The sequence below is a fragment of the Achromobacter pulmonis genome (assembly GCF_002885955.2).
Taxonomy (GTDB): domain Bacteria; phylum Pseudomonadota; class Gammaproteobacteria; order Burkholderiales; family Burkholderiaceae_B; genus Achromobacter; species Achromobacter pulmonis_A.
Window position 1 is genome coordinate 277,499 of sequence record NZ_POQS01000004.1, and the last position, 55,930, is coordinate 333,428.

Sequence of the window (55,930 nt, forward strand, 5' to 3'; positions counted from 1 at the left end):
GGCGGCGCGGTCAAGGGCGGCCGCTACTACGGCCAGCACCCCGAGATCGCGCGCGACGGCCCGGGCTTCGTCGACAACGGCCGGCTGCTGCCTACCCTGGCGGTGGACCAGCTCGGCGCCTCGCTGGGGAAATGGTTCGGGGCCAGCCCGGAGGACTTGAAGCTGGTGTTTCCGAACCTGCGGCATTTCGATGCCGATGCGTTGGGGTTGTTTGAGGGTTCTGGCGGGGTCTGATGGGTGTCGCGCGCTGGGCATTCGCGTTCTTGCCCGGTGAATCTCGCGCTATACCCATCCTACGGGATTGGCGGAGGCCGGGGAACCGTAGGATGGGTATAGCGCGAGACGACTTCCACTAGAAACCAATCATCGAACGCGCGACACCCATCACGCGCCGCCCTCACGGCCGCCGCCACTACGTGATGGGTGCCGCGCGCTGGGCATTCGTGTTCTTGCCCGGTGAATCTCGCGCTATACCCATCCTACGGATCGACGCAGGTCGGGGAACCGTAGGATGGGTATAGCGCGAGACGACTTCCACTAGAAGCCAATCATCGAACGCGCGACACCCATCACGCGCCAACCTCACGGCCACCCGCGATGGACCGATATGACACTCCCGCCCTCGGCCACGGCCGCGCCGGCCTATGCTTGACCGGCTTATCGAGGAGCCGGGATGACCGACTACAGACGCCATTACGTTCCAGGCGGCACCTACTTTTTCACCGTGGCCGCGCGGCGGCGCGGAGCCTGGCTGCTGGTGCAGCGCGCCGAACTGCTCAAAGCCTGCATCCGCGCGGAANATCGACGCAGGTCGGGGAACCGTAGGATGGGTATAGCGCGAGACGACTTCCACTAGAAGCCAATCATCGAACGCGCGACACCCATCACGCGCCAACCTCACGGCCACCCGCGATGGACCGATATGACACTCCCGCCCTCGGCCACGGCCGCGCCGGCCTATGCTTGACCGGCTTATCGAGGAGCCGGGATGACCGACTACAGACGCCATTACGTTCCAGGCGGCACCTACTTTTTCACCGTGGCCGCGCGGCGGCGCGGAGCCTGGCTGCTGGTGCAGCGCGCCGAACTGCTCAAAGCCTGCATCCGCGCGGAACAGCGGCTGGCGCCATTCGCGATTCTTGCCGCGGTCATCATGCCGGACCATCTGCACATGGTCTGGCGGCTGCCGCAGGGCGACAGCGACTATCCGAACCGTTGGCGCCGGATCAAGACCCGCTTTTCGCGCGCGCTGCCGGGCGCGGCGCGCACTTCCACATCGGCGCGCCGCGAGCGCGGCATATGGCAGCGGCGCTACTGGGAACACACGGTGCGCGACGAGTCGGATCTGGCCGCCTGCATCGGCTACGTCCATGCCAATCCGGTCAAACACGGCTACGTGGCGCGGCCGGAACTGTGGCCGCATTCCACCCTGCTCGCCTGGCAGGAACGCCGCCGCCTGCGCTTGGCAACACCGCCCCGGCGGTTCTATAAACTGGATCTGCGGGCCGATGGCGCCCGCGCCCCTGCCACCTGCCGCCCGCCCATGACCGCCTCCCCTGCCCTGACGCTGGCGCCCGCCACCGAAGCCGACCTGCCCTTTCTGCTGGCCCTGCGCAAGTCCACCATGACCGAGCACCTGCGGCGCGCCGGCGCGCCCAGCGACGACGCCTACCACCTGGTCCGTATCCGCCACCGCTTCGAGGATGCCCGGATCGTCTGGGCCGACGGCCGCAAGGCGGGGCTGTTCAAGGCTACGCGCAACGGCGCGGCCTGGCGCGTGGTGCAGATCCAGATCGCTCCCGAGTTCCAGGGGCGGGGCCTGGGCCGGCGCCTGCTGGCCGGCCTGCTGCAAGAGGCCGACTCGCGGGCGGCGACGGTCGACCTGGGCGTGCTGCATGGCAATCCCGCCCGGCGTCTCTACGAATCGCTGGGCTTCACCCCCGTCGAGGAGCATCCGCTGGAAACCGAAATGCGCTACTTCCCCCGGAAGGCCGGCTGATATTTTTTCGTGTAGCGGGAATAAGCCGGGGGCCGGCAGCGTCTGTGTCAGGCAGTCCCCACTTTTTCTATCCGCGAGGCACACCATGCGCAAACACTACGTCGCAATCCTGGCCCTGGCTTCCGCCGCCCTGTTCTCGGCCGGCGCCCAGGCCCAGGCCGTCAAGACCCAGAACGGCATGCTGGTCAACAGCGCCGGCATGACGCTTTACACCTTCGACAAGGACTCGGGCGGCAAGAGCGCCTGCAATGACCAGTGCGCCAAGATCTGGCCGCCCGTCATCGCCGCCGCCGACGCCAAGCCCAGCGGCGACCTGACCGTCATCACGCGTGACGACGGCAGCAAGCAATGGGCCAGCAAGGGCAAGCCGCTGTACACCTACGCCAAGGATGCGAAGGCCGGCGACAAGACCGGCGACAACTTCAAGGAAGTCTGGCACGTGGCCAAGCCCTGATCCCGCGCCGCCGCTCCATGCGCCCCGACGACGAAGCCCTGATCCTGGCCTGCATCCCCAGCCTGCGGCGCTACGCCCGCGGGCTGACGGGCGACCCGCAGCGGGCCGACGACCTGGTCCAGGACACGCTCGAGCGCGCATGGAGCCGCTATTCGCGCTGGCAGCGGCGCGGAGAGCTGCGCGCCTGGATGTTCGGCATCATGCACAACCATTTCATCGACGGGGTGCGCGCCAACAGCCGGCGCGTGGACCAGACCGCCGCCGGCGACCTGCCCGACGCGCCGGTGCGCGCCACCCAGACCGACCGCCTGGAAGTACGCGACCTCGAGCGCTGCCTCCAGGCCCTGCCCGCCGAGCAGCGCGAAGTCCTGCTGCTGGTGTGCGTGGAGGATCTTTCCTATCAGGAAACCGCACAGATACTGGATGTGCCCTTGGGCACGGTCATGTCGCGCCTGTCGCGCGCCCGCGAAAAGCTGAGCGCGCTGATGCAGGGCCGCGATACCTCCAACCGGCTCCACCGCGTGAAATAACATGAACGACAAACGCCTGCACCCGGTGCCCGGCCCGGGCGCCCCCATCACCGAGGCCGATCTGCATGCCTATGCCGACGGCCAGCTGCCGCCGGCGCGCCATGCGGAGGTCGAGGCCTTCCTGGGCGCGCATCCGCACGACCAGGCGCGGGTGGACGACTGGAAGGCGCAGCGCCGCGCGCTGCACGCGCTGCTGGACCCGGTGCTCGACGAACCGCTGCCGCTGCGCCTGCCGCTGGCGCCGCCGGCGCGCCACTGGCCCTGGCGCGCGCTGGCCGCCGGCGTGGCGGTGGCCGCGATCAGCGCCAGCGCGGCCTGGATGGCGCGCGGCGCGATGGACGCCCGCCACCTGCAGACGGTGCTGGCCGCCGCCGCGCCCGAACGCGCCGCCGGCGGCTATGCGCAGCGCGCCGCCATCGCCCACGCGGTCTACGCGTCCGACATGGGCCGCCCGGTGGAAGTTGGCGTGGACAACGAAGCGGGCCTGGTCAAGTGGCTGACCAAACGCATGGGCGCGCCGGTGCGCGCGCCCTCGCTGTCGCAGGCCGGCTACGAGCTGATGGGCGGACGCCTGCTGCCCGGCGGCGCCGGCCCGGTCGCGCTCTTCATGTACGGCGCCCCCGACGGGCAGCGCCTGACGCTGTACGTCACGCGCGAGGCGACCGGAGAAAAAACCGCCTTCCAGTTCACGCAGGAAGGCGCCGTGCGGGTGTTCTACTGGGTCGAGGGCCAGTTCGGCTACGCGCTGTCCGGCGCGGTCAGCCGCGAGGAACTGCAGCGCGTGTCGCAGGAGGTCTACCGCCAGCTGCAGGGCTAGCCCGCTGCGCGGCCACCGCACGCCTGTTGCAGCATGTGCAGCGTGATCTTGCGTACTTCGGCCTTGCTCGCGCCGATATGCTCGCGCAGCATTTGCGCCGCCTCGTCGGCGCGCCGCGCCAGCACCGCGCGCAGGATGGCCGCATGCTCGTCGTAGGTGGCGTCCACCCGGCGGTCCTGGGTGAAGTCCAGGCGCCGGACGATGCGTATCTTTTCCGTCACTTCGCGGTGGATCTGCGTCATCTCGGGGTTGCCGGCGGCGGCCACCAGCGCGCAATGGAAAGCCTCGTCCAGCTGGGCCACCTGCCGGCCGTCGGCGATGCGCTGGCGCGGCGGCGCCAGCCATACCTCCCGCAGCGCGTCCAGCATGCCGCCGGCCTGGTCCACGCGCTCGCGCGCGCACAGCCGTTGCACCGCCGCCTGCTCCAGCACCACGCGCACGTCGTACAGCGCTTCGAACCGCTCGAAGTCGAAGGGCCGCACCTGCCAGCCGCTGCGCGGACGCGGCAGCACGTAGCCCTCGCGTTCCAGGCGCGCCAGGCTCAGGCGCACCGGCGTGCGGCTCACGCCCAGGCGCGCCGCCAGATCCGCCTCGGTAAAGCGTTCGCCCGGCAGCAGACGGANCGGTGGCCGCGATCAGCGCCAGCGCGGCCTGGATGGCGCGCGGCGCGATGGACGCCCGCCACCTGCAGACGGTGCTGGCCGCCGCCGCGCCCGAACGCGCCGCCGGCGGCTATGCGCAGCGCGCCGCCATCGCCCACGCGGTCTACGCGTCCGACATGGGCCGCCCGGTGGAAGTTGGCGTGGACAACGAAGCGGGCCTGGTCAAGTGGCTGACCAAACGCATGGGCGCGCCGGTGCGCGCGCCCTCGCTGTCGCAGGCCGGCTACGAGCTGATGGGCGGACGCCTGCTGCCCGGCGGCGCCGGCCCGGTCGCGCTCTTCATGTACGGCGCCCCCGACGGGCAGCGCCTGACGCTGTACGTCACGCGCGAGGCGACCGGAGAAAAAACCGCCTTCCAGTTCACGCAGGAAGGCGCCGTGCGGGTGTTCTACTGGGTCGAGGGCCAGTTCGGCTACGCGCTGTCCGGCGCGGTCAGCCGCGAGGAACTGCAGCGCGTGTCGCAGGAGGTCTACCGCCAGCTGCAGGGCTAGCCCGCTGCGCGGCCACCGCACGCCTGTTGCAGCATGTGCAGCGTGATCTTGCGTACTTCGGCCTTGCTCGCGCCGATATGCTCGCGCAGCATTTGCGCCGCCTCGTCGGCGCGCCGCGCCAGCACCGCGCGCAGGATGGCCGCATGCTCGTCGTAGGTGGCGTCCACCCGGCGGTCCTGGGTGAAGTCCAGGCGCCGGACGATGCGTATCTTTTCCGTCACTTCGCGGTGGATCTGCGTCATCTCGGGGTTGCCGGCGGCGGCCACCAGCGCGCAATGGAAAGCCTCGTCCAGCTGGGCCACCTGCCGGCCGTCGGCGATGCGCTGGCGCGGCGGCGCCAGCCATACCTCCCGCAGCGCGTCCAGCATGCCGCCGGCCTGGTCCACGCGCTCGCGCGCGCACAGCCGTTGCACCGCCGCCTGCTCCAGCACCACGCGCACGTCGTACAGCGCTTCGAACCGCTCGAAGTCGAAGGGCCGCACCTGCCAGCCGCTGCGCGGACGCGGCAGCACGTAGCCCTCGCGTTCCAGGCGCGCCAGGCTCAGGCGCACCGGCGTGCGGCTCACGCCCAGGCGCGCCGCCAGATCCGCCTCGGTAAAGCGTTCGCCCGGCAGCAGACGGAAGTCGAACAGGTCGGCCTTGAGCCTTTGATAGACCTGCTCGGCCAGCGATCGGGCCAGGGCCGGCGCCTGCCGCAGCGCCGAGCCGGGCGCAATGAGTTCCCCGCGCATGGTCAGTTCACCGGGCAGGAAACGTCTTCGGCCAGGACGATGAGCGGATCGCCGGCATTGACCGGTTTGCCGGGCGCGCAGCGGATGGCGGCGACGGTGCCGGCGGCGGGCGCGACGACGGACAGCTCCATCTTCATGGCCTCGACCACCACCAGCGTGTCGCCGGCCGACACGCTCTGGCCCACCTGCACCGGGATCTTCCAGACGTTGCCGCACATATCGGCGCTGACCAGGCGCTCGCCTTCGGACAGCGCCGCCTGCGGTTCGAGGTCTGGCTCGATCTCGGCGGCGTGTTGCGCCGCCTCGGCCTCGCCGGCCTTCCACAAGGCCACCTCGGCGTCGAACGCGCGTTTCTGGCGCGCCTGGAACGCGGCGATGCTGTCGGCCTGCTGCGCCAGAAAGCGCTGGTGCGCGGCGAAGTCGAACACTTCCTCTTCGATGCGGACGGCGGCCCGGCCTTCCCGGAAATCGGCGCGCAGCGCGTCCAGTTCGGCCTCGGTCACCGGATAGAAGCGCACCTGATCGAAAAAGCGCAACAGCCACGGCTTGCCGTCCTGGAACACCGGATTCTTCAGGAACTTGTTCCAGATGGGCAGGGTGCGGCCGACCAGCTGATAGCCGCCGGGCGAATCCATGCCGTAGATGCACATGTACACGCCGCCGATGCCCACGGTGCCTTCGGCGGTAAAGGTGCGGGCGGGGTTGTACTTCGACGTCAGCAGGCGGTGGCGCGGATCGATCGGCACCGCGCAGGGCGCACCCAGGTACACGTCGCCCAGGCCCATGACCAGGTAGCTGGCGCCGAACACGATGTCGCGGACCTGCTCGCGGCTTTCCAGGCCGTTGATGCGCTGGATGAAATCCACGTTGTTGGGCAGCCACGGCGCCTCGGCGCGCACGGTTTCCTGGTAACGCCGCACGGCGCCCAGCGTGGCCGAGTCCTCGAACGCCATCGGCAGATGGACGACGCGGGTGGGCACCTTGAGCGTGGCCACGTCGGCCAGGCCGGCTTCGATCTCCAGCAGGCGCGCGATCAGCGCGTCCTGCGCGATCGTGTGGCTGTCGTAGCGGATCTGCAGCGAGCGCACGCCCGGCGACAGTTCCCGCACGCCGGCGACGGGATCGGCGTCGAGCGCCTGCATCAGCAGGTGCACGCGCATGCGCAGCGCCAGGTCCAGCACGTTGTCGCCGTATTCCAGCAGCAGGTAGCCGTCGCCGGCCTGGCGGTAGGTCACCGATGGACGCGAACCCCGGGCCGGCAGCGCCGCCACGATGGCCTCGGACGCCGCCGCCGGCGCGCGCGCCGCGGCCTCGGGTGCGGCCGCCAGTTCGGCCACGCGCCGGTCCTGCGCCGCCTCCAGCGCCACGGCCCGGGCGTAGTCCATGCGCACGAAGCGGATGCGGTCGCCCGGCTTGACCTGGCCGACCTTCCAGAGTTCGGCGCGGGCGATGGTGGCGGGGCAGACGAAGCCGCCCAGGCTGGGGCCGTCGCGCGTCAGGATGACCGGGCTGTCGCCGGTGAAATTGATACTGCCGATGGCGTATTCGCAATCGTGGATGTTCGACGGATGCAGGCCGGCCTCGCCGCCGTTCTCGCGCGCCCAGGCCGGCTTGGGGCCGATCAGGCGCACGCCCAGCCGGTTGGAGTTGTAGTGCACTTCCCAATCGGCGGCGAAGAAGGCTTCGATGGCCTCGGGCCGGAAGAAATCGGGCGCGCCGTGGGGACCGTAGAGCACGCCGATTTCCCAGGTGTCGCCATAGGCCGGGATCAGTTCGGCCGGCGCGGCCTGCGGCGCGGACAGGGCCGGCGCGGCGTCCGCCAGTTCCGGGCGCACCAGGGGCAGCACGTCGCCCACGCGCAGCGTGCGCCCGGCGTGGCCGCCGAACTGGCCCAATGCGAACGTCGAACGGCTGCCCAGATAGACCGGCACGTCCAGGCCGTTGCGCACGGCCAGGTAGCCGCGGCAGCCCGACAGCGCCCGGCCGATGGACAGCACCTGGCCGCTGCGCACCGCCACCGGCCGCCACATGGACAGCGGCTCGCCGTCCAGCGTGGCGGCGCACGCCGCGCCCGTCAGCGCCACGATGGCGTCGCCATGGAATCGCAGGGTCGGACCGACCAGCGTGGTTTCCAGCCCGGCCGCGTCGGGCGCGTTGCCGACGATGCGATTGGCCATGCGGAACGCATAGTCGTCCATCGGCCCCGACGGCGGCACGCCGATGTTCCAATACCCCTCGCGCCCCGGATAGTCCTGCACGCTGGTGTAGGTGCCCGCCTCCAGCACCTCGATCGCGGCCGGCCGGTAGACGAAGCCGTCCAGAAAGCGCGTGGAAAGCTCGCCGGCGCGAAAGCGCGCGTCGTCCACGATCTGCCGCAGGTAGTCGAGGTTGGTGGCGATGCCATGCAGCCGGGTCCGCGCCAGCGCCTCGGCCAGCCGGTCCAGCGCCTGCTCGCGCGTCGGCGCATGGACGATCAGCTTGGCCAGCATGGGGTCGTAGAACGCCGGCACCTCCGTGCCGGTCGAGACCCAGCCATCGACCCGCACCCCGGGCGGAAACGACACCTCGGTCAACACGCCGGGCGCGGGCTGGAACTGGCGCAGCGGATCCTCGGCGTACAGGCGCACCTCGATCGCCGCGCCGCGGGGCGCGCGCGACATGGCGTCGAAGTCCAGCGCCTCGCCGGCGGCCACGCGCAGCATGCATTCGATCAGATCCAGGCCGGTCACCTCTTCGGTCACGGGATGCTCGACCTGCAGCCGCGTGTTCACCTCCAGGAAATAGAAGCTGTCGCGCGCCGGATCGTAGATGAACTCCACCGTGCCCGCCGAGCGGTAGCAGACCGACTCGCCCAGCCGCAGCGCGGCCGCGTGCAGCGCGGCCCGGGTGGCCTGCGGTAGCCGCGGCGCCGGGGTTTCCTCGATGACCTTCTGGTTGCGGCGCTGCACCGAGCAGTCGCGCTCTCCCAGCGCCAGCACCCGGCCGCTGCCGTCGCCGAAGATCTGCACCTCGATGTGGCGGGCGTTATCCACGTAGCGTTCGATGAACGCGCCGCCATCCTTGAAGAAATGCTCGCCCATGCGCTGCACGCCATCGAAGGCCGCGGTCAGTTCGGCCTCGTTGGCGCAACGCGACAGTCCGATGCCGCCGCCGCCCGCGGTGCTCTTGAGCATGACCGGGTAGCCGATGCGCTCGGCCTGCGACAGCGCTTCGCCCAGGCTGCCCAGCAGGCCCGTGCCCGGCGTCATCGGCACACCTGCCGCGGCCGCCAGTTCGCGGGCGCGGTGCTTCAGGCCGAACTCGCGGATCTGCGTGGGCGTGGGGCCGACGAACGCGATGCCGGCGTCCTCGCACGCCTGCGCGAACTCGGCGCTCTCGGACAGGAATCCGTAGCCCGGATAAATCGCCTGCGCGCCATGCTCGCGCGCGGCCGCCAGCAGCAGGTCCATGCGCAGGTAGCTGTCGGCGGCCTTCTCGCCGCCCAGCGCCACGGCCACGTCGGCCTCGCGCACGTGCGCGGCGTTGCGGTCCGGATCGGAGTACACGGCCACGCTGCGGATGCCCAGCCGCTTGAGGCTGCGGATGGCGCGGACGGCGATTTCGCCTCGGTTGGCGATCAGAACGGTATCGAACACGTTGCGGCTCCCAGAAGTCTGTCGGGTGTTAGCGAAGCGGGGCGGGACTGGCGTCGAGGCTGGCCAGGTAGGCGCGCCAGCCGCCGTAAGCGGTGATGTCGCGCGCGCCCTCCAGGCCGCGCGGTTCGCAGATGAATCCCTTGACCTGGCGGCCGTCTTCCAGCTCCAGCGTGCCGATGCCCAGCGGCGCGGGAATCTCCGCCACGAAGGCGCCGAAGGCCGCCAGCGGCACGTCCCAGAGCTCCACCTCGATGGGCGCGCCGCTGTCGCGCTTCACCAGGCCCGGTTTGGGCGGCGACGTGTTGGCCAGCGCGAACAGGCGGTAATCGGCCGCCGTGCGCGTACGTTCGACGAACACGGCGCCGCGCGAGGTCAACTGATGGTTCAGCGGCATGCCGCGCAGATGCGCGCCCACGACGGACACGCGCACCGCGTCGGCGGCCGGCTCTCGGGCAGGGCCGGGCGCCGGCAGCGGCGCGCCGGTGGCGCCCAGCGGCAGCCCCAGGCGCGCCTGCCACTGGCGGCCGAAGCGCGCCAGCGCGCGGTCGTGCCAGGCCGGGCCGATCAGCGTGATGCCGGCGGGCAGGCCGTCGGCGCGCATCCCCGCCGGCAATGCCAGCGCCGACAGGTCGGCCAGGTTGACGAAGTTGGTATAGATGCCGAGGCGCGAATTGAGCGTCACCGGGTCGGCCTCCAGCTCGGCGATGGTGTAGATCGCGGGCGAGGTCGGCACGACCAGCGCGTCGAAGCCCGCCAGCGACCGGTGGATGCGCCGCGCCAGCGCCGCGCGCCGGTACTCCGCCTTGAACGCATCCAGCGCGCTGTAGCCGGCGGCCTGCTCGACGATGCCGCGCACCACCGGATGGATGGCGTCCGGGGTTGCATTCCACAGCGCTTCCACGGCGGCGAAACGCTCGGCCACCCAAGGCCCTTGATAGAGCAGCGCCGCCAGTTCGCTGCAGGGCGTGAAGTCGATCGCCTCGACCGCCGCCCCGCCGTCCCTCAACCGGCGCACGGCCTCTTCGAAGGCGGCGGCCGCCTGCGCGTCGCCGAAGAATTCCAGCTGCGCGGGAATGGCCAGCCTGGGCCGCTCGGGCCAGGCCGGCGCGGCTTGCGTGGGCTGCTCGCGCGAATAGGGATCGCGCTCGTCGAAGCCGGCCGCGATATCGGCCACGAGTTCGGCATCGTCCACCGTCAAGGCGAACACCGACACGCAGTCCAGGGTGCGGCACGCCGGCACCACGCCGGCGGTGCTGAGCCGGCCTTTGGTGGGTTTGAGGCCGACGATGTTGTTAAAGCCCGCCGGCACCCGGCCCGAGCCCGCGGTGTCCGTGCCCAGCGCGAACGCGACCAGGCCGCGCGCCACCACCGAGGCCGAGCCCGAGCTGGAACCGCCGCTCACATAGGCCGGATCGAAGGCGTTGGGTACGGCGCCGTGGGGCGAGCGGGTGCCCACCAGCCCGGTGGCGAACTGGTCCAGGTTGGTCTTGCCCACCAGAATGGCGCCGGCCGCGCGCAGGCGGGCGACCACGCCGGCGTCCTCGTCCGGCACATAGGCGAACTCGGGGCAGGCGGCCGTGGTCGGCCAGCCGGCGGCGTCGATATTGTCCTTGACCGCGAACGGCACGCCATACAGCGGCAGACGCGCGAGGTCGCCGCCGGCAGCTTCCAGCAGGCCGCGCAGCGCGTGGAGCTGGCGGGCCAGCATGGCGCCGTCCACGCGCGCGATCCAGGCATTGTCCGCGGGGCCGCCGCAAGTCGCCCACGGCGCCAGCAGCGTCTCGGGCACGGCGCCGCCGTCGCGGTAGGCGGCCTGCCACTGCGCGATCGTCCAGGCGAGCGGCCCGTCATGGACTGCCTGATTGCGGATAGGGCCTTTCTGCGTTGCTGCGGCATTCATGCTGGGATCCTCGTTGGTATTCACGTATGGATTCCCAAGCAATAGGTATGCCATGTCGGCCTGCTCCCCGGCGCCATCCTCGGTTCGGCCCGGAAGCGCCGCGGGCGGCCCGCCGCGCGCGCACCGGAACGGGCCGTTTTCGCACCCTTGTTGTGCGTGCGGCACCACATCGACCCACGCCCACCGCCCTGCCCGCCCGTGCGCCTCATGGCGCGCCACGGCCCCTCACCGACCTGGCATGGGCTTTGCTTTGAGGTCATGGCGGGCATGCATATCGAGCAAGCCGCCGTTCCAGCCGGCCAGGCCGGCGCCTTCCCTTTCAGGAGTCACCATGAAACGCAGACTAGCCCTTAAGCAACTGACCGCCGTGAGCCTGTTGGCCCTGTCGGGATGGATGCCGCAGTCGTACGCCGCCGAGGACACCATCAAGGTGGGCATCCTGCATTCGCTCTCGGGCACCATGGCGATCTCGGAAACCTCGCTCAAGGACGTGGCCCTGATGACCATCGCCGAGATCAACGCCAACGGCGGCGTGCTGGGCAGGAAGCTCGAACCCGTGGTGGTGGACCCCGCGTCGAACTGGCCGCTGTTCGCCGAAAAAGCGCGCCAGCTGCTGTCGCAGGACAAGGTGGCGGCGGTCTTCGGCTGCTGGACGTCGGTGTCGCGCAAGTCCGTGCTGCCGGTGTTCAAGGAACTGAACGGGCTGCTTTTCTATCCCGTGCAGTACGAAGGCGAGGAACTTGAGAAGAACGTGTTCTACACCGGCGCCGCGCCCAACCAGCAGGCCATTCCCGCCGTGGAGTACCTGATGAGCGAAGACGGCGGCGGGGCCAAGCGCTTCGTGCTGCTGGGCACCGACTACGTCTATCCGCGCACCACCAACAAGATCCTGCGCGCCTTCCTGCATTCCAAGGGCGTCAAGGACAGCGACATCGACGAGATCTACACGCCGTTCGGCCACTCGGACTACCAGACCATCGTGGCCAACATCAAGAAGTTCGCCGCCGGCGGCAAGACCGCCGTGATCTCCACCATCAACGGCGATTCCAACGTGCCCTTCTACAAGGAGCTGGGCAACGCGGGCCTGAAGGCCACCGACGTGCCGGTGGTGGCCTTTTCGGTGGGCGAGGAAGAGCTGCGCGGCGTGGACACCAGGCCGCTGGTCGGCCACCTGGCCGCTTGGAACTACTTCCAGTCGATCCGCAACCCGGTCAACGCGGCCTTCATCGAGAAATGGAAGGCTTACGCCAAGGCGAACAAGCTGCCCAACGCCGACACGGTCGTGACCAACGATCCGATGGAGGCCACCTACATCGGCATCCACATGTGGAAGCAGGCGGTCGAGCAGGCCAAGACCACGGACGTGGACAAGGTGATCGCGGCCATGGGCGGCCAGAAGTTCGACGCGCCCGACGGCTACACCATCGAGATGGACAAGACCAACCATCACCTGCACAAGCCGGTCTACATCGGCGAGATCAAGGCGGACGGCCAGTTCAACGTGGTGTGGAAGAGCAAGGGACCGATCCGCGCCCAGCCCTGGAGTCCGTACATCCCGGGCAATGAAGCCAAGCAAGGCCTATGACGCACACCGGAACCGCAGCCATGCGCATCGCTGTCATCGCTCTCTACTTGCGTCGTTTTCTTCTGGCGTGGCTGGCGTCCCTGCCGCTGCAGGCGGCGGCCGGCGTGGACCCGGCCCTGCTCGCGCCGCTGTCCGGCGACGACACGGACGCCAGGCTGCAAGCGATCGCCGCGCTGGGCGAGCTGCCCGACCCCGGCGCGGCGGCCGTACTGGAGGCGCTGGGCGAAGGCCGGCTCTACGCGGGCGGCGACGGCCGCCTGCTGATCGGCGACGGCGGCCCGCGCGCCGCCGACGCCGCGACGGGCGCCGCCGCCGAGCTGCCCGCGGACGCGGAAGCCGTGATGGTCAACAACCGCCTGCGCCGCGCCATCGAGGCCGCGCTGGCCGGCGCGCGCCTGTACGCCGACCAGCCCGCCGTGCGCCTGGCGGCGGCCCGCCGGCTTCAGCAGACCGGCGACCCCGCGCGCCTGCCCATGCTTGCGAAGGCGCTGGCCGCCGAGCGGGACCCGGCCGTACGCGATGCGCTGGAGATCGCGCAGGCCAATCTGGAATTGAAAAGCGACGATCCCGCAAAGCGGCGCCATGCGGTGCAGGTGCTGGGCGAAACCGGCAACGCGGTGTTCCGCCCCACCCTGGCCGCCCTGACCCTGGAGCGCGATGGGGCCTATGCGGAACCCGATGCCGGCGTGCGCCAGGCCGCCGCGCGCGCGCTCAAGCAGATCGACCGCCGCCTGGCCACGATCGAATGGGCCGGCAATCTCTACTACGGCGTCAGCCTGGGCAGCGTGCTGCTGCTGGCGGCGCTGGGCCTGGCCATCACCTTCGGCCTGATGGGCGTCATCAATATGGCGCACGGCGAGCTGCTGATGATAGGCGCCTACGTGACCTACGTGGTGCAGACGGCGTTCCGCGCCTGGCTGCCGGGCTGGCTGGACTGGTACGTGCTGGCGGCGCTGCCGCTGGCCTTCGTCGTGACCGCGCTGGTGGGCATGGCGCTGGAACGCACCGTGATCCGCTGGCTTTACGGCCGGCCGCTGGAAACGCTGCTGGCCACCTGGGGCATCAGCCTGATCCTGATGCAGGGCGTGCGCACCCTGTTCGGCGCGCAGAACGTGGAAGTGAGCAATCCCGCCTGGATGTCCGGCGGCCTCACGGTACTGGGCGGGCTGGTGCTGACCTACAACCGGCTGGTCATCATCGGCTTCGCCTTCTTCGTGGTGTTCCTGGTGTGGGCGCTGCTGAACCACACCCGCCTGGGCCTGTTCGTGCGCGCCATCACCCAGAACCGGCGCATGGCCGACTGCGTCGGCGTGCCCACCGGCCGCGTGGACATGCTGGCCTTCGGCCTGGGCTCGGGCATCGCCGGGCTGGCCGGCGTGGCCCTGTCCCAGCTGGGCAACGTCGGACCGGACCTGGGCCGCGGCTACATCGTGGATTCGTTCATGGTGGTGGTGCTGGGCGGCGTGGGCCAGCTGGCCGGCACCGTCGTCGCCGCGCTGGGCCTGGGCGGGGTCAATAAATTCCTGGAACCTTACGCAGGAGCCGTCATGGCCAAGATCATCATCCTGGCGCTCATCGTGCTGTTCGTCCAAAAGCGGCCGCAAGGCCTGTTCGCCCCGCGCGGCCGGAGCGTCGAATGAAATCGAGTTTCCCGATCGATCCGACCCTGCCCGTCCGCGCCCCGCTGTACTCGCGCCGCGCCTGGGCGGCGCTGGCCGCGGCCGCCGCCGCGCTGGCGCTGCTGCCGCTGCTGAACCTGGCGTTCCCGCCCGGCCATCCGCTGCACGTATCGGCCTATGCCGTGGCGCTGCTGGGCAAGTTCATGTGCTACGCCATGGCCGCGCTGGCGCTGGACCTGGTGTGGGGCTACGCCGGCATCCTGTCGCTGGGCCACGGACTGTTCTTCGCGCTGGGCGGCTATGCGCACGGCATGTACCTGATGCGCGCCATCGGCCGCGACGGCGTCTACCAGAGCGACCTGCCCGACTTCATGGTGTTCCTGGACTGGAAGGACTACCCCTGGTACTGGTCCTTCACCGAGCATTTCTGGTACGCCATGCTGCTGGTGGTGCTGGCGCCCGGCGTGCTGGCCTTCGTGTTCGGCTACTTCGCCTTCCGCTCGCGCATCAAGGGCGTGTACTTCTCCATCATCACGCAGGCCCTGACCTTCGCCGCCATGCTGCTGTTCTTTCGCAACGACACGGGGTTCGGCGGCAACAACGGCTTTACCGACTTCAAGCGCATCCTGGGCTTCGACATCACCGCTCCGGGCACCCGCGCCGCGCTGTACTGGATCACGCTGGCGGCGCTGGCCGGTGCGCTGATCGCGGCGCGCCTGGTCACCCGCAGCAAGCTGGGCCGTGTGCTGACGGCGGTGCGCGACGGCGAAAGCCGGCTGCGCTTTCTCGGCTACGACCCGCTGGGCTTCAAGCTGTTCGTCTGGACCCTGTCGGCCGTGCTGTGCGGCATCGCCGGCGCGCTCTACGTGCCGCAGGTCGGCATCATCAATCCCAGCGAAATGTCCACGGAAACTTCCATCGAGATGGTGATCTGGGTCGCCACCGGCGGACGCGGCACGCTGATCGGCCCCATCGTCGGCGCGGGCGCGGTCAACGGCCTGAAGACCTGGTTCACCAGCGTGCTGCCTGAATTCTGGCTGTATGCGCTGGGCCTGATTTTCGTGCTGGTGACGCTGTTCCTGCCCACCGGCCTGGTCGGCCTGGCGCGCCGCGCCGCGCAGCGCATCCAAGGGAGAAAGGCATGAACGCGCCCCGCATCGACTCCGCCGCGCTGGACGGCGGCCCCAGCGGCGAGGCCGGCTACGGCCGGGTCAGCCCCAAGGGCCTGGACACCAGCCACGGCGCCATCCTGTACCTGGAAGGCATCACGGTCAGCTTCGACGGCTTCAAGGCCCTCAACGACCTGACGCTGGACATCGGCGTGGGCGAACTGCGCTGCATCATCGGCCCCAACGGCGCGGGCAAGACCACCATGATGGACGTCATCACCGGCAAGACCCGTCCCACCGCGGGCAGCGCCTACTTCGGCCAGAGCATCGACCTGAGCACGCTGAACGAAGCGCAGATCGCGCACGCGGGCATAGGCCGGAAATTCCAGCGGCCCACCGTGTTCGAACAGCACACGGTCTTCGAAAACCTGGAACTGGCCATGAAGACCGACAAGCGCGTGCGGCCCACGCTGTTCGCCCGCCTCAGCGGCGAGCAGGCCGACAGGATAGGCGAAACGCTGGACCTGATCCGGCTGCGGCCCGAGGCGGCGCGGCCGGCCGGGCTGTTGTCGCATGGCCAGAAGCAATGGCTGGAAATCGGCATGCTGCTGATGCAGGAGCCGAAGCTGCTGCTGCTGGACGAGCCGGTGGCCGGCATGACCGACGCCGAAACCGAGCGCACCGGCGAACTGCTCAACGAACTGCGCGGGCGCCATTCGCTGATGGTGGTCGAGCACGACATGGATTTCGTCAATCAGATCGCGGACGGCGGCAAGGTCACGGTGCTGCACGAGGGCTCGGTGCTGGCCGAAGGGCCGATGAGCAAGGTGCAGGCCGATCCGCGCGTGATCGAAGTTTATCTGGGGCGCTGAAATGCTGGACGTGAACGCGATCGACCAATACTACGGCGGCAGCCATACCCTGCGCGGCGTCTCGCTGTCGCTGCGGCAGGGCGAATGCCTGACGCTGCTGGGGCGCAACGGCGTGGGCAAGACCACGCTGCTCAAATGCGTGATGGGCGTGCTGCCGGTGGCCCGCGGCAGCATCGTGTTCGACGGCGCCGACATCACCCGCCTGGCCCCGCACCAGCGCGCCGCGCGCGGCATCGCCTACGTGCCGCAGGGCCGCGACATCTTCGCCCGCCTGACGGTCGAAGAGAACATCCTGATGGGCATGGCGGCCAAGCCGGCGGCGCGCGCGCGCCGCATCAAGGAAGAGGTGTTCGAACTGTTTCCGGTGCTGGCCACCATGCTGTCGCGCCGCGGCGGCGACCTGTCCGGCGGGCAGCAGCAACAGCTGGCGATCGCGCGCGCCCTGGTGGCCGAACCCAGGCTCATCATCCTGGACGAGCCCACCGAGGGCATCCAGCCTTCGATCATCAAGGACATCGCCCGCGTCATCCACATGCTGCGCCGGCGCGGCGACATCGCCATCCTCCTGTGCGAACAGTATTTCGATTTCGCCCGCGAGCTGGCGGACCGGTTCGTCGTGCTGTCGCGCGGCGAAGTGGTGGCCAGCGGCGAGCGCGAGGCGATCGACGGCGACGACGTGCGACGGCATTTGTCCGTATAGAAAGAAACGTGGCGCCCTCCGATATAATTTCGCGCCATGAGCTTCGCATCGTTCCTGACCCGCCCCGCAACATGGATCGCACTCGCCGCGATCCTGTGGGCGTCGTTGGCACCGTCGCTGGCTCATGCGCTGGGCCTGCCCTCGGACGCCCACGGCGCGCATCGCAGCATCAGCGTCGATTACTGCGTCGGCGGCGACCAGGCGCCGGCCTCCCTGACCCTGGACGTGCCGCCGGCCGGCGACGGCACCGCGACCGACACGCACGGCGACAGCCACCACTGCCCGCTCTGCCGCAATCCCCATGCCGACGTGGGCATCCTGCCCGCGCCGGTGCCGGTGGTGCCCGCTCCGGTCGGGCGCGCCGTCACCTACCCGCCGCTGTTCTTCCTGGCGGCGCACCCGCTTCATGCCTGGAGCGCGGCCCAGCCGCGCGCCCCGCCCGCGAACTGAGCCCGCGCCGCCGCGCCGCCTGAAGGCGGACCGCGCGCGCCCGTCCGCTCGTTTCCCCGTCGCCACGTTTCCGCCGCGCGCCCTGCGCCGGCGGCGGCGCGCCGTCATCCCGGCCCTCGCGATCCGACCCGCCCTGCCCGTTTTCGGCAGCGCAGCCGGGCGCGCGGGACGGACCACCGGTTCCAGACATGAAGAAAACCACCCGCTATACCCTGCTGCTCGGCGCGCTCGCCGGCGGCAACGCCTGCGCCCAGGGCGCCGAACCCGCCGTGCAGACGCTGGCCCCGACCACCGTGGTCGGCGCCGCCCACGAGGCGCCCGCGCCCAACGGCCCGATCGACCTGGACGCGCAGGACAGCACCGGCAGCCGCCTGGGCCTGACCCTGCGCGAGACGCCGGCCAGCGTCACCGTGATCACGCGCGACCAGATCGAGGCGCGCGGGTCGCTGAACACCCAGGAAATCGCCCGCGGCATCGCGGGCGTGGACAACGCCTCGCCGCCGGGCAACCCCGGCGCGGTGAGCTACCGCGGCTTCTCCGGCGGCCAGGTCGCGCAGCTGTTCAACGGCATCTCGGTGCAGTACGACGCCGTCGCGGGCCGGCCGGTGGACAGCTGGATCTATGACCGCGTCGAGGCGATCGGCGGGCCGTCCACCTTTCTGTTCGGCGCGGGCGCGGTCGGCGGCGCCATCAACTACGTCACCAAGCTGCCGCAGCGCGATACCTTCTACGAAGGCCAGCTGCGGATCGGTTCGTTCGACAGCCGCCAGGCTTCGGTCGGCCTGAACCAGCAGCTGGCCGGCGAGCCGGGCGGGCGCGGCCATTACCTGCGCCTGGACGCCAACACCGGCTCCAGCCACGGCTGGATCGACGGCAACCACAGCCGCGCCAGCCAGGTGGCGGTGTCGCTGCTGTCGGACCTGGGCGCCGACGTGACCCAGACCTTCGCCTTCGAATACCAGCGCGAGCAGGTGGACCGCCCCTACTGGGGCACGCCGCTCAAGACCGGCCCCGACGGCGTGGTGCGCGGCACCGGCCGCATCCTGGACGGCACCCGGTTCAAGAACTACAACGTCAACGACGGCCTGTACGAGCAGTCCGTGCTGTGGGCGCGCTCGCTGACGGAATGGCGCGCCGGCGCCAACCTGACGCTGAAGAACACGCTGTACTACTACCGCGCCGAACGCGACTACCGCAACCTGGAGAATTACCGCCTCAATGCCGGCAACAGCCTGGTGCTGCGCTCCGGCGCGCTGTTGCAGCGCCACGAGCAAAGCCTGCTGGGCAACCGTGTCGAAGGCCTGTACCGCTCCACGCTGGCCGGCCTGCCCAGCGACTGGTCGTTCGGCGCCGATTTCAGCGAAAACAAGGTCACGCGCTATCCCACCAGCCTGCCCGCGCAGGCGGACGCGGTCGATCCCTACGACTTCGCGGCCGGGGACTTCTACGACATACCCGGCATGACGCGCGGCCACGTCGCCGACCGCGACAACCGCATCCGCACCCTGGCGCTGACGCTGGAAAACCGCACCGAAGTGCTGCCCGGCGTGGCCATCGTGTCGGCGCTGCGCAAGGACTTCATCGACCTGGACCTGACCAACCGCCGCGCCGTCACCGCCGCCTCGCCGGCCAGCGCGCAGCGCAGCTATTCGCCCCTGACCGGCAGGCTGGGCGTGAACTGGGAGCTGAGCCCCGAGGCCTCGCTGTACGCGCAGTACGCCACCGCGGCCGATCCTCCCTCGGGCCTGCTGGCCACGGCCTCGTTCGCCGACGTGCTGAACAACGACAAGCTCACCACCGGCTGGCAGGCCGAGGCCGGCGCCAAGTTCAATTTCTGGGACGGCCGCGGGTCGGCCACCCTGGCCGTGTACGAGATCAGGCGCAAGAACATGGCCACCTCCGACCCGGACAATCCCGGCGTCAGCGTGCCGGTGGGCGCGCAGTCGGCGCGCGGCATCGAACTGGCCGGCGGCCTGCAGCTGAGCTCCAGCCTGTCCCTGCAGGCCAACGCCGCCTTCGTCGATCCGCAGTACGACGATTTCTCGCAGGCGGTGGGCGGCGTGCCGGTCTCGCGCAACGGCAACGTGCCGGCCAACACGCCGCGGCGCCTGGCCAACGTCTGGCTGGACTACGCCTTCGCGCCCGACTGGAGCGCCAGCCTGGCCGCGCGCTACGTGGGCCGCATGTACGCGGACGCCGCCAACACGGTGCAGACGCCGTCCTACACCGTGTTCGACGCGGCGCTGTCGCACCGCATCAACCGCAGCCTCAGCGTCACGGCGCGCGTGCGCAACCTGACCGACAAGGTCTATGCCGCGTACGCGACCCCGACCATGTACTACCTGGGCGCGCCGCGCTCGGTGGAACTGAGCCTGCAGGCCCGTTTCTGACCAGGCGCGCCCATCATGAAAACCTCCTCTTCCGCGCCGCCCGCCGCCCGCGTCAAGCGCTGGCTCTACCTGACCCACCGCTGGGCCGGCATCGTGCTGTGCCTGTTCTTCGCCATGTGGTTCGTTTCGGGCGTGGTGATGATGTACGTCGGCTATCCCAAGCTGACGCCGCAGGAGCGGCTGGCCCACCTGCCCGCGCTGGACGCCGCCGCCATCGCCGTGACGCCGGCCCAGGCGCTGGCGGCCGCGGGCGCGGCCGACGCGCCCGGACTGACCCTGGCCGCCGCGCGCGGCGGCGCCCCGGTCTATCTGGTGCCCGGCGGCCGGCGCGAAGCGCCCAAGGTGGTGGACGCGGCCACCGGCGCGCTGCTGCCCCGCGCCGACGCCGCGGTCGCGCGGGCCACGGCCGCGGCCTGGTCCGGCGGCCGTTACGCCGCGCGCTACGACGGCCTGGTCGACGAGGACGCCCATACCCATTCCCGCGCGCTCGACCCCGACCGCCCGCTGCACCGGCTGGAGCTGGACGATCCGGCGGGCACACGCCTGTACGTGTCCTCGGCCACCGGCATGGTGGTGCGCGACGCCACGCGCGCCGAACGCATGTGGAACTACGCGGGCGCCTGGATCCACTGGCTCTATCCGCTGCGCGGCAACGCCCTGGACCCGTGGTGGCACGACGCCGTCGTGTGGCTGTCCGTGGCCGGCGTGCTGCTGGCGCTGACCGGCACCGTGGTGGGCCTGCTGCGTTGGCGCTTCTCGCGGCCCTACGCCAGCGGCAGCCGCTCGCCCTACCGCGAGTCCATGATGCGCTGGCACCACCTGAGCGGGCTGCTGTTCGCCGTCATCACCATCACCTGGATCTTCAGCGGGCTGATGTCCATGAATCCATGGAAGATCTTCTCGGGCCACCAGGCGCCGCTGGCGACGGCGGCCTACGCCGGCCAGCCCGAGGCAGGGCCGCCGCTGGCCGCGCCGGCGGCGCTGATCGCCGCCCTGCCCGCGCCCCCGCGCGAATTGACCTGGGCCCGCGCGCAGGGCCGCGACCTGGCGCTGGCGCGCAGCGGCCCGGGCGCGCCGCAAGTGCTGTCGGCGCGCGCCGCCGCGCCAATCAGCCTGGACCCGGCGGCGCTGCGCGACGCGGCCGCCCGGCTGCTGCCCGGCGCGCCGCTGCTGCGCATCGAAGAACTGGACGCCTACGACTTCTACTACTACGCGCGCGACGCGCACGCGATGCTGGGTCACGTCGAAAAACCGCTGCCGGCCTGGCGCGCGGTGTTCGGCGATGCGCGCGCGACCTGGGTCTACCTGGACCCGCGCACCGGCCAGATCCTGGCACGCCAGGACCGCGGCGCGCGCGCCAGCCGCTGGCTGTTCGCCTTCCTGCACAGCTGGGACTGGACCGGCCTGCTGGCCCGCCGCCCGCTGTGGGACGCGCTGCTGATTTTCCTGAGCCTGGGCGGCGCGGCGCTGAGTCTGACGGGCGCGGTCATCGGCTGGCGCCGCCTGGGCAGGAAGCTGCGCGCCTGAAGCCCGGGCGCGAATGCACTATGCTCACTGCCTCGCATGACGATTCACCGGAAAGAGGAGCCTGACATGTCCGACGTAACCATCTATCACAACCCCAAGTGCGGCACCTCCCGCAATACCCTGGCCATGATCCGTAACGCCGGCATCGAACCCGAGGTCGTGCTGTACCTGGAAACCCCGCCCTCGCGCGACACCCTGAAGGCCCTGTTCAAGCGGGCCGGCATCGGCGTGCGCGACGCCCTGCGGGAAAAAGGCACGCCCTACCACGAACTGGGCCTGGACGACGCTTCCCTCTCTGACGAGGCGCTGCTGGACGCCATCGAGCAGCATCCGATCCTGCTCAACCGCCCCTTCGTCTCCACGCCGCTGGGCGCGCGCCTGTGCCGCCCGTCCGAACTGGTGCTGGACATCCTGCCGGCCCCGCAACAAGGCGCTTTCGCCAAGGAAGACGGCGAGCCGGTGATCGACGCGCAGGGCAATCGCATCCAGAAGTAAAACCACGGGATTCGGCGCATTTTGTAAGCAGACTGACGGGAATCCTCACTACCATCGTGGCTATTCATTTATTACGCTGCGATGACGTGTCATGAATTCCCTGGAAAACCTTAACCAGTCCCTGTTCCTGCTGCTCAACGCCGACCCGGCCACGCCGGCATGGCAGCTGCACGCCGCCATGCTGGTGGCCAACCGCTTGATCCTGCTGGTCCCGGCCGGATTGGCCGCGGCCTGGCTGTGGGGCGGCGCGGCCCAGCGCGACCTGGCGCTCAAGGCCCTGGCCAGCGTGGCCCTGGGGCTGTTCGCCAGCTATCTGTGCGGCGCGCTGTGGCCGCACCCCCGCCCCTTCGTCATCGGGCTGGGCCATGCGTTTTTCTCGCATGCCGCGACCTCGTCGTTTCCCAGCAACCACACCATCATCATCGCCACCCTGGCCTGGGCGCTGATCTTCGACCGGCGCTGGGCGGGCCTGGGCTGGGCCGCGCTGGCGCTGGCCGTGGCGGTCGGCGTCTCGCGGGTGTACCTGGGCGTGCATTTCCCGCTGGACATCGCCGGCGGCCTGGCCCTGGCTCCGCTGGCCGCNGCGCCGCAAGTGCTGTCGGCGCGCGCCGCCGCGCCAATCAGCCTGGACCCGGCGGCGCTGCGCGACGCGGCCGCCCGGCTGCTGCCCGGCGCGCCGCTGCTGCGCATCGAAGAACTGGACGCCTACGACTTCTACTACTACGCGCGCGACGCGCACGCGATGCTGGGTCACGTCGAAAAACCGCTGCCGGCCTGGCGCGCGGTGTTCGGCGATGCGCGCGCGACCTGGGTCTACCTGGACCCGCGCACCGGCCAGATCCTGGCACGCCAGGACCGCGGCGCGCGCGCCAGCCGCTGGCTGTTCGCCTTCCTGCACAGCTGGGACTGGACCGGCCTGCTGGCCCGCCGCCCGCTGTGGGACGCGCTGCTGATTTTCCTGAGCCTGGGCGGCGCGGCGCTGAGTCTGACGGGCGCGGTCATCGGCTGGCGCCGCCTGGGCAGGAAGCTGCGCGCCTGAAGCCCGGGCGCGAATGCACTATGCTCACTGCCTCGCATGACGATTCACCGGAAAGAGGAGCCTGACATGTCCGACGTAACCATCTATCACAACCCCAAGTGCGGCACCTCCCGCAATACCCTGGCCATGATCCGTAACGCCGGCATCGAACCCGAGGTCGTGCTGTACCTGGAAACCCCGCCCTCGCGCGACACCCTGAAGGCCCTGTTCAAGCGGGCCGGCATCGGCGTGCGCGACGCCCTGCGGGAAAAAGGCACGCCCTACCACGAACTGGGCCTGGACGACGCTTCCCTCTCTGACGAGGCGCTGCTGGACGCCATCGAGCAGCATCCGATCCTGCTCAACCGCCCCTTCGTCTCCACGCCGCTGGGCGCGCGCCTGTGCCGCCCGTCCGAACTGGTGCTGGACATCCTGCCGGCCCCGCAACAAGGCGCTTTCGCCAAGGAAGACGGCGAGCCGGTGATCGACGCGCAGGGCAATCGCATCCAGAAGTAAAACCACGGGATTCGGCGCATTTTGTAAGCAGACTGACGGGAATCCTCACTACCATCGTGGCTATTCATTTATTACGCTGCGATGACGTGTCATGAATTCCCTGGAAAACCTTAACCAGTCCCTGTTCCTGCTGCTCAACGCCGACCCGGCCACGCCGGCATGGCAGCTGCACGCCGCCATGCTGGTGGCCAACCGCTTGATCCTGCTGGTCCCGGCCGGATTGGCCGCGGCCTGGCTGTGGGGCGGCGCGGCCCAGCGCGACCTGGCGCTCAAGGCCCTGGCCAGCGTGGCCCTGGGGCTGTTCGCCAGCTATCTGTGCGGCGCGCTGTGGCCGCACCCCCGCCCCTTCGTCATCGGGCTGGGCCATGCGTTTTTCTCGCATGCCGCGACCTCGTCGTTTCCCAGCAACCACACCATCATCATCGCCACCCTGGCCTGGGCGCTGATCTTCGACCGGCGCTGGGCGGGCCTGGGCTGGGCCGCGCTGGCGCTGGCCGTGGCGGTCGGCGTCTCGCGGGTGTACCTGGGCGTGCATTTCCCGCTGGACATCGCCGGCGGCCTGGCCCTGGCTCCGCTGGCCGCGGCGGCGGCCGTGCCGCTGTGGAACCGCGCGGGCGCGCCGCTGACCGACTTCGCCCAGGCCGTGTACCGCAAGCTGCTGGCCCTGCCCATCGCGCGCGGCTGGATCCGCGCCTGACGTCAGTTGATCGCGACCTTGGCGTCCTTGACCGGCGCCGCTGGCCGCCGCCAATCGATGGGTTTCGCGCGTTCGGCATTCGTTTTCTTGTCCGAGGCGTCTCGCGCTGCACCCATCCTACGTTCGTGGCTCGAATCGTAGGATGGGTGCAGCGCGAGATTCCCGACGAAAAAACCCAAGCGCCAAGCGCGCGAAACCCATCGGCCGGTGCAAGCCGGCTTTTACCTCTTGCCACGAAAGGCGGCGGCTGGCGCCGCCTGATGGGTTTCGCGCGTTCAGCATCCGGGTTCTTGCTTAAGAATTCTCGCGCTGCACCCATCCTACGATTCGGGCAGCGTCAATTGATCGCGACCTTGGCTTCCTTGACCAGCTTGGCGTAATTCGCGGTGTCGGCCCCGATGCGGGCCTGCATTTCGGCCGGGCTGTCGCCGATGGGCACGGCGCCGATCTCCGCCATGCGGCGCGAGAAATCCGGCGAGCGGATGATCTTCACCATCTCCGCGTTCAGCCGCTGCACCACCTCCTTGGGCACGGCCGCCGGCGCCAGCACGCCGAACCACGTGCCCATGTCGAAGGGCTTGAGGCCGGCCTCCTCCATCGTGGGCACGTCGGGCAGGGCCGCCGAACGCTTGTTCGTGGTCACGGCCAGCGCGCGCAGCTTGCCGCTCTGGATGTGCGCCAGCACCGGCGTGATGGTGTCGAACGACATGTCGATCTGCCCGCCCAGCAGGTCGGTGGTCAGCGGGCCGCTGCCCTTGTAGGGCACGTGCAGCAGCTTCACGTGGCCTTCTTTCTCGAACTGCGCGCCGATCAGGTGCTGGCCGGTGCCCATGCCGTTCGATCCGAAGGTCAGCTTGCCGGGCGCGGCCCGCGCCATCGTCAGCAGNNNCAGCGTCAATTGATCGCGACCTTGGCTTCCTTGACCAGCTTGGCGTAATTCGCGGTGTCGGCCCCGATGCGGGCCTGCATTTCGGCCGGGCTGTCGCCGATGGGCACGGCGCCGATCTCCGCCATGCGGCGCGAGAAATCCGGCGAGCGGATGATCTTCACCATCTCCGCGTTCAGCCGCTGCACCACCTCCTTGGGCACGGCCGCCGGCGCCAGCACGCCGAACCACGTGCCCATGTCGAAGGGCTTGAGGCCGGCCTCCTCCATCGTGGGCACGTCGGGCAGGGCCGCCGAACGCTTGTTCGTGGTCACGGCCAGCGCGCGCAGCTTGCCGCTCTGGATGTGCGCCAGCACCGGCGTGATGGTGTCGAACGACATGTCGATCTGCCCGCCCAGCAGGTCGGTGGTCAGCGGGCCGCTGCCCTTGTAGGGCACGTGCAGCAGCTTCACGTGGCCTTCTTTCTCGAACTGCGCGCCGATCAGGTGCTGGCCGGTGCCCATGCCGTTCGATCCGAAGGTCAGCTTGCCGGGCGCGGCCCGCGCCATCGTCAGCAGGCCCTGGACGTCCCTGGCCTCCAGCCTGGGATTGACCACCAGCACGTTGGGCACCAGGGCCACCGTCGTGACCGGCGCGAAATCCTTCTGGAAGTCGTAATGCAGGCTCTTNNAGGGCCACCGTCGTGACCGGCGCGAAATCCTTCTGGAAGTCGTAATGCAGGCTCTTGTAGACGCTGGTGGCGATGGTGTGGTGCACCGCCCCCATCAGCAGCGTGTAGCCGTCGGGCGCGGCCTTGGCCACGTAGTCGGCGCCCAGCGTGGAACCGGCGCCCGGCTTGTTCTCCACCACCACCGGCTGGCCCAGGCTCTTGCTCAGTTCCTGGCCCAGCGCGCGGGCCAGCACGTCGGTGGTGCCGCCGGCCGGGAACGGCACCACCAGGCTGATCGGCCGCGCCGGATAGGTTTGCGCCGACGCGGCGCCGGCGAAAGACAGGCCCAACAGACAGGCGAACGCCAGGGCGCGCGCGCGAACGGCTTTCTTGTGCATGGTTGTCTCCTCGTTATGGGTATGGCCGTGTCGCCGGCGCCTCAGGCCGCGCGGGCCGGCGCCAGCGCGGCCAGCTTGGCGCAGACCGCCGCAGTGACCTGCTCCGTGGTCGCGCTGCCGCCCAGATCGCCGGTGTGCAGCGCCGGATCGGCGGTGACGCTTTCGATGGCCTGCATGAGCCGCGCGGCCGCCTGGGTTTCGCCCAGGTGCTCCAGCAGCATGACCACCGACCAGAACGTGCCCACCGGATTGGCCAGGCCCTTGCCCATGATGTCGAAGGCCGATCCGTGGATGGGCTCGAACATGGACGGATAGCGGCGCTCGGGATCGATGTTGCCGGTGGGCGCGATGCCCAGGCTGCCGGCCAGCGCCGCCGCCAGGTCGCTCAGGATGTCGGCGTGCAGATTGGTGGCGACGATGGTGTCCAGCGACGCCGGGCGGTTGACCATGCGGGCGGTGGCGGCGTCGACCAGTTCCTTGTCCCAGGTCACGTCGGGAAATTCGCGGCTGACCTGCAGCGCGATCTCGTCCCACATCACCATGGCGTGGCGCTGCGCGTTGGATTTGGTGATGACGGTCAGCAGCTTGCGCGGGCGCGACTGCGCCAGCCGGAACGCGAAGCGCAGGATGCGCTCGACGCCGGCGCGGGTCATGATGGACACGTCTGTCGCCGCTTCGATGGGATGGCCCTGGTGCACGCGGCCGCCCACGCCCGAATATTCGCCTTCGGAGTTCTCGCGCACGATCACCCAATCCAGCTGCGCCGGCGCGCAGCGCTTGAGCGGGGCGTCGATGCCGGGCAGGATGCGCGTGGGGCGCACGTTGGCGTACTGGTCGAAGCCCTGGCAGATCTTCAGCCTCAGGCCCCACAGCGTGATGTGGTCGGCAATGTGCGGATCGCCGGCGGAACCGAACAGGATCGCGTCCTTGTCGCGCAGCGCGTCCAGGCCGTCGGCCGGCATCATGACGCCGTGCTTGCGGTAGTAGTCGCCGCCCCAGTCGAAATCCTCGAACTCGAAACGCAGGCCGCCCTGTCCGGCCAGTTCCTGCATGACCCGGCGGCCGGCCGGAATCACTTCCTTGCCGATGCCGTCGCCGGGAATGGTTGCGATGCGGTAAGTCTTCATATGCCGACAGGGCTCCTTGCAGGTGAGGGTCTGTCGGCACTGTACCGAGGCGCTTTGTTCGCGGCCGCCCCGGAATTCAAAACAACTTTAACTTCAGGTTGAAGATCGCGGGCACCAGCGCGCCTCGTGCTCCAGCAGCCAGCGCTTGCGGTGCAGGCCGCCGCCATAGCCGGTCAGCGACGCGTCCGCGCCCACGACGCGATGGCAGGGCACGACGATGCCCACCGGATTGGCGCCGTTGGCCAGCCCCACCGCGCGCACGGCCGTGGGCCGCGCGATGCGCTGCGCGAGCGCGCCATACGTGATCGGCGCGCCGCCGGCGATGCCGCGCAGGGCCTGCCAGACCTGGCGCTGGAAATCGGTGCCGCCGGTGGCCACGTCCAGCGCGTCGATGGCGCGCACCGCGCCGTCGAAGTAAGCCTCCAGCGCGCGGCGCGCGGGCGAGGCCTGCGCGGCGTCGCGCAGCGCGATGGGCTGCCGGCGGTACTGGGTGCGCAGCAGCCTGTGCATGCGCGGCTCGTAGTCCTCCCAGTCCACCGCGCGCAGCTGCCCGCGCTCGTCGCCGAGGATCAGCATGCGGCCGATGGGCGTGGGCGCCCGTTCGAGAAAAAAGACCTGCGGCTGCACGGACATGCGGGCTCCGGTTATGCGATGGACATGGGCAGAATATAGAACCGGCCGCGGACCGGCGCTCGCGGTTTTCGGACAGCAATGCCGCGTGCACAACAATGTCCGAAAACCGCTAGATCGGAGCCGCGCGGCGGCGTTAGCATGGCCGCATGGACTTGAACCACGACGCCTGCTACAGCGCCATCCAGGTGCGCGACGCCCGTTACGACGGCCGCTTCTTCACGGCCGTCAAGACCACGGGCATTTATTGCCGCCCGGTCTGCCCGGCGCGCACCCCGCTATCGAAGAACGTGACGTTCTACGCCACGGCGGCCGCGGCGCAGGAGGCCGGCTACCATCCCTGCCTGCGCTGCCGGCCCGAAACCGCGCCGGAGCTGGCCCCGGGGCACGAACTGCCCGACAGCGTGTCGCGCGCGCTGCAGCTGATCGAACTCGGCGCGCTGGACGAGGACGGCGTGGACGCGCTGGCCCGGCGGCTGGGCGTGGGCGAACGCCAGCTGCGGCGCCAGTTCCGCCAGCACCTGGGCGCCTCGCCGGTGGCCGTCGCCCAGACGCGGCGCGTGCTGCTGGCCAAGCAGCTGATCCACGAAACCCGGCTGCCGATGGCCGAAATCGCCTTCGCCTCGGGCTTCGGCAGCATCCGCCGCTTCAACGAGATATTCCACGACCTGTTCGGCCGCGCGCCGGGCGAGCTGCGGCGCTCCGGCAAACCCGAGGTCTCCGCGCGGCAGGACGGCGAGATCAGGCTGCTGCTGCGCTACCGCCCGCCCTACGACTGGGACGCGATGCTGGACTTCCTGCGGTTGCGCGCCATCCCCGGCGTCGAGCGGGTCGAGGGCGACACCTACGCGCGCACCATCTGCTTGGACGGCAGCCAGGGCACGGTGAGCGTGCGGCCCGGCGCCGGCAATGCCTTGCAGGCCGTGGTGCGTTTTCCGCGGCTGCAGGCCCTGCCCGCCATCATCGCGCGGCTGCGCCGCGTGTTCGACCTGGCCAGCGACCCGGTGGCCATCGCCGCGCAGTTTGCGCGCGACCCGGTCCTGACCGCGCTGATCCAGGCCAGGCCGGGGCTGCGCGTGCCCGGCGCCTGGGACGGCTTCGAGCTGGCGATGCGCGCCGTGCTGGGGCAGCAGATCACGGTCGCCGCCGCGATCCGGCTGGCCGGCAAGCTGGTGGCTGCGCACGGCGCGCCCATGGCGCAGCCCGACGGCGCGCTCACGCACGTGTTTCCGCTGCCCGAAGCCGTGGCCGGCGCCGAGCTCGCGTCGCTGGGCATGCCGCGCAGCCGCGCCGCCACCCTGTCGGCGGTGGCCGCCGCGGCGGTCGCCGACAGGCATTTGTTCGAAGCCGGCGGCAGCCTGGCCGAGTCCGTGCTGCGGCTGCGCGAGATCCGCGGCATCGGCGAATGGACGGCGCAATACATCGCGCTGCGCCAGCTGCGCGAGCCCGATGCGTTTCCGTCGGCCGACATCGGCCTGATACGCGCGCTGGAACGGCTGGAATCGCGCGCCTACACGCCGGCGCAGCTGCTGGCGCGCGCCGAGGCGTGGCGGCCGTGGCGCGCCTACGCGGCGCAGCACCTGTGGGCGGCCTGAATTACCACTGCCCTTCGGCGCCTTTCTGGAAGTACCCCACCAGGAAGTCCACGAACACCCGCACCTTGGTGGACAGGTGGTGCCTCTCGGGAAACACGGCGTAGATGTCCGCCTGCGGCAAGGCGTAGTCTTTGAGCACCTGCACCAGCCGGCCGCTGCGCAAGTAGCGCGCCAGGTCCCATTCGGCGCGCTGCAGAATGCCCAGGCCCGCCAAGCCCCATGTGAGGGTGACTTCGCCGTCGTTGCTGCTGAGGTTGCCGCGCACCTTCACGGTTTCGCTGCGGCGTCCCTTGGTGAAGCGCCACAGGCCGTAGGCCGCTTCGTTCTGGCGCAGCACGATGCACTGGTGCCGCGTCAGGTCATGCGGCGCGGCGGGCACGCCGTGGGCTTTCAGGTAGCCGGGCGATGCGCACACCAGGCGGCGGTTGGGCGCGATCTTGCGGGCGATCAGGCGCGTGTCGGGCAGGTCGCCGAAGCGCACCGCCACGTCGAAGGCGTCCTGCACGAAATCGGCCGGGCTGTCGGTCAGCTGCAGTTGCAGCGACACCTCGGGATATTTCTGCGCGAACTCGGCGATGGCCGGCGCGATATAGCTGCGGCCGAACCCCAGCGGCGCGTTGACCTTGAGCAGGCCGCGCGGACGGTCCTGGCGGCTGGCGATCAGCTGGTCCAGGTCTTCGATCTCGCCCAGGATGCGGCGGGCGTTTTCCAGGTAGAGCTCGCCTTCGGCCGTCAGGCTCAGGCGCCGCGTGCTGCGGTTGACCAGCCGCACGCCCAGGCGCGCCTCGATCTGGGCCAGCCGCTTGCTGACCGCCGCCGGTGTGACGCCCAGCTCGCGCGCCGCGGCTGACATGCCGCCGGCGCGCGCCAGTTCGACGATCAGCAGCAGCTCACTGGAATGTCCCATCGGCCGCGTCCCGGAGCCGGGCTTCAGTCGCGGAAGTTCTCGAACTGCAGCGGCAGGTCGACGTCGGTCTTTTTCAGCAGCGCGATGGCGGTTTGCAGGTCGTCGCGCTTCTTGCCGCTGATGCGCAGCTTGTCGCCGTTGATCTGCGATTCCACCTTGAGCTTGGCGTTCTTGATGGCCGCGATGAGCTTCTTGGCCACCGGCTGTTCGATGCCCTGCTTGATGGTGACCTTCTGGCGCGCGCCGCCCAGGTTCTCCAGCGGATCGGCCACGTCCAGGCAGCGCACGTCGATGCCGCGCGCCGACAGGCGGCCGCGCAGGATGTCGAGCATCTGCTTGAGCTGGAATGCGCTGGAGGCGACCTGCGTCACGACGAAGCCTTCCAGTTCGAACTTGGCGTCCGTGCCCTTGAAATCGAAGCGGGTGGACAATTCGCGGTTGGCCTGGTCGACGGCGTTGGTGAGTTCGTGTTTGTCGACTTCGGAGACGACGTCAAAAGTAGGCATGACACGGGTCCTGTGCAATGGTGGGTGAAATGGGATTCAGCGCCATTTTACCGGCGCCCGGCCCCGCGTCACGCCGTCACCACCAGCAGGCGCCCGGCCTGCAGCGGATGCGCGATCACCTGCGCGTCGATGCCGTAGGCCAGGCGCAGATTGGCCGGCGTCAGCACCTCGGCCGGCGCGCCGGCGGCGATGGCGCGCCCCGCGCAAAGCAGCAGCAGGCGGTCGCACCAGCGCGCGGCCAGGTTCATGTCGTGCAGGATCACCAGTACGCCGGTATGGCCCGCGTGCGCCAGTTCCGCCGCCGCCCGCAGCAGTTCGCCCTGGTGCCTGGGGTCCAGGCTGGCGGTGGGTTCGTCCAGCAGCAGATAGCGCGCCTCGCCGGGCACGCGCGCGGCCTCGCACTGCGCCAGCACGCGGGCGAACTGCACGCGCTGCTGTTCGCCCCCGGATAGTTCGGGATAACGCCGGGCGCGCAGATGGCCGGCGTCGGCCCGCCGGAGCGCCTGCTCCACCAGCGCGTCCACGGCCGCCGGCGGCAATTCGGGAAACGGGTAGGCGCCCATCGCCACCACCTCGCGCACGTCCAGGTCGAAGCTCAGCCCGGGCTTTTGCGGCAGCACGGCGCGCCGGCGGGCCTGCAGCCGCTGCGGCAGCCGCACCAGGGAAGTCCCGTCCAGCCGCACCCGGCCGCCGTCGGGCGGCAGTTCGCACGACAGCGCGGCCAAGAGCGAGGACTTGCCCGCGCCGTTGGCGCCCAGCAGGCCCACGACCTCGCCGGGCCGCAGCGCCAGCGACACCCGGTCCAGGATGCGGCTGCCGCCGCGCGACAGCGTGAGGTTTTCGGCCGCCAGCATCAGCCCCGCCGCCTGCCGCGCGACAGCAGCCACAGGAAGAACGGGCCGCCCACCAGGCTGGTGACCAGGCCGATCGGCAGCTCGGCCGGCGCCACGGCCACGCGCGACAGCCAGTCGGCCAGCGCCAGCACCAGCGCGCCGCCCAGCACGCAGGCCGGCAGCAGCCAGCGGTGGTTGGCGCCCAGCGTCATGCGCACCAGGTGCGGCACCACCAGGCCGACGAACGCGATGCCGCCCGTGGCCGCCACCAGCGGGCCGACGATCAGCGCGCAGGCCAGCACCAGCCCGGCCCGCACGCGCCTGAGCGCATAGCCCAGATGCTGGGCCTCGCGCTCGCCCAGCAGCAAGGCGTTCATCACGCGCCATTGGCGCATGAGCCACAGCGACACCAGCAGCACCCACGGCCCCAGGAACGCCAGCAGCGTCCAGTTGGCGCCCGCCAGGCTGCCCATGCTCCAGAACGTCAGGTCGCGCAGCTGGGTATCGTTGGCGACGTAGGTGAACAGGCCGATCGCCGCGCCGGCCACCGCGTTGATCGCGATGCCGGCCAGCAGCAGTCCGGCCACGCCCGGCACGCGCCGGCCCAGCGCATAGGCGCAGAACGTCGCCAGCAGGCTGCCCGCGAACGCGGCCGGCGCCAGAATCCAGAAGCCGCCGGAGGTCAGCACGATGGCCCCGACCGCCCCCAGCGCGCCGCCGGCCGACACGCCGATCAGGCCCGGCTCGGCCAGGGGATTGCGGAACAGCGCCTGTATGGCGGCGCCGGACACGGCCAGCGCGGCGCCGGCCACCAGCGCGAACAGCACGCGCGGCAGGCGGATGTCGATCAGCACCTTGCGCCAGAGTTCGCCGCCGGGCGCCGGCGTTCCCCACAGCAGCGCGGGCAGTTCGGTCAACGGAATGCGGACCGCGCCGCTGCTGCTGGCCGCCAGCGCCGCCACGATCACGGCCAGGGCCAGCAGCAGCAGGGCCAGCGGCGGCGTGATCCGGTCGGCGCTAGCGCGCCATCGCACCGGCGACCTCACGCTTGAGTTCGGTCAGGGCCTGCGGCAGCCGCGGCCCCATGCCGAGCAGCAGCGGATCGTCCATGACGATCAGGCGCTGGCGCGCGGCGGCCGGCGTGGACGCGATGCCGGGCGTGGCCAGCAGCCCGGCCTTGCCGCCGCTGGCCGCCAGCGAGGATTTCGTGACCACGATCACGTCCGGCGCCAGCGCGCTGACCGCCTCGGCGGAGATCGGCTTGTAGCCTTGCTGGTCATGCAGCACGTTGACCAGGCCCGCCATCGTCATGACCTTGTTGGCGGCGGTGCCGTTTCCGGCGCCGCGCAGCACCCCGCCCAGCTTGAACAGCAGGATGGCGCGGGCGCGCGAAGCCGGAACCGCCTCGGCCCGTTCGAGTTCGCGCGCGACGCGCTCGACCATGCGCTCGCCCTGCGGGGCCGCGTCCAGCGCGGCCGCGACGTTGCGGATGCGCGCCTGCAGCGAATCCACCGAGGGCCGGTCGGGCACGGTGACCACGCGCACGCCGACCTCGGCCAGGCGCCGCAGCGCCTCGGGCGGGCCGGCCTGTTCGGACGCCAGCACCAGGTCGGGTTCCAGCGCCAGCACGCCTTCCACCGGCACCGCGCGGTAGTAGCCGACATGCGGCAGCCGCGTGGCCGCCTCGGGGTAGAGGCTGGAGAGGTCGTCGCCCACCAGCCGCCCCTCCTGCCCCAGCCCGTAGACGATTTCGGTCACGCTGCCGCCCAGCGTCACCACCCGCTCGGGCGCCCCCGCATGGGCGGCCACGGCCATCGTCCATCCGGCCGCCAGCGCCAGCCAGGTCTGCATCGCGCGGCTCACGCGGCCAGCGGCACGCTGCACAGGCTTTCCACCAGCGTGCGCCACTGCGTCAGTTGCCGACGGCCGGGCCGGCGTTCGCCGAAGAACTGCGCGATCAGTTCTCCGGAGCCGGAATACAGCTCCAGCGAAGTGATCCAGCCATCGACGGTGGGCCTGTGCACCACCCAGGCCGCCGCGATCGCCTCGGTGTCCAGGTGCAGGTTGAAGGTGGCGTCCAGCACGTTGAACCAGGCGCCGGTGCGGCGCAGCTGCCGCACCGGGCCGGTATGGATCTGGACCATGCCCCGGTTGCCCACGAAGCACATGATGGACAGCCCCGACTGCGCCGCCGATTCCAGGATGCGCACGACGGATTGCGCGGGCACGGGCTGCGCCAGGTCGGGGCCGGCGGCGGTCAGCCCGGCCAGGCGCGACACCTTGAACTTGCGCAGCAGCGGAAAGAATTCGTGTATGTCCTGCATGGCCAGCCAGTCTGCGCGCCATTGCGCCTCATCCGCCACGCTGTCGGCGTTGGCCGCCGGCGCGTAAGGCTCGGGTTCGGGCCATTGCGGCGCGCCCGCAAAGCGGGCGACCAGCGCGTCATAGGCCGCCGCCGAATCTTCATCGGTGTACACCTTGTGCACGGCCACGCCCTCGCCGTCGAAGAACTGCAGGCTGCGCCTGCCGTCGCGTTCGACCGCCCAGGCCGACTTCCAGCGCCTGAAGAACATGCGCAGGTCGATGTCAGGCCCCAGCACCATCCCCACCATGTTCTCGGCATGGATGTCCTGGTAGACGCCGTGGCGTTCGTGCACGCACCACTCGTTGCGCGTCAGCGCCATGACCCTGCCCAGCGTGCCGAGCTGCCGGAAGATTTCCTGGGGCACGCCCTGCAGGGCCGTGGCCTTCAGGCCGCCGCAGCCGGCGGCCACCCACTCGGCTTCGGAGACGCCCAGCTCCCGGGCCTGGTCGCGGGCGCGCAGGCCCGGCCTTGCGGCGGCCAGCGCCTCGTCGCGCGCTCTGAGCGCCTGCGCGCGGGACGTGAAATCGGTATGGCTCATGGTGGTCCTCCGACCGATGGAACAGGTTGCGCAAGCCGCCGCCGACGGCTCGGGATCAGTACTGGTATATCAGCGAAACACGGGCGCTGCGACCCGATTCGGTCTGCCAATCGATCGGCCGCGACGACATCCAGGGCGCGCCAGGGCTTTGCACGGTAAGGGCGTCCCAGTACTTCTTGTCGAACAGATTGAAGACGCCCGCCCGCAGCAGCAGCCCCTTCACCGCCCCGGGCCGCCAGTACGCCGTCAGGTCGGCCACGCCATAGCCCGGCGCGTAGAAAACCGGCGGCGGGGCTGCCTGGGCCGGGCCCGGCGGACCGCGGGCTGTTTGGCGCGCAACACCGCGGTCAACAGCGCCTCCAGGCCCCAGGCGTCGCGGCGGTAGCCCACGCCCAGTACCGCCTTCAGCGGCGCCACAGAGGGCAGCAACGTGCCCGTGTCGGTTTCCTTGCCCACGGCCCAGGCCAGCGAGCCCCAGGCGCGCCAGCCCGGCGCGAACTGCCAGTGGGCGCTGGCGTCCGCGCCGTAGATGCGCACCCTGGCCCGGTTCTGGGTCGCGTAGATGCCCCATGGGAACGCGCCCGCCCATTCCGGCTTCCACAACGCCGAACCCGGGGTCACCACCGCGCTGGCGTCGATGAAGTCGCGGTAGCGGTTGTCGAACCACGACAGCGAGGCGCCCAGCGCGTCGGACCCGAGCCTGGCGCCCAGCTCCCAGCCCCTGCTGGTCTCGGGTTTCAGGTAGGGGTTGCTCGCGCGCAGCAACGATTCGGGGCCGCCGTAGTTGATGAAGAGCTGCGTGGCGTCGGGCGCCTTGAAACCGTGCGCGTACTGCGCGTAGAAGCGCAGATGGCGCGCGGCCTTCCAGGTGGCCAGCAGCTTGGGCGAAAGCCGGCCGCCACGGTTGCGCGGCGGCAAGGGGGACGCGACCGGATTGTGCTGGTAGTCGGTAGTGGACAGCGGCCGCTGCTCGTAACCGTCGTAGCGCAGGGCGGCCAGGATCGTGTAGCGGCCGTCGACGAAGCTGAATTCGTCCTGCGCCCACACGGCCCATTGCCTGCCGCGGGAGCGGGGCCGATCGGCCTGGTTGGTATGCAGCAGTTCGCAGGATCGCGGGCCGTACCTCCTCGGCAGGTCCGGAAGCATTGTCGGGCAGTTGTCGTAGCCGCTGGAATTCTGGCTGGACTGGCTGCTGCGCCATTCGGCGCCCAGCGTCCACAACTGCGCCACGGCGTCGTGGGCAATGCGCGCGGTGGCTTCGGCGCTGGCCCCGAATTGCGCCAGCCAGGTGCTATTGCGACGGCCATAAGGGCCGTTGGGGAATCCGTAGCCTATCGGGTCGCCCGGCTTGAGGTAGGCGCGGCGATCGACGCTGCGCAAGCCGTCGGCCGAGTGCACCAGGTGCTGGCGCTGCCAGTAGACGAGGACGCTTGCGGTATCGACCAGGCCGCCGGCCGCCGGCGCCTGATAGGAATAATCGAACGACACGCGCTGGCGTTGCGTCTGCCTGCGGTTGCGTTTTTCGCCGAGTTCGTACTTGGTGCCGGGTCCCTGGTCCGAGCGGCTGTCGATGTCGGTGTTGCGCTTGAAGAATTCGCCCGTCAGGCCGGCCCGGTGCCCGCCTTCGAAGCGCTGCTGCAGCTTGAGCAGGAGACTGCGCTGCCGGTGATTCGCGGGGTCGGGTCTGTCGCGATCGGGGCCGTAGCCGCCGACTTCGCCACGGTTATCGCGTTCGTGGCTTTCGCGCTGCCGCGCCAGCACGAGCCACAAGGTGTTGCTGCGGATGCGGCCGGCCAGCGCCGCGCTGCCTGTCCAGCCGGTGTCGGCGGAATCGTGGCCCGCCCCGGCCTGCCCGCCGAAGTCCCTGCCGCCGCGCAGCAGGTCGGAGGGATCGAGCGTGTACATATTGACGACGCCGCCAAATGCGCCGGAACCGCCGCCGCTGGCGTCGGCGCCGCGCGCGACGTCCAGCCGCGCAAGGCTGTTGAAATCCACCGCTTCCAGTCCGCCCTTCACTTCGCGCACGCCGTCGTCCAGCCACGGCAGGCGGATGCCGTCCACCCGCGTCAGCACGCGGTCCTGGTCCAGGCCGCGGATATTGATGCTGTGGTTCTGGCGATTGAAGCTCACGCCCGGCTCGGCGCGCCTGCCCAGATCGGTCCAGTCCTGGATTTGCAGATCGTCCAGGCGCTCGCGGCTGCTGCGGGTTTCCCAGGCGGGCGCGGCTTCTACGCCCTCGCCCTCCACGATGACGGGCGCGAACTGCCGCAAGGCGTCCGCGTTCTGGGCCAATGCGCCGGCGCTTGCGGCCGATAGCAGCGCCGTAGCGGCGAGTCGGAAGCCGCTCGCGCGGCCTGCGGGAAAGTAAGCCATGGTCGTCCTCTTGATCCACGAGGCAAAAACATGCCTCTAGAGACCATGACCGTCGGCGGGCCCGAACCGGCCACGGCGGCCCAGCGTCGCCATGCCCACAGCAGGCGGAATCAGTCCGAAACGCGCGTACACGCGCTGCGCGCGCTGCCAGGCATGTTCGTGCTCGGCCCTGCTGGCCCGCCACCGGCAGCAGGCCAGCCAGTCGGCCTGCGTGGCCCGCGGCGAGCTCAGGCGCAGCAGCCAGCGCGCGGCCTGGCGCGCCACGCGGCGCGGCACCGCCGGCAGTTCGCCCGCGGTTTCGCGCAGTGCGTTCAGGCCGCCGCCATGATGCATTGTTCGAGCCCCTTGGCCACGTAGCGGCGCACCGAACGCAGGGACACATTGAGCCTGGCCGCGATTTCGTGGTGGCTGCGGCCTTCGAGCTGCGCCATCAGAAAGGCCTGGCGCACCGGCGCGGACAGGCCCGCCAGCATGTCGTCGATGTCCTGCAGCGCCTGCAGCACGATCGCGCGCTGCTCGGCGGACGGAGCCGCCTGATCGGGCAGCAGCGCCAGGGCCTCGAAATAGGCCTGCTCCACCGAGCGGCGCCGGTGATGGTTGATGAGCAGGCGGCCGGCGACCGTGGTCAGGTAGGCGCGCGGCTCGCGCAGCGCGCCCACCTCGTGGCGGTGCCGCAGCACGCGCACGAAGGTGTCCTGCGCCAGATCGGCGGCGTCGCAAGCATTGCCCAGCCGGCTCCCCAGCCAGCCGCGCAACCAGCCATGATGCGCGCGATACAGGAGGTGGACGGCGTCGCTCGGGCCGGGTACGGGATTCAGCACGTCAGGCTCCTTGATGCTTGATTTACGAATAACAATCAATCTCATTCTAGAGCCGCCGAACCGAGCCGCGCGCCGCATCGGTCGGAGATATGATGGGGACAGATTTCGCCGTCCCGACGGCCTCATGCAAAGGCGGGTTCCATGCTTTATAGCGCGCTCAAGTTCGTCCATGTCATGGCCGTGATTCTCTGGGTCGGCGGCATGCTGTTCGCCCACTGTTTCCTGCGTCCCGCCGTCGCCCGGCTGGAGCCGCCCGTGCGCCTGCCGCTGATGGCCTCGGTGCTCGGGCCCTTCCTGAACGCCGTGCTGGGGGCCATCGTGCTGATCCTGTTGTCGGGCGTCGCCATGATCGGCCAGGAAGCGTCCCAGGCGGCGCAGACGGGCGGCGCCTTCTTCATGCCGCGCAGCTGGACGGCGATGGCCGCGGGCGGCCTGGTCATGATGGCCATCTATACCTACATCCGGGCCGCCCTGTACCCGCGGCTGAACGCGGCCGTGGCGCGCTCGGACTGGCCCGCCGCCGGCGCGGCCCTGGGCGGCGTGCGCCGCTGGGTGGGCGTGAACCTGCTGCTGGGCATCGCCATCGTCGCCATCGTCTTTCTGGGCTAGTGCGCTGCCATCGGCCTAGCGGGGGCTGGCATCGGGATTCTTTTGTTTGCTGCAATATGCATTACATCCGCGCGCCGCACACTGCGGATGCCTCTCACGGCCTGCCGCCCAAAGGAATCCCCATGATCAAGCGCGTGTTCTTCAAGCTGGCCGCTTTCGGCCTGTTCGCCTCCACGTCCGCCGCGCACGCCGCGGCGCCCATCGACAACAGCGCGCTGGACCAGCCCGGGTTCCGCGAACACAAGGCCACCTACGGCGTGGTCTACCGCCTGCCCCAGGACGTCAATGCGGTACTGGACGCCAAGATCCGGCCCACGCTCAAGGCCGATCTGCTCAAGCTGGGCCTGAAGACCGAAGCCGACACGCCCAACATGCCGCACGTGACCGTGGTGCACATCCACAGCGCCGATCCGTCCACGCCGGCCCGCATGCTCAAGGCCCTGCCCAAGCCGCCGGCGCCGCTGCAGGTGACGCTGAAGAACTTCTACCCCACCGAAGCCGCCAAGGGCGCCGGCCATCCGTGGTGGCTGGACCTGGGCGTGGTCAAGAGCGGCCAGGGCTTCGAGGACATGATGCGCTACAACACCGTGGCCACCGCCGCGTTGGCGCCGCTGCGCGACGGCCCGCTGCCGCGCGTCACCGGCCCGGTCTACGCCAAGATGGGCGACGCCGGCAAGGAACTGGTCAAGTCCGTGGGCGTGAGCGGCGTGAACGTCATGAAGGACGGCCAGGAGGTGCGCGCGCATAACCCGCACACCACCCTGGTCTACAGCATGGCGCAGTACGACGCCCGGCTGCAGGAGGCCATGGCGCAGGAGGCCGCCAAGTTCAACGCCGTGCTGCCCGACGGCATCCCCGCCACGTTCAAGGACGTGTCCATCGTCGAGATCGGCTTCGCCGGCAACGTGGTGCGCGAGATCTACCGCGTCAGCCTGGAAGACGGCTCGGTGCTGGACGTGGCCAGCGGCAAGCCGGCAAGCCGCTGAAACGCCGGGGCGGCGCGGCCCCGGATGCTGCCATTTCGTGGCAGCATTACGTAATCCCGGCCCGTCCGCCCGCCCCATGTCCCGCACCGCCCGCCTCCTCGATCTGCTGCAGACGCTGCGCTGCCATCGCCGCCCCGTCAGCGGCCGCCAGTTGGCCGCCGACCTGGGCGTCAGCATCCGCACCCTGTACCGCGACATCGCCACGCTGCAATCGCAGGGCGCCGAGATCGAGGGCGAGCCGGGCGTGGGCTACGTGCTGCGGCCCGGCTTCATGCTGCCGCCGCTGATGTTCAGCACCGAGGAAATCGAGGCCCTGGTGCTGGGCACCCGCTGGGTCGCGGGCCGCGCCGATCCCCGGCTGGCGCAGGCCGCCAGCAACGCGCTGGCCAAGATCGGCGCGGTGCTGCCGGCGGAACTGCGCGACGGGCTGGACGCCATCCCGCTGCTGGTCGGCCCCAGCATGATGACCGTGGTCGACCGCGTGGACCTGTCGCTGATCCGCCAGGCCATCCGCGACGAACGCAAGATCGACATCAGCTACCGCGACGACAAGGGCGCGGATTCGGCGCGCGTGATCTGGCCGTTCGCGCTGGGCTTTTTCGACAGCGTGCGCATCGTCATGGCCTGGTGCGAGCTGCGCCAGGATTTCCGCCATTTCCGCACCGACCGCATCGCCGCGCTGACGCCCGGCCCGCGCTATCCCAAGCGCCGCCATGCGTTGCTCAAGGAGTGGCGCGCGATCGAGCGCGGCCGCAGCCGGGCGGCTTGAACACTACTGCCAAAAACTGACAGTACCGCTGTCTAAGATGAGCGCGTCACTCACCTGGAGCGCATCATGTCCGACACCAATTTCGTCATCCTCTATGTGGACAAGCCGGCCGCCAGCGCCGCGTTCTACAGCGCGCTGCTGCAGCGCCCGCCGATCGAAAGCTCGCCCACCTTCGCGCTGTTCGCGCTGGATTCCGGCCTGATGCTGGGCCTGTGGTCGCGCCATACCGTGGAGCCCGCCGCCGCCGGGCGCGGCGGCGCCTCGGAACTGGCGTTCACCGTGCCGGACGCCGACACGCTGGACCGCCGCCACCTGGACTGGAGCCTGCGCGGCCTGCCCATCCTGCAGCCGCCCACCGACATGGACTTCGGCCGCACCTTCGTCGCGCTGGACCCCGACGGCCACCGGCTGCGGGTGTTCGCGCCGGCGCCGCAGGAACCGGCCGCCGCCGCGCCGGCGGGCGGCGCAGACCGCCTGGCGCACGCCTGAAGCGACCCGTCCCGTCAGGCGCCCGGCTGGCGCGAGGGCAGCGCCGCCGGCGCGGCGCGCTTGCGCAGCAACAGCCCGTAGGCCCCCGCCAGGATCAGCAGGAACGGCACGCCGAACACCAGCGTCATCTTGAATACGCCGGTGAAGTACGTGGTGCCCAGAATGGCCAGCATGGCGGCCGCGCCCAGCAGCGTCAGCACCGGAAAGCCCGGCATGCGGAACGACAGCGGCGCGCCGCCGTCGCGGGCCCAGCGCCGCCGGAAGAAGTAATGCGTCACGAAGATCATCATCCACGTGAACAAGGCGCCGAACATCGAAATCGCCATCATCAGCGTGAACGCGGTTTCGGGATACAGCACGTTCAGCACCGCCGCGATGGCGATGCCGCTGGTCGACACCAGCAGCGCATTGAGCGGCGTGCCGCTGCGCGACAGACGCCCCAGCGCCGCCGGCGCATGGCCGGCGCGCGACAAACTGAACATCATGCGCGTGGTGATGTAGAGCTGGCTGTTCATGGCCGACAGCGCCGCCACCAGCACGATGAAATTGATGACGTCGGCCGCGCCCGGAATGCCCAGCGACTGCATCACCTTCACGAAGGGGCTGCCGCCCTTGCCGGCCTCGTCCCAGGGCACGATGGCCAGGATCAGCGCCAGCGTCAGCAGGTAGAACACCACCAGGCGCGCGATGGTGGCGCGAAAGGCCTGCTTGACCGCGCGTTCGGGGTCCTCGGCCTCGCCCGCGGCCACCGCGATCATCTCCACGCTCAGGTAGCTGAAGATCGAAATCACCACCGCGATCCACATGCCCCAGACGCCGTTCGGGAAGAAACCGCCATGCGAGGTGTACAGCGCCGCGCCGTACTGGGGCTCGCCCCAGACCACGTAGGCGCCCAGGATGATGAAGGCCACGATGGCGCTGACCTTGACGGTCGAGAACCAGTACTCCACGGTGCCGAACGCCTTGACGCTCATGGCGTTCACGCAGATCAGCAGCGCCGAGAACAGGCAGACCCACTGCCAGCCGGGCACGCCCGGGAACCAGAGCTTCATGTATTCGGCCACGGCGGTGACCTCGGTGCCCACCGCCAGCACCACGCAGGACCAGTACGCGTAGCGCACCAGGAAGCCGGCCAGCGGGCCGATGTAGTGTTCGGCATAGGCCCCGAAGGAACCCGAGGTGGAATGCGCCACCGTCATTTCCGCCAGGCAGCCCATCAGCAGCAGCGTGATCACCCCGCCGATGGCGTAGCTGAGGATCACGCTGGGACCGGCGAAGCCGATGGCGAACTTGCTGCCCAGAAACAGCCCCGTGCCGATCGCGCCCCCGATGGCGATCATGCTCATCTGCCCCGAGGTCAAGCGCCGCTTGAGCCCCTGTTCGCGTTCGGCGATGCGGCCGAATCCCTGTTGTTGCGGCATAGTCTCCTCCTTGTACTGCGCTCTCTATCTGGATACAGGGCCTTTGCGGCCCGCGCTCGGATCTGTCGCTGCCGTGTCCCGGTTCAGGTCACGGCGGCGCGCAGCTTGAACTCGGGCCGGTCCCAGGCGCGGCTGTCCAGCACGTCTTTCAGGATGTCGACCGCATCCCATACGTCGGCATAGCCGAAGTACAGCGGCGTGAGGCCGAAGCGCAGCACCTCGGGCTCGCGGTAGTCGCCGATGACGCCGCGCGCGATCAGGGCCTGCATCACTTCGAAGCCGTTGGGATGGCGGAAACTGACGTGGCTGCCGCGCTCGGCGTGGTTGCGCGGCGTCACCAGCGTCAGCGGATGATCCGCGCAGCGCGCCTCGACCAGCGCGATGAACAGGTCGCCCAGCGCCAGCGACTTCCTGCGCACCTCGGCCATGTCGGCCGCCAGCGCCACGTCCAGGCCGCACTCCACCAGCGACAGCGAGACGATGGGCTGGGTGCCGCACAGGTAGCGCCGGATGCCGCCGGCCGGCTCGTAGGCCACCGCCATGTCGAAGGGACGCGTATGGCCCCACCAGCCGGACAGCGGCTGCCGGAAGTCCTTGGTGTGGCGCGGCGCCACCCAGATGAAGGCCGGCGATCCGGGGCCGCCGTTCAGGTACTTATAGGTGCAGCCCACGGCGAAGTCGGCGTCGGCGCCGTTCAGGTCCACCGGCACCGCGCCCGCGGCGTGCGCCAGGTCCCAGATCGCCAGCGCGCCGCGCTCGTGCGCCAGCGCGGTCACGGCGGCCATGTCGTGCATCTGGCCGCTGCGGTAGTTCACATGCGAGAGCAGCATCACCGCCACGGAATCGTCCAGCGCGGCCTCCAGCGGCAGCTGCTCGTCGATCAGGCGCATTTCGTAGCCCTGCTGCAGCAGGTCGATCATGCCCTGGATCATGTACAGATCGGTGGGGAAGTTGTCGCGCTCGGACAGGATCACGCGGCGCGCCGGCTGCTTCTGCTGCTGGATGCGCAGCGCGGCGGCCAGCGCCTTGAAGATGTTCAGCGAGGTCGTGTCGGTGACCACCAGTTCGCCTTCGCGCGCGCCCAGCAGGCCGCCCAGCTTGTCGCCCAGGCGCGCGGGCAGCTCGAACCAGCCGGCGGTGTTCCAGCTGCGGATCAGGCCCGCGCCCCATTCCTGGCCGATCACGGCGGCCGCGCGGCCGGCGGCGGCCTTGGGCAGCACGCCCAGCGAATTGCCGTCCATGTACAGCACGCCCGGCGGCAGGTCGAAACGGTCTTTGAGGGGCGCCAGGGGGTCCTGGCGGTCGGCGTTCACGCAATCTTCGCGGGTATTCATCACGGCTCCATCTCGGGCATATTTCCCGATAAATACTATCAGCGCCGGCAGGCTGATATATTGCAAATCCGGGCGCGGAATACCCTAGGTTTCCGCAGTGAATTGCACGAAATCGACTTTTTCGGAATTTGATTGCGCCATGCAGATAGACGCCATAGACAAGCGGATTCTTTACCGCCTGCAGGAAGACGCCCACCTCAGCAACCAGGACCTGGCCGAGCAGGTGGCGCTGTCGCCCTCGGCCTGCCTGCGGCGCGTGCGCGCGCTGGAAGAAGCCGGCCTGATACGCGGCTACCGCGCCGTGCTCGACGGCGAAAAACTGGGCTTCGAACTGGAGGCCGTGGTGCACGTGTCGCTGGACCAGTCCCGCCCCGGCTGGCACGAGGAATTCCTGGCCGGCATCGCGCTGCACGACGAAATCACCGAGGCCTCCATCGTGACGGGCGCGTCCAACTACATCCTGACCGTGCGCACCCGCAATCTTGCGGCGTTTTCGCAGTTCGTGGAGGACAAGCTCAGCAAGATCCCGGGCGTGCGGGATCTTTGCTCGCATATCGTCATGCGCAAGGTGAAGAGCCGCGGCGGGATGTTGCCGTTGGGAGGGTGGCGGTGAGTTAGGGTGGGTTTGGGGCTGATGGGTTTCGCGCGCTCGAGACTTGGGTTCTTGCGTCGGGGTTCTCGCGCTGCACCCATCCTACGAGTCGTCGAACATTCGCCGTTCGGGGATCGTAGGATGGGTGCAGCGCGAAATTCCTTGCGCAAAAACTCAGATATCGAGCGCGCGCAACCCATCAGGCGGCGAAAGCCGCCCCCGCATGCAGAAACCCGAACACCGTCACGAAATGGCAGGCCGTCCCCCCCATGACGCACAGATGCCAGATGCCATGCGCATGGCGCCAGCGCTTGTCGTTGACGTAGAACAGCGTACCCGCGGTATAGATGGCCGCGCCGGCCAGCAGCCAGGCCAGCCCGGCCGACGATAGCGAGCCCGCGATGGGCGCGGCGAACGCCACGCCCAGCCAGCCCATCGTCAGGTAGAGCGGCAGCGCCGGCGGCGCCCCGCGCGCCCACCAGAGTTCGCGGCCGATGCCCAGCGCGGCCAGCAGCCAGATGGCCACGCCCATGGCCGCGCCCCAGCCGTGCTGGACCGGGCCGAACGCCAGCGGCGTGTAGGTGCCGGCGATCAGCAGATAGATGGCGCTGTGGTCGGCCTTGGCCCACAGCGCCTTGCGCCGGCCGCGCGACCAGTGGAACAGCACCGACGAGGCGTAGACCGCGATCATGGAGGCGGCGAACACGGCGCAGCCGACGATCTGGCGGGTATTCACGTTGAGTTCGGCGGCGCGCGAAATGAGCGCACCCGACGCGGCCACCGCCAGCGCCAGGCCCGCCAGATGCGTCGCGCCGTTGAGTCGTTCGCCTTGGTACATGCGCCCCTCCACGCCGGCCATGCGCCGGACCTTGAATCATGGGCCGATTCTGTGACAAACGCGGGTCAGGCGGACGGACGAACCCGCAATATCAGACGATGAAATCCACCGCGGCCGGATAGCCCTCCAGCGCGCGCGCCGACAGGATGGCGCGCTGCACCGCGATGGCCATGGCCTCGGCCGCCATCACGCCCAGCAGCGTGACGTTGGCGGTCTTGCCGGAAGCCCCCGTGCCCAACGCAAAGATCGTGTCGCCGTCGAGCATGGTGTGGATCGGGTTGATGGTCCGGGCCAGGCCGTCGTGCGCCATGGCGGCGATCTTCTGCGCCTGCGCCTTGGTGAGCCTGGCGTCGGTGGCGACCGCGCCGACGGTGGTGGCCGCGCCCGGGCGCATCGACTTGGGCAGGTCGCCGGCCAGGATGGCGGCGCGGGTGTCCAGCAGCATCTTGCCGTCGGCGGTGCGCGCGCCGGCCAGGATGCGTCCGGTCGACGGGTCCAGCACGTCGCCCACCGCGTTGACCGCCACGATGGCGCCCACGGTCACGCCAGCCACGCGCAGCGAGGCGCTGCCCAGCCCGCCCTTCATGGCGCGCTTGGGACCGTACAGCTTGCCCACCGTCGCGCCCGCCCCCGCGCCGACGTTGCCCTCTTCGGAGGCCTGCTCGCTGGCCGCCTTGCAGGCCTGGTAGCCGGCGGCCGCGTCCGGGCGGATCGAGGCGTCGCCCACCCCCAGGTCGAACAGGATGGCCGCCGGCACGATGGGCACGTGCGCCACGCCCACGTCGAAACCGATCTTCTTTTCCTCCAGGTAGCGCATGACGCCGGAGGCCGCGTCCAGGCCGAACGCGCTGCCACCGGCCAGCAGGACGGCGTGCACCTGCTCCACCATGTTCATCGGATTAAGCAGGTCGGTTTCACGGGTGCCGGGCGCCGCGCCGCGCACGTCGACCCCGCCCGTGGCGCCGGCCTCGGCGATGATGACCGTGCAGCCCGTCGGGCGGCGCGTATCGGTGTAGTGGCCCACGCGCAGGCCGGCCACGTCCGTGATGCTGCCTCCGCCCGGCATGCGCCGCGCGCCGTCGGCGCCCCTGGCCGGCATCGCCCCGGCCGCCGCGGCGCCCGCGGCCGCCATCATGAAAGCCCGCCTGTTCCATCGCTGTTCCACACCGATCTCCATCAAGGTCCCGCATGAAAGAGCCCGGCGGCTGGGCGCCGGGGCTTGGGTAACACCATATGACTTGCCGCTATATTTTTACTATTCCTTATGCTTTGTGGAAAAATAGGCCAGTTGTTAGAGTGCGGCTACGCCGGAGGGCATCGCAGCCCCGCATGCTCTCCACAGTGATACCCACCATCCGTGGAGCACCGCCATGAAACTCTTCCGTACCCTGCTGGCCGCCGGCCTGGTCCAGTTCGCCGCCCTGTCCGCCGCCCATGCCCAGTCCGGCCTGGACCAGATCAAGGCCGCGGGCGTCTTCAAGATCGGCACCGAAGGCACCTACGCTCCCTTCACTTTCCACGACGCATCCGGCGAGCTTACCGGTTTCGACGTGGACATCGGCCGCGCCATCGCCCAGCGCCTGGGCGTGAAGGCCCAGTTCGTCGAAGGCAAGTGGGACGGCCTCATCGCCGGCCTGGACGCCAAGCGCTACGACGCCGTGATCAACCAGGTGGGCATCACCGACGCGCGCCGCGCCAAGTACGACTTTTCCGATCCGTACATCTCCTCGGCCGCCGTGCTGATCGTGCGCGACGACAACACCAGCATCAAGTCCTTCGCCGATCTCAAGGGCAAGAAGTCGGCCAACACGCTGACCAGCAATTTCGGCAAGCTCGCGCAGAGCCACGGCGCGCAGGTCATCGCGGTGCAGGGCTTCAACGAGGCCATCGACCTGCTGACCTCGGGCCGGGTCGAAGCCACGGTCAACGACAACCTGTCGTTCCTGGATTTCAAGAAGCAAAAGCCCAACGCGCGCGTCAAGATCGCCGCCACCGACAAGACCGCCGAATTCAGCAACTCGGGCGTGCTGATCCGCAAGGGCAACCCCGAGCTGCAGGCCGCCATCAACAAGGCGCTGGCCGACATGAAGGCCGACGGCACCTACAAGACCATCTCGGTCAAATACTTCGGCACCGACCTGTCGGCCCAATAAGCCGCTGGAGCCTACATGACGCCACCTGCCTGGCTGCAAGCGGTGATGCCCGACTGGCTGCTGGCCCAGGTCGCGGCGTGGACGATGCCGGCCTGGATCCAGCTCATGGCCGATTCGTTCTGGCCGCTGCTCATGGCCGGGCTGACGTTCACGGTGCCGCTGACGCTGCTGTCTTTCGTGCTGGGCCTGGCGCTGGCCTTCGTGGTCGCGCTGATCCGGCTGTTCGGCCCGGCGCCGCTGGTGGCGGTGGCGCGTTTCTACGTGTGGCTGATCCGCGGCACGCCGCTGCTGGTGCAGCTCTTCGTGATCTTCTACGGGCTGCCCAAGGCCGGCCTGGTGCTGGACCCGCTGCCGGCCGCGCTGATCGGCTTCACGCTCAACGTGGGCGCCTACAACTCGGAAGTCATCCGCGGCGCCATCGAATCCATCGGCAAGGGCCAATGGGAGGCCGCCTATTCGCTGAGCATGACGCGCGCGCAGGCGCTGCGCCGCACCGTGCTGCCGCAGGCGGCCCGCGTGGCCGTGCCGCCGCTGTCGAATTCCTTCATCGCGCTGGTCAAGGACACCTCGCTGGCCGCGGCGATCACCGTGCCCGAGATTTTCCAGGCCGCGCAGCGCATCGCCGCGGTCACCTATGAACCGCTGATCCTCTACACCGAGACCGCGCTGATCTACCTGGCGTTCAGTTCCGTCCTGTCGGCCGCCCAGGTCCGGCTGGAAAGGCGCTTCGGCCAGCACGCGGTGTTTGCGGAGAAGAACCGATGATCCGCCTGGAAAAGATAGAGAAAGCGTTCGGCGGCAACCCGGTGCTCAAGCAGGTCGACGTGAGCATCGCCGAAGGCAGCGTCACCGCCCTGATCGGCCCGTCCGGCAGCGGCAAGAGCACGCTGCTGCGCTGCGTGAACCTGCTCGAAGTGCCCGACCGCGGCCGGCTCGTGATCGGCCCGGAAAGCGTGGATTTCGAACCCGGCCGCAAGCTGCCGCGCGAGCAGGTGCAGCGCGTGCGCATGCAGACCGGCATGGTGTTCCAGAACTTCCAGCTGTTTCCGCACCAGACCGTGATCGGCAATGTCATGGAAGGCCTGGTGACGGTGCAGAAGTGGCCGGCCGACCGGGCCCGCGCCCGCGCCGAGGAACTGCTGCAAAAGGTCGGCATGCTGCCGAAGGCCGACGCCTGGCCCGCCAACCTGTCGGGCGGCCAGCAGCAGCGTGTGGCCATCGCCCGCGCGCTGGCGCCGGCCCCGCGCGTGCTGCTGTGCGACGAGCCGACCTCGGCGCTCGATCCCGGCCTGGCGGCCGAGGTGGTGGACGTGCTGCGCCAGCTGGCGGCCGAGGGCATGACCATGCTGATGGCCACGCACGACCTGCGGCTGGCGGCCAGCGTATCGCGCGAGGTGGTGTTCCTGCTGGACGGCGCCGTGGTCGAATCCGGCGATTCGAGTCAGCTGTTCAGCCGGCCCGCGGACCCGCGCACCGCGGCGTTCATCTCCACCCTGACGCAGGAGGCGGCGCACGCCGCCCCGGGCGTCTGAGGGCGGCGCGGCTTACTTCGGCGGCAGCGAGCCGGCCGGATCGACGGCCTGGCCGTCGTAGCGCAGCTCGAAATACAGGCCCACCTGCTTGCTGTCGCTATTGCCCATTTCCGCGATCTTCTGCCCCTGGCTGACGCGCTGGCCTTCGGTGACCAGCAGCTTGCGGTTGTGGGCGTAGATGCTCAGGAAGCTGGCGTTGTGCTTGACGATGACCAGATGACCGTAGCCGCGCAGCCCGCTGCCCGAATAAGCCACCGTGCCCGGCGCCGCCGCCACCACCGGCGTGCCGGCGGAATTGCTGATGACGATGCCGTTGGACCCCGAGCCGTCGTAGCCGCGCGTGACCTTGCCCTGCGCCGGCCAGATCAGCGAGATCGCGCCCGGCGGCGCCGTGCGCCGCCGCGCCGACGAGGTGGCCGCCGGCTTGCGCGTGGTCTGCGCGCGCGTCTTGGCCTTGGTGGGCGTGGACGTGCGCGCCTGGCCGGCGGGCGGTTCGACGCGCAGCACCTGGCCGACTTCGATGGCGTTGGCGTTGGACAGGCGGTTCCAGCGCACCAGGTCGCTGACGCTGGCGCCCTGCTTGCGCGCGATCTGGTAGAGCGTGTCGCCCGACTGCACGCGGTAATAGCCGGGCTGGACCTTGGTGGAACCGCAGGCCGACAGCAGCACCAGCAGCGCGATGCCGGCCAGCCCCAGCCAGCGGCGCAGGATGGACCGGTGCCGCGACGGCCGGGGCCGGCTGGCGCCGGCATGCGGCGCGCCTATGAGTGGGACAGGGGACGAGGAAAGCGCTGAAACCTGGGGCACTGAAAATCGGTGGTCGGGACGAAGTGCGTTCAAGGGTACCAAGATTTTCGCGCGGCGGCGCGGGTAGAATGGCCGTCATGCCAGCCACGTCCCGCCAGCTCCGTCGCCAGCCCGCCGCACGCGCCGCGCGCGCCACGGCCCTGCTGTGGCTGGCGCTGATGGCGCTGGCGCTGCGCGCGCTGGTGCCGGCCGGCTACATGCCCGACGTGGGCGCGCTGCACGACGGCCGGCTCGAAGTCACCTTCTGCTCGGCCGCCGGCGCCCCGCCGGCGCTGGCCCTGCAGCTGGCCGCCAAGTCCCGGTCGGGCAAGAACGCCGGCCACGATAACGCCGGCTCCGGCGCGCAGTGCCCCTTCGGCCTGCTTGCGCATCTCACGCCCGCGCCAGCCGCCGCGCCCGCCGTCCTCGTTCCCGCCGCCGCGCGGCATGCGCCGCCGCGGCCCGCCGCCCGCGCCCTGCCCACGCAAGGCGCCCAGGGCCCGCCGCTGGGCTCGCGCGCTCCGCCTTTCCTCGCCTGACGCCGCATAACCGCGCGGCCGCGCCGCGCGCCCTGCCCGAACGTCAACCGACGAGGTAAACATGTTTTCCCGCTTCCTGCGCGCCCCCGCCGGCGCGCCCTCGCACGCGCCCGATCCGCGGCGCCGCGTACTGCTGTCCTCGCTCGCGCTGCTGGCCCTGAGCGGCTGCGGCCCCGATGCCCCGAAACTGCACGGCATGGATCTCTCCGAAATGCCGGCCGGCGATTTCCAGCTGCAGGACACCGACGGCAAGCCCCGCACGCTGGCCGACTACCGCGGCCATCCGGTCATGCTGTTCTTCGGCTTCACCCAATGCCCGGACATCTGCCCCACCGCGCTCACGCGCGCCGTGGAAATCAAGAACTTGCTGGGCGCGGACGCAGAACGGCTGCGCGTGCTCTTCATCACCGTGGACCCCGAGCGCGACACGCCCGAGATCCTGCGCGCCTATACCCAGGCCTTCGATCCGGGCTTCATCGGCCTGCGCGGCGACGCCGAGCAGACCCGCGCCGCCGCCCAGTCGTTCAAGGTCTATTACCAGAAGGTCGCCACGGGCTCGTCCTACACCATGGACCACACCGCCCTGACCTACGTCATCGACGCCCAGGGCAAGCTGCGCCTGGCCCTGCGCCACCAGCAAAGCGCGCAGGAATGCGTCGAAGACCTGCGCACCGTGCTCTGACCCGCCCGCTACTAATAGAGATAGGAACAAGCCATGCAAGCAACCGCATTCAAATCCCTGGCCGCCGCCTTCGCCCTGTGCGCCCTGGCCGCCGCCCCGACCGCCTACGCCCAGGACGCCTCGCTCTCGGTGCAGGAACCCTGGGTCCGCGCCAGCGTGCCCAACCAGCACGCCACCGGCGCCTTCATGCGCCTGACCTCCACCGCGCCGGCGCGCCTGGTCGCGGTGGAGTCGCCGGCCGCCCGGAACGTGGAGATCCACGAAATGGCGATGCAGGACAACGTCATGAAAATGCGGCAGGTGGCCGGCATCGACCTGCCCGCCGGTCAGGCGGTCGAGCTCAAGCCCGGCGGCTACCACGTCATGCTGATCGACCTGGTCAGCCAGATCAACGCGGGCCAGCACGTGCCGCTGACGCTGGTGATCGAGGACGCCCAGCGCCAGCAGCGCCGCATCACGGTGGACGCCGAGGCGCGGCCGCTGGGCGCGGCGGCCAAGCCCGCCGCCGGCCACGCGCATTGAAGCGGGACGCCGGCGCCCGGATAATTGGGGACATAATAAATCCCCCTGGCGCCGGAGTCCGCCGCCGATTCGCCATACAATGCCTGCACATCCGCGCCGGCGCCCCCGCCGCGCCCCGGATGCCAGCGTCGCGCACAGCCGGACGCTGGCCCCGCCGGCCCGCTGGCCGGCCCTCTGTGTCTGGATATGCCCGGTAGTTCCGCCTTTTCCTTCCTGCGTACCCTCTGCAGTCTGCGCTGGCTCGCCATCGCGGGCCAGGCCGCGACCATCCTGCTGGCCAGCGGCGTGCTGGGCCTGGCCCTGCCGCTGGAGCCGCTATGGCTGGGCGTGGGCGCGCTGATCGGGTTCAACGTCTACGCCAGCCTGCGGCTGCGCCAGCGCCGCGACCTGTCGCACGCGACCGCGTTCGGCCATCTGCTGGTGGACATGGCCGTGCTGGCCTGGATGGTGGGCTGGAGCGGCGGCATCAACAATCCGTTCGGCATGATGTTCCTGATCCTGACCGCGCTGGCGGCCCTGGCGCTGCCGCGCAACTGGGCGCTGGCCGCGGCGGTGGCGGGGATCTCCGGCTACGCGGCGGCCGCCATCTTCGGCCAGCCGCTGCGCGGCGAGGTGGATTCGCACAACCTGCTGCTGTGGGGCATCGGCGCCAACTTCCTGATCTCGGTGGTGGTGGTGCTGGTGTTCTCCACCCGCCTGGCCTCGGACCTGCGCGCCCGCGAGCGCGAACTGGCCCGGCTGCGCGAGCGCTTCACCCGCAACGAGGGCATCGTGGCGCTGGCCACCCACGCCGCGGCCATGGCGCACGAGCTGAACACGCCGCTGGCGACCATGACGCTGCTGGCCGACGAGATCGCCGCCGAGGTCAAGGACGAAGATCTGCGCGCCGACGTGTCCACGCTCAGCCAGCTTCTGGCCCTGTGCCGGGAACGTATCCGCAATCTGGCGGTCCCAACCGCCGTGGACCTGGTGCGCGTGGTGGGACAATGGCGCCTGATCCGGCCGACCATCGATCTGCAGCGTTCGGGCACCCTGCCCGGCAGCCTGCGGGTCGATCCGGCCATCGCCCATCTGCTGCAGGCGCTCCTGAACAACGCGGCCGACGCCGGCGAAGCCGTCAACGTGCCGCGCGTGGACCTGCATCTGGAGTACGGCTATGGCGCCTTGCGCGGCGAAGTGCGGGATTACGGCCAGGGTTTCGACCCCGACCACACCGTGCTGCCGGCCACCAGCCTGTTCAACAGCGGCAAGCCGGGAGGGTTGGGCGTGGGCCTGGCGCTGTCGCACGCCACGGTCGAGCAGCTCGGAGGAGAAATGACCATGACCGCCGCCGAAGGGGGAGGCACGCGCATCCGCTTTTACCTGCCGCTGGGCCAGACCCAGGGCAGTCCAGGGACTTGAATGTGATGAATCCAACCGATCTTGGCCTGTTGATCGACGACGACGAGCTTTACGTCCGCACGCTGCAGCGCAGCCTGTCGCGGCGCGGCCTGGAAACCCGCACCGCTACCGGCATCGCGGAAGCGCTGCGCGTGGCCGAAGAGATCCGCCCCGCCTTCGCCCTGGTGGACCTGCGCCTGGGCGAGGACTCCGGCCTGACCCTGATCCGCCCGCTGCGCGCGCTGCGCGCGGACATGCGCATCCTGCTGGTCACCGGCTACGCCAGCGTGGCCACCGCCGTGGAGGCCATCAAGCGCGGCGCCGACGATTACCTGCCCAAGCCGGCCACCGCGCCCATGATCCTGCGCACGCTGGGGCTGGTGAAGCCCGAGTCCGTGGCCATCGAAACCACCATGACCCCCCTGCACCGCCTGGAATGGGAGCACATCCACCAGGCCCTGCACGAAACCGGCGGCAACGTCTCGGCCGCCGCCCGCCTGCTCGGCATGCACCGCCGCTCCCTGCAGCGCAAGCTGGCGAAAAAACCGGGGCCGGAACGCGAAGTGCTGGTCGACTGATTTGTGCAGGTGCGACATAAAGTCGCACCCCGGCTTTGTGCAGGTGCGACATATCGTCGCACCCCGCCCCCGGCGCTAAACCCTTCTCCCGCCAGGGAAAACCCCTAAGCCCGGACAATGGGGCCGGCGCCGCGCCAGGCAATGCGACCATTCGTCGCAGGCTTGACCCAGATCAAACCGATAGGATGGACGTTGCTGCCTAGCAGCATTCCAGTCTGCTGCTACGCAGCATTTCCCATCATCCATCCAAGGCTGTACGTGAAACACCCCCTCCTTGCGACCCTTACGCGCATTATTGGCGTCGGCGCGGTCATGCTGCTTGGCGGCTGCAACATGGAAATCCTCTCCCCCAAGGGAGACATCGGCATGCAGGAAAGGACGCTGCTGTTCACGACGACCGGGCTCATGCTCATCGTCGTGATTCCGGTCATCGTCATGATCCTGGCATTCGCCTGGAAATACCGCGCATCCAATACCAAAGCCGATTACCAGCCCAAGTGGGCCCACTCCACCGCGATCGAAGTCGTGGTCTGGAGCGTGCCCTGCATCATCGTGGCGATCCTCGCCGTGATCACCTGGCGCTCCACGCATGCGCTGGACCCCTACAAGCCGCTCGTCTCCGAGCACAAGCCGGTGACCATCGAGGTGGTTTCGCTGGATTGGAAGTGGCTGTTCATCTACCCCGAGTACGACATCGCCACGGTCAACGAGATCGCCTTCCCGGTGGACGTTCCGGTCAATTTCCGGATCACCTCGGCCACGGTCATGAACTCGTTCTTCATCCCGCAGCTGGGCAGCCAGATCTACTCGATGGCCGGCATGGAGACCAAGCTGCACCTGAACGCGCGCGAAATCGGCACCTACGCCGGCATTTCGGCCAACTACAGCGGCGGCGGTTTCTCGGGCATGCGCTTCAAGGCGCACGCCATGTCGCAAGAAGGGTTCGACAACTGGATCAAGGAAGCCAAGGCCGCTCCCGGCGCGCTGACCCCCGAGGTCTACGCCGAGCTGACCAAGCGCAGCGAACACAATCCGGTAGTCAAGTATTCGTCGGTGCCGCCCTCCATGTTCGAGTACATCCTGGGCAGCACGATGACCAAGATGGCCGGCGTGGACTCCGCCACGTGCACTCCCACGTCGAATAATCTGATCGCAGGAATCAACTAACAATGCTCGGGAAACTTACCCTCGAGGCCATTCCGTTCCATGAACCCATCGTCATGGTTACGCTGGCCGCCGTGTGCCTGGGAGGCGTAGCGCTCCTGGGCGCCATCACCTACTTCCGCAAGTGGAAGTACCTCTGGACGGAATGGCTGACCTCCGTCGACCACAAGCGCATCGGCGTGATGTACATCATCGTCGCGCTGATCATGCTGCTGCGCGGCTTCGCCGACGCCATCATGATGCGCACCCAGCTGGCGGTCGCCTCCGCCGACTCGGCCGGCTTCCTGCCGCCGCACCACTACGACCAGATCTTCACCGCCCACGGCGTCATCATGATTTTCTTCATGGCGATGCCCTTCATCACCGGGCTGATGAACCTGGTGGTGCCGCTGCAGATCGGCGCCCGCGACGTGGCCTACCCGTTCCTGAACTCGCTGAGCTTCTGGCTGTTCGGCGCCGGCGTCGCGCTCATGATGATCTCGCTGTTCGTCGGTGAATTCGCCGCGACCGGCTGGCTGGCCTATCCGCCGCTCTCGGGGCTCGACTACAGCCCGAGCGTCGGGGTGGACTACTACATCTGGGCGCTGCAGATATCCGGGCTCGGGACCACGCTTTCCGGCATTAACTTCATCGTGACCATCCTGCGCATGCGCGCGCCGGGCATGAGCCTGATGAAGATGCCGATCTTCACGTGGACCTCGCTGGTCACCAACGTCCTGATCGTCGCCGCCTTCCCCGTGCTGGCCGCCACGCTCGCGCTGCTGACCATGGACCGCTACCTGGGCACGCACTTCTTCACGAACGACATGGGCGGCAACGTCATGATGTACGTGAACCTGATCTGGATCTGGGGCCACCCCGAGGTCTACATCCTGGTGCTGCCCGCTTTCGGCGTGTACTCGGAGATCGTCGCCACCTTCGCCCGCAAGACCCTGTTCGGCTACAAGTCCATGGTCTACGCCACGGCCGCCATCGGCGTGCTGTCGTTCCTGGTCTGGCTGCACCACTTCTTCACCATGGGCGCGGGAGCCAACGTCAATGCCTTCTTCGGCATAGCGACAATGATCATCTCGATCCCGACGGGCGCGAAGATCTTCAACTGGCTGTTCACCATCTACCGCGGCCGCCTGCGCATCACCACGCCGGTGCTGTGGACGCTGGGCTTCATGATCGTGTTCGTCATCGGCGGCATGACCGGCGTGATGCTGGCCATCCCGGGCGTGTCGTTCGTGCTGCACAACAGCCTGTTCCTGATCGCGCACTTCCACAACACCATCATCGGCGGCGTGGTCTTCGGCTGCATCGCGGGCATGACCTACTGGTTCCCCAAAGCGTTCGGCTTCAAGCTGAACGAGCGCCTGGGCCGCTATTCGTTCTACTGCTGGTTCGTCGGCTTCTTCCTGGCCTTCATGCCCCTGTACATCCTGGGCTTCAAGGGCATGACGCGCCGCCTGAACCACTACGACAACCCCGAATGGCAGCCGTACCTGCTGGTCGCCCTGGTCGGCGCCGCGCTGATCATGCTGGGCATCTGGTTCCTGCTGCAGCAAGTGTTTGTCTCGATCTACCAGCGCAAGCAGAACCAGGACCTCACCGGCGATCCCTGGGATGGCCGCACGCTGGAATGGTCGATCGCCTCGCCGGCTCCTTTCTACAACTTCGCCCACGTTCCTCACGTCGATGAACTGGACCAGTTCTGGGAAGACAAGCAGAACGGCAAGGCGTACAAGC

The 55,930-nt window shown here is 69.6% G+C and carries 53 protein-coding genes and 4 pseudogenes (2 of these 57 cut by a window edge); 34 read left to right on the forward strand and 23 right to left on the reverse strand.

Going from position 1 to position 55,930, the window contains the following annotated elements:
- The 5 genes from C1I89_RS35895 to C1I89_RS16420 form a co-directional block, all read left to right on the forward strand.
- Window positions 1–234, forward strand: partial view of a DUF1501 domain-containing protein gene (locus C1I89_RS35895; RefSeq protein WP_440130641.1) — the 3' portion only. It extends 219 nt beyond the left edge of the window; only the last 234 of its 453 coding nucleotides appear in the window; its start codon lies beyond the left edge, outside the window; the stop codon is at window positions 232–234.
- Window positions 235–988: 754 nt separating this feature from the next.
- Window positions 989–1,999: an REP-associated tyrosine transposase gene (locus tag C1I89_RS35595; protein WP_308810277.1), complete on the forward strand. Its 1,011-nt coding sequence runs from the start codon at window positions 989–991 to the stop codon at window positions 1,997–1,999.
- Between the two features lie 85 nt (window positions 2,000–2,084).
- Window positions 2,085–2,453: a COG4315 family predicted lipoprotein gene (locus tag C1I89_RS16410; protein ID WP_102773756.1), complete on the forward strand. Its 369-nt coding sequence runs from the start codon at window positions 2,085–2,087 to the stop codon at window positions 2,451–2,453.
- 17 nt (window positions 2,454–2,470) lie between these two features.
- Window positions 2,471–2,983, forward strand: coding sequence for an RNA polymerase sigma factor (locus C1I89_RS16415; RefSeq protein WP_102773757.1), 513 nt, complete (start codon window positions 2,471–2,473; stop codon window positions 2,981–2,983).
- A 1-nt stretch (window position 2,984) separates the two neighbouring features.
- Window positions 2,985–3,800, forward strand: coding sequence for an anti-sigma factor family protein (locus C1I89_RS16420; protein ID WP_102773758.1), 816 nt, complete (start codon window positions 2,985–2,987; stop codon window positions 3,798–3,800).
- Here the strand turns inward: C1I89_RS16420 and C1I89_RS16425 are convergent.
- Window positions 3,797–4,420: pseudogene (locus tag C1I89_RS16425) on the reverse strand (GntR family transcriptional regulator); the annotation flags it as partial. The gene C1I89_RS16420 and the pseudogene C1I89_RS16425 overlap by 4 nt on opposite strands.
- On the opposite strand from C1I89_RS16425, the pseudogene C1I89_RS16430 reads away from it, so the two are divergent.
- Window positions 4,411–4,953, forward strand: a pseudogene (locus tag C1I89_RS16430) (anti-sigma factor family protein); the annotation flags it as partial. The pseudogenes C1I89_RS16425 and C1I89_RS16430 overlap by 10 nt on opposite strands.
- Here the strand turns inward: C1I89_RS16430 and C1I89_RS16435 are convergent.
- Genes C1I89_RS16435 through atzF form a run of 3 tightly spaced genes read right to left on the reverse strand, consistent with a single transcriptional unit; the run spans window position 4,950 to window position 11,219 of the window.
- Window positions 4,950–5,684: a GntR family transcriptional regulator gene (locus C1I89_RS16435; protein ID WP_102773760.1), complete on the reverse strand. Its 735-nt coding sequence runs from the start codon at window positions 5,682–5,684 to the stop codon at window positions 4,950–4,952. The pseudogene C1I89_RS16430 and the gene C1I89_RS16435 overlap by 4 nt on opposite strands.
- Before the next feature lie 2 nt (window positions 5,685–5,686).
- Entirely contained in the window at window positions 5,687–9,319 is a 3,633-nt protein-coding gene (gene uca / locus C1I89_RS16440) for an urea carboxylase (protein ID WP_102773761.1), read from the reverse strand.
- A 28-nt stretch (window positions 9,320–9,347) separates the two neighbouring features.
- Entirely contained in the window at window positions 9,348–11,219 is a 1,872-nt protein-coding gene (gene atzF / locus C1I89_RS16445; RefSeq protein WP_102773762.1) for an allophanate hydrolase, read from the reverse strand.
- Between the two features lie 331 nt (window positions 11,220–11,550).
- Between atzF and urtA the strand changes: the two genes are divergently transcribed.
- From urtA to C1I89_RS16505, 12 genes are all read left to right on the forward strand, one after another.
- Window positions 11,551–12,804: an urea ABC transporter substrate-binding protein gene (urtA, locus tag C1I89_RS16450; RefSeq protein WP_102773763.1), complete on the forward strand. Its 1,254-nt coding sequence runs from the start codon at window positions 11,551–11,553 to the stop codon at window positions 12,802–12,804.
- A 20-nt stretch (window positions 12,805–12,824) separates the two neighbouring features.
- Complete coding sequence (gene urtB / locus C1I89_RS16455; RefSeq protein ID WP_102773764.1) at window positions 12,825–14,444, forward strand: urea ABC transporter permease subunit UrtB; 1,620 nt, start codon at window positions 12,825–12,827, stop codon at window positions 14,442–14,444.
- Window positions 14,441–15,568, forward strand: coding sequence for an urea ABC transporter permease subunit UrtC (gene urtC / locus C1I89_RS16460; RefSeq protein WP_102773765.1), 1,128 nt, complete (start codon window positions 14,441–14,443; stop codon window positions 15,566–15,568). Before urtB ends, urtC begins: the two co-directional genes overlap by 4 nt.
- Window positions 15,565–16,404 (forward strand): urea ABC transporter ATP-binding protein UrtD, encoded by an 840-nt coding sequence (gene urtD / locus C1I89_RS16465; protein ID WP_102773766.1) that lies wholly within the window; start codon window positions 15,565–15,567, stop codon window positions 16,402–16,404. Before urtC ends, urtD begins: the two co-directional genes overlap by 4 nt.
- 1 nt (window position 16,405) lies before the next feature.
- Window positions 16,406–17,104 (forward strand): urea ABC transporter ATP-binding subunit UrtE, encoded by a 699-nt coding sequence (gene urtE, locus C1I89_RS16470; protein ID WP_102773767.1) that lies wholly within the window; start codon window positions 16,406–16,408, stop codon window positions 17,102–17,104.
- Between the two features lie 36 nt (window positions 17,105–17,140).
- Window positions 17,141–17,554, forward strand: a complete 414-nt coding sequence (locus C1I89_RS16475; protein ID WP_102773768.1) for a DUF2946 domain-containing protein — start codon at window positions 17,141–17,143, stop codon at window positions 17,552–17,554.
- A gap of 188 nt (window positions 17,555–17,742) precedes the next feature.
- On the forward strand, window positions 17,743–19,944 hold the full coding sequence (locus tag C1I89_RS16480) for a TonB-dependent receptor (protein ID WP_102773769.1): 2,202 nt from the start codon (window positions 17,743–17,745) through the stop codon (window positions 19,942–19,944).
- A gap of 15 nt (window positions 19,945–19,959) precedes the next feature.
- Window positions 19,960–21,471: a PepSY domain-containing protein gene (locus C1I89_RS16485; protein WP_102773770.1), complete on the forward strand. Its 1,512-nt coding sequence runs from the start codon at window positions 19,960–19,962 to the stop codon at window positions 21,469–21,471.
- Window positions 21,472–21,537: 66 nt separating this feature from the next.
- The gene (arsC, locus tag C1I89_RS16490; RefSeq protein WP_102773771.1) at window positions 21,538–21,966 is read left to right on the forward strand and encodes an arsenate reductase (glutaredoxin); all 429 of its coding nucleotides are present in this window, start codon (window positions 21,538–21,540) and stop codon (window positions 21,964–21,966) included.
- 178 nt (window positions 21,967–22,144) lie between these two features.
- On the forward strand, window positions 22,145–23,005 hold the full coding sequence (locus C1I89_RS35295; protein ID WP_258231477.1) for a phosphatase PAP2 family protein: 861 nt from the start codon (window positions 22,145–22,147) through the stop codon (window positions 23,003–23,005).
- Between the two features lie 66 nt (window positions 23,006–23,071).
- A complete protein-coding gene (arsC, locus tag C1I89_RS16500; RefSeq protein ID WP_102773771.1) occupies window positions 23,072–23,500 on the forward strand; it encodes an arsenate reductase (glutaredoxin) in 429 nt (142 codons plus the stop codon).
- A gap of 91 nt (window positions 23,501–23,591) precedes the next feature.
- Window positions 23,592–24,197, forward strand: a complete 606-nt coding sequence (locus C1I89_RS16505) for a phosphatase PAP2 family protein (RefSeq protein ID WP_102773773.1) — start codon at window positions 23,592–23,594, stop codon at window positions 24,195–24,197.
- Window positions 24,198–24,534: 337 nt separating this feature from the next.
- Here the strand turns inward: C1I89_RS16505 and C1I89_RS16510 are convergent.
- From C1I89_RS16510 to C1I89_RS16525, 4 genes and pseudogenes are all read right to left on the reverse strand, one after another.
- Window positions 24,535–25,083 (reverse strand): annotated as a pseudogene (locus C1I89_RS16510) (Bug family tripartite tricarboxylate transporter substrate binding protein); the annotation flags it as partial.
- An 8-nt stretch (window positions 25,084–25,091) separates the two neighbouring features.
- Window positions 25,092–26,130: pseudogene (locus C1I89_RS16515) on the reverse strand (Bug family tripartite tricarboxylate transporter substrate binding protein).
- A gap of 41 nt (window positions 26,131–26,171) precedes the next feature.
- On the reverse strand, window positions 26,172–27,257 hold the full coding sequence (locus tag C1I89_RS16520; protein ID WP_102773774.1) for a tartrate dehydrogenase: 1,086 nt from the start codon (window positions 27,255–27,257) through the stop codon (window positions 26,172–26,174).
- Window positions 27,258–27,350: 93 nt separating this feature from the next.
- Window positions 27,351–27,890 (reverse strand): methylated-DNA--[protein]-cysteine S-methyltransferase, encoded by a 540-nt coding sequence (locus tag C1I89_RS16525; RefSeq protein ID WP_102773775.1) that lies wholly within the window; start codon window positions 27,888–27,890, stop codon window positions 27,351–27,353.
- A 146-nt stretch (window positions 27,891–28,036) separates the two neighbouring features.
- Between C1I89_RS16525 and C1I89_RS16530 the strand changes: the two genes are divergently transcribed.
- Complete coding sequence (locus tag C1I89_RS16530; RefSeq protein WP_102773776.1) at window positions 28,037–29,482, forward strand: AlkA N-terminal domain-containing protein; 1,446 nt, start codon at window positions 28,037–28,039, stop codon at window positions 29,480–29,482.
- A gap of 1 nt (window position 29,483) precedes the next feature.
- On the opposite strand, the gene C1I89_RS16535 is transcribed toward C1I89_RS16530, so the two are convergent.
- From C1I89_RS16535 to C1I89_RS16575, 10 genes are all read right to left on the reverse strand, one after another.
- Window positions 29,484–30,389 (reverse strand): LysR family transcriptional regulator, encoded by a 906-nt coding sequence (locus C1I89_RS16535; protein WP_102773777.1) that lies wholly within the window; start codon window positions 30,387–30,389, stop codon window positions 29,484–29,486.
- Between the two features lie 23 nt (window positions 30,390–30,412).
- Window positions 30,413–30,895 (reverse strand): YajQ family cyclic di-GMP-binding protein, encoded by a 483-nt coding sequence (locus tag C1I89_RS16540; RefSeq protein WP_102773778.1) that lies wholly within the window; start codon window positions 30,893–30,895, stop codon window positions 30,413–30,415.
- A gap of 68 nt (window positions 30,896–30,963) precedes the next feature.
- Window positions 30,964–31,752, reverse strand: coding sequence for a heme ABC transporter ATP-binding protein (locus C1I89_RS16545; RefSeq protein WP_181390992.1), 789 nt, complete (start codon window positions 31,750–31,752; stop codon window positions 30,964–30,966).
- Complete coding sequence (locus tag C1I89_RS16550; protein WP_247747754.1) at window positions 31,749–32,723, reverse strand: FecCD family ABC transporter permease; 975 nt, start codon at window positions 32,721–32,723, stop codon at window positions 31,749–31,751. Before C1I89_RS16550 ends, C1I89_RS16545 begins: the two co-directional genes overlap by 4 nt.
- A 22-nt stretch (window positions 32,724–32,745) precedes the next feature.
- On the reverse strand, window positions 32,746–33,579 hold the full coding sequence (locus tag C1I89_RS16555; protein WP_102774150.1) for a heme/hemin ABC transporter substrate-binding protein: 834 nt from the start codon (window positions 33,577–33,579) through the stop codon (window positions 32,746–32,748).
- Window positions 33,580–33,587: 8 nt separating this feature from the next.
- Window positions 33,588–34,631 (reverse strand): hemin-degrading factor, encoded by a 1,044-nt coding sequence (locus tag C1I89_RS16560; RefSeq protein ID WP_102773780.1) that lies wholly within the window; start codon window positions 34,629–34,631, stop codon window positions 33,588–33,590.
- Between the two features lie 55 nt (window positions 34,632–34,686).
- On the reverse strand, window positions 34,687–34,890 hold the full coding sequence (locus C1I89_RS35300) for a TonB-dependent receptor (RefSeq protein WP_258231460.1): 204 nt from the start codon (window positions 34,888–34,890) through the stop codon (window positions 34,687–34,689).
- Entirely contained in the window at window positions 34,878–37,004 is a 2,127-nt protein-coding gene (locus C1I89_RS16565) for a TonB-dependent hemoglobin/transferrin/lactoferrin family receptor (protein ID WP_258231461.1), read from the reverse strand. The genes C1I89_RS35300 and C1I89_RS16565 overlap by 13 nt, the downstream gene beginning before the upstream one ends.
- Before the next feature lie 36 nt (window positions 37,005–37,040).
- Complete coding sequence (locus C1I89_RS35900; RefSeq protein WP_102773781.1) at window positions 37,041–37,337, reverse strand: FecR/PupR family sigma factor regulator; 297 nt, start codon at window positions 37,335–37,337, stop codon at window positions 37,041–37,043.
- Window positions 37,316–37,825 carry a sigma-70 family RNA polymerase sigma factor gene (locus C1I89_RS16575; RefSeq protein ID WP_246842443.1) on the reverse strand — a complete coding sequence of 170 codons (510 nt, stop codon included), beginning with the start codon at window positions 37,823–37,825 and terminating at the stop codon, window positions 37,316–37,318. The genes C1I89_RS35900 and C1I89_RS16575 overlap by 22 nt, the downstream gene beginning before the upstream one ends.
- 141 nt (window positions 37,826–37,966) lie before the next feature.
- On the opposite strand from C1I89_RS16575, the gene C1I89_RS16580 reads away from it, so the two are divergent.
- The 4 genes from C1I89_RS16580 (at window position 37,967) to C1I89_RS16595 (ending at window position 40,678) form a co-directional block, all read left to right on the forward strand.
- Complete coding sequence (locus C1I89_RS16580) at window positions 37,967–38,434, forward strand: CopD family protein (RefSeq protein WP_102773783.1); 468 nt, start codon at window positions 37,967–37,969, stop codon at window positions 38,432–38,434.
- Window positions 38,435–38,556: 122 nt separating this feature from the next.
- Window positions 38,557–39,420: a hypothetical protein gene (locus C1I89_RS16585; RefSeq protein WP_102773784.1), complete on the forward strand. Its 864-nt coding sequence runs from the start codon at window positions 38,557–38,559 to the stop codon at window positions 39,418–39,420.
- A 76-nt stretch (window positions 39,421–39,496) separates the two neighbouring features.
- Window positions 39,497–40,189 carry a helix-turn-helix transcriptional regulator gene (locus C1I89_RS16590; RefSeq protein WP_102773785.1) on the forward strand — a complete coding sequence of 231 codons (693 nt, stop codon included), beginning with the start codon at window positions 39,497–39,499 and terminating at the stop codon, window positions 40,187–40,189.
- Between the two features lie 66 nt (window positions 40,190–40,255).
- Window positions 40,256–40,678, forward strand: a complete 423-nt coding sequence (locus C1I89_RS16595) for a VOC family protein (protein ID WP_102773786.1) — start codon at window positions 40,256–40,258, stop codon at window positions 40,676–40,678.
- A 14-nt stretch (window positions 40,679–40,692) separates the two neighbouring features.
- Here the strand turns inward: C1I89_RS16595 and C1I89_RS16600 are convergent, their stop codons facing one another.
- Together C1I89_RS16600 and kynU are read right to left on the reverse strand one after the other, a co-directional pair.
- Window positions 40,693–42,099: an amino acid permease gene (locus tag C1I89_RS16600; RefSeq protein WP_102773787.1), complete on the reverse strand. Its 1,407-nt coding sequence runs from the start codon at window positions 42,097–42,099 to the stop codon at window positions 40,693–40,695.
- Between the two features lie 83 nt (window positions 42,100–42,182).
- A complete protein-coding gene (gene kynU / locus C1I89_RS16605; RefSeq protein WP_102773788.1) occupies window positions 42,183–43,433 on the reverse strand; it encodes a kynureninase in 1,251 nt (416 codons plus the stop codon).
- Window positions 43,434–43,572: 139 nt separating this feature from the next.
- On the opposite strand from kynU, the gene C1I89_RS16610 reads away from it, so the two are divergent.
- The gene (locus tag C1I89_RS16610; RefSeq protein ID WP_102773789.1) at window positions 43,573–44,046 is read left to right on the forward strand and encodes an Lrp/AsnC family transcriptional regulator; all 474 of its coding nucleotides are present in this window, start codon (window positions 43,573–43,575) and stop codon (window positions 44,044–44,046) included.
- Window positions 44,047–44,224: 178 nt separating this feature from the next.
- Here the strand turns inward: C1I89_RS16610 and trhA are convergent, their stop codons facing one another.
- Window positions 44,225–44,863 (reverse strand): PAQR family membrane homeostasis protein TrhA, encoded by a 639-nt coding sequence (gene trhA, locus C1I89_RS16615; protein ID WP_102774151.1) that lies wholly within the window; start codon window positions 44,861–44,863, stop codon window positions 44,225–44,227.
- A 91-nt stretch (window positions 44,864–44,954) separates the two neighbouring features.
- A complete protein-coding gene (locus tag C1I89_RS16620; RefSeq protein ID WP_181390993.1) occupies window positions 44,955–46,040 on the reverse strand; it encodes a P1 family peptidase in 1,086 nt (361 codons plus the stop codon).
- Window positions 46,041–46,233: 193 nt separating this feature from the next.
- Between C1I89_RS16620 and C1I89_RS16625 the strand changes: the two genes are divergently transcribed.
- The 3 genes from C1I89_RS16625 to C1I89_RS16635 all read left to right on the forward strand — a co-directional run bounded on the left by C1I89_RS16625 (window position 46,234) and on the right by C1I89_RS16635 (window position 48,548).
- On the forward strand, window positions 46,234–47,016 hold the full coding sequence (locus C1I89_RS16625; protein ID WP_102773791.1) for an amino acid ABC transporter substrate-binding protein: 783 nt from the start codon (window positions 46,234–46,236) through the stop codon (window positions 47,014–47,016).
- Between the two features lie 84 nt (window positions 47,017–47,100).
- Window positions 47,101–47,781: an amino acid ABC transporter permease gene (locus tag C1I89_RS16630; RefSeq protein WP_102774152.1), complete on the forward strand. Its 681-nt coding sequence runs from the start codon at window positions 47,101–47,103 to the stop codon at window positions 47,779–47,781.
- The gene (locus C1I89_RS16635; RefSeq protein WP_102773792.1) at window positions 47,778–48,548 is read left to right on the forward strand and encodes an amino acid ABC transporter ATP-binding protein; all 771 of its coding nucleotides are present in this window, start codon (window positions 47,778–47,780) and stop codon (window positions 48,546–48,548) included. Before C1I89_RS16630 ends, C1I89_RS16635 begins: the two co-directional genes overlap by 4 nt.
- Window positions 48,549–48,560: 12 nt before the next feature.
- Here the strand turns inward: C1I89_RS16635 and C1I89_RS16640 are convergent, their stop codons facing one another.
- Window positions 48,561–49,244, reverse strand: a complete 684-nt coding sequence (locus tag C1I89_RS16640) for a peptidoglycan DD-metalloendopeptidase family protein (protein WP_246842483.1) — start codon at window positions 49,242–49,244, stop codon at window positions 48,561–48,563.
- Window positions 49,245–49,432: 188 nt separating this feature from the next.
- On the opposite strand from C1I89_RS16640, the gene C1I89_RS16645 reads away from it, so the two are divergent.
- The 7 genes from C1I89_RS16645 to cyoB all read left to right on the forward strand — a co-directional run.
- On the forward strand, window positions 49,433–49,873 hold the full coding sequence (locus C1I89_RS16645) for a DUF2946 family protein (protein WP_102774153.1): 441 nt from the start codon (window positions 49,433–49,435) through the stop codon (window positions 49,871–49,873).
- 61 nt (window positions 49,874–49,934) lie between these two features.
- A complete protein-coding gene (locus C1I89_RS16650; RefSeq protein WP_102773794.1) occupies window positions 49,935–50,555 on the forward strand; it encodes an SCO family protein in 621 nt (206 codons plus the stop codon).
- A 33-nt stretch (window positions 50,556–50,588) separates the two neighbouring features.
- Window positions 50,589–51,077 (forward strand): copper chaperone PCu(A)C, encoded by a 489-nt coding sequence (locus tag C1I89_RS16655; RefSeq protein ID WP_102773795.1) that lies wholly within the window; start codon window positions 50,589–50,591, stop codon window positions 51,075–51,077.
- A gap of 186 nt (window positions 51,078–51,263) precedes the next feature.
- The gene (locus C1I89_RS16660) at window positions 51,264–52,478 is read left to right on the forward strand and encodes an ATP-binding protein (RefSeq protein WP_102773796.1); all 1,215 of its coding nucleotides are present in this window, start codon (window positions 51,264–51,266) and stop codon (window positions 52,476–52,478) included.
- A gap of 5 nt (window positions 52,479–52,483) precedes the next feature.
- Window positions 52,484–53,035 carry a response regulator transcription factor gene (locus C1I89_RS16665; RefSeq protein ID WP_102773797.1) on the forward strand — a complete coding sequence of 184 codons (552 nt, stop codon included), beginning with the start codon at window positions 52,484–52,486 and terminating at the stop codon, window positions 53,033–53,035.
- A 258-nt stretch (window positions 53,036–53,293) separates the two neighbouring features.
- Window positions 53,294–54,202, forward strand: a complete 909-nt coding sequence (cyoA, locus tag C1I89_RS16670; protein ID WP_102773798.1) for a ubiquinol oxidase subunit II — start codon at window positions 53,294–53,296, stop codon at window positions 54,200–54,202.
- Window positions 54,203–54,204: 2 nt separating this feature from the next.
- Window positions 54,205–55,930 carry the 5' portion of a cytochrome o ubiquinol oxidase subunit I gene (gene cyoB, locus C1I89_RS16675; RefSeq protein ID WP_102773799.1) on the forward strand. 251 nt of this gene lie beyond the right edge of the window, so 1,726 of the gene's 1,977 nt are visible here — the first part of the coding sequence; its start codon is at window positions 54,205–54,207; its stop codon lies off the right edge, out of view.

Bases quoted from the DNA above. Each gene is read 5' to 3' on its own strand.
- C1I89_RS35595 (WP_308810277.1), top strand. From the start codon at position 989: ATGACCGACTACAGACGCCATTACGTTCCAGGCGGCACCTACTTTTTC.
- C1I89_RS16410 (WP_102773756.1), top strand. From the start codon at position 2,085: ATGCGCAAACACTACGTCGCAATCCTGGCCCTGGCTTCCGCCGCCCTG.
- C1I89_RS16415 (WP_102773757.1), top strand. From the start codon at position 2,471: ATGCGCCCCGACGACGAAGCCCTGATCCTGGCCTGCATCCCCAGCCTG.
- C1I89_RS16420 (WP_102773758.1), top strand. From the start codon at position 2,985: ATGAACGACAAACGCCTGCACCCGGTGCCCGGCCCGGGCGCCCCCATC.
- C1I89_RS16435 (WP_102773760.1), bottom strand. From the start codon at position 5,684: ATGCGCGGGGAACTCATTGCGCCCGGCTCGGCGCTGCGGCAGGCGCCG.
- atzF (WP_102773762.1), bottom strand. From the start codon at position 11,219: ATGAATGCCGCAGCAACGCAGAAAGGCCCTATCCGCAATCAGGCAGTC.
- urtA (WP_102773763.1), top strand. From the start codon at position 11,551: ATGAAACGCAGACTAGCCCTTAAGCAACTGACCGCCGTGAGCCTGTTG.
- urtB (WP_102773764.1), top strand. From the start codon at position 12,825: ATGCGCATCGCTGTCATCGCTCTCTACTTGCGTCGTTTTCTTCTGGCG.
- urtC (WP_102773765.1), top strand. From the start codon at position 14,441: ATGAAATCGAGTTTCCCGATCGATCCGACCCTGCCCGTCCGCGCCCCG.
- urtD (WP_102773766.1), top strand. From the start codon at position 15,565: ATGAACGCGCCCCGCATCGACTCCGCCGCGCTGGACGGCGGCCCCAGC.
- urtE (WP_102773767.1), top strand. From the start codon at position 16,406: ATGCTGGACGTGAACGCGATCGACCAATACTACGGCGGCAGCCATACC.
- C1I89_RS16475 (WP_102773768.1), top strand. From the start codon at position 17,141: ATGAGCTTCGCATCGTTCCTGACCCGCCCCGCAACATGGATCGCACTC.
- C1I89_RS16480 (WP_102773769.1), top strand. From the start codon at position 17,743: ATGAAGAAAACCACCCGCTATACCCTGCTGCTCGGCGCGCTCGCCGGC.
- C1I89_RS16485 (WP_102773770.1), top strand. From the start codon at position 19,960: ATGAAAACCTCCTCTTCCGCGCCGCCCGCCGCCCGCGTCAAGCGCTGG.
- arsC (WP_102773771.1), top strand. From the start codon at position 21,538: ATGTCCGACGTAACCATCTATCACAACCCCAAGTGCGGCACCTCCCGC.
- arsC (WP_102773771.1), top strand. From the start codon at position 23,072: ATGTCCGACGTAACCATCTATCACAACCCCAAGTGCGGCACCTCCCGC.
- C1I89_RS16505 (WP_102773773.1), top strand. From the start codon at position 23,592: ATGAATTCCCTGGAAAACCTTAACCAGTCCCTGTTCCTGCTGCTCAAC.
- C1I89_RS16520 (WP_102773774.1), bottom strand. From the start codon at position 27,257: ATGAAGACTTACCGCATCGCAACCATTCCCGGCGACGGCATCGGCAAG.
- C1I89_RS16525 (WP_102773775.1), bottom strand. From the start codon at position 27,890: ATGTCCGTGCAGCCGCAGGTCTTTTTTCTCGAACGGGCGCCCACGCCC.
- C1I89_RS16530 (WP_102773776.1), top strand. From the start codon at position 28,037: ATGGACTTGAACCACGACGCCTGCTACAGCGCCATCCAGGTGCGCGAC.
- C1I89_RS16535 (WP_102773777.1), bottom strand. From the start codon at position 30,389: ATGGGACATTCCAGTGAGCTGCTGCTGATCGTCGAACTGGCGCGCGCC.
- C1I89_RS16540 (WP_102773778.1), bottom strand. From the start codon at position 30,895: ATGCCTACTTTTGACGTCGTCTCCGAAGTCGACAAACACGAACTCACC.
- C1I89_RS16555 (WP_102774150.1), bottom strand. From the start codon at position 33,579: ATGCAGACCTGGCTGGCGCTGGCGGCCGGATGGACGATGGCCGTGGCC.
- C1I89_RS16560 (WP_102773780.1), bottom strand. From the start codon at position 34,631: ATGAGCCATACCGATTTCACGTCCCGCGCGCAGGCGCTCAGAGCGCGC.
- C1I89_RS16565 (WP_258231461.1), bottom strand. From the start codon at position 37,004: ATGGCTTACTTTCCCGCAGGCCGCGCGAGCGGCTTCCGACTCGCCGCT.
- C1I89_RS35900 (WP_102773781.1), bottom strand. From the start codon at position 37,337: ATGCATCATGGCGGCGGCCTGAACGCACTGCGCGAAACCGCGGGCGAA.
- C1I89_RS16580 (WP_102773783.1), top strand. From the start codon at position 37,967: ATGCTTTATAGCGCGCTCAAGTTCGTCCATGTCATGGCCGTGATTCTC.
- C1I89_RS16585 (WP_102773784.1), top strand. From the start codon at position 38,557: ATGATCAAGCGCGTGTTCTTCAAGCTGGCCGCTTTCGGCCTGTTCGCC.
- C1I89_RS16590 (WP_102773785.1), top strand. From the start codon at position 39,497: ATGTCCCGCACCGCCCGCCTCCTCGATCTGCTGCAGACGCTGCGCTGC.
- C1I89_RS16595 (WP_102773786.1), top strand. From the start codon at position 40,256: ATGTCCGACACCAATTTCGTCATCCTCTATGTGGACAAGCCGGCCGCC.
- C1I89_RS16600 (WP_102773787.1), bottom strand. From the start codon at position 42,099: ATGCCGCAACAACAGGGATTCGGCCGCATCGCCGAACGCGAACAGGGG.
- kynU (WP_102773788.1), bottom strand. From the start codon at position 43,433: ATGAATACCCGCGAAGATTGCGTGAACGCCGACCGCCAGGACCCCCTG.
- C1I89_RS16610 (WP_102773789.1), top strand. From the start codon at position 43,573: ATGCAGATAGACGCCATAGACAAGCGGATTCTTTACCGCCTGCAGGAA.
- trhA (WP_102774151.1), bottom strand. From the start codon at position 44,863: ATGTACCAAGGCGAACGACTCAACGGCGCGACGCATCTGGCGGGCCTG.
- C1I89_RS16620 (WP_181390993.1), bottom strand. From the start codon at position 46,040: ATGGAGATCGGTGTGGAACAGCGATGGAACAGGCGGGCTTTCATGATG.
- C1I89_RS16625 (WP_102773791.1), top strand. From the start codon at position 46,234: ATGAAACTCTTCCGTACCCTGCTGGCCGCCGGCCTGGTCCAGTTCGCC.
- C1I89_RS16630 (WP_102774152.1), top strand. From the start codon at position 47,101: ATGCCGGCCTGGATCCAGCTCATGGCCGATTCGTTCTGGCCGCTGCTC.
- C1I89_RS16635 (WP_102773792.1), top strand. From the start codon at position 47,778: ATGATCCGCCTGGAAAAGATAGAGAAAGCGTTCGGCGGCAACCCGGTG.
- C1I89_RS16645 (WP_102774153.1), top strand. From the start codon at position 49,433: ATGCCAGCCACGTCCCGCCAGCTCCGTCGCCAGCCCGCCGCACGCGCC.
- C1I89_RS16650 (WP_102773794.1), top strand. From the start codon at position 49,935: ATGTTTTCCCGCTTCCTGCGCGCCCCCGCCGGCGCGCCCTCGCACGCG.
- C1I89_RS16655 (WP_102773795.1), top strand. From the start codon at position 50,589: ATGCAAGCAACCGCATTCAAATCCCTGGCCGCCGCCTTCGCCCTGTGC.
- C1I89_RS16660 (WP_102773796.1), top strand. From the start codon at position 51,264: ATGCCCGGTAGTTCCGCCTTTTCCTTCCTGCGTACCCTCTGCAGTCTG.
- C1I89_RS16665 (WP_102773797.1), top strand. From the start codon at position 52,484: ATGAATCCAACCGATCTTGGCCTGTTGATCGACGACGACGAGCTTTAC.